The 57,671-nt window shown below is 73.3% G+C and carries 37 protein-coding genes, 2 tRNA genes and 2 pseudogenes (1 of these 41 running past the window's edge); 17 read left to right on the forward strand and 24 right to left on the reverse strand.

The features are described 5' to 3' along the window. From ACWD3O_RS26280 to ACWD3O_RS26295, 4 genes and pseudogenes are all read left to right on the forward strand, one after another. Window positions 1-4,272, forward strand: a pseudogene (locus tag ACWD3O_RS26280) (hypothetical protein); the annotation flags it as partial. Between the two features lie 408 nt (window positions 4,273-4,680). Continuing rightward, window positions 4,681-7,800, forward strand: a complete 3,120-nt coding sequence (locus ACWD3O_RS26285; RefSeq protein ID WP_451417579.1) for a hypothetical protein — start codon at window positions 4,681-4,683, stop codon at window positions 7,798-7,800. A gap of 134 nt (window positions 7,801-7,934) precedes the next feature. Beyond that, window positions 7,935-9,083 carry a ricin-type beta-trefoil lectin domain protein gene (locus ACWD3O_RS26290; RefSeq protein WP_451417580.1) on the forward strand — a complete coding sequence of 383 codons (1,149 nt, stop codon included), beginning with the start codon at window positions 7,935-7,937 and terminating at the stop codon, window positions 9,081-9,083. Window positions 9,084-9,209: 126 nt separating this feature from the next. Then, the gene (locus tag ACWD3O_RS26295) at window positions 9,210-10,382 is read left to right on the forward strand and encodes a mannose-binding protein (protein ID WP_451412196.1); all 1,173 of its coding nucleotides are present in this window, start codon (window positions 9,210-9,212) and stop codon (window positions 10,380-10,382) included. 185 nt (window positions 10,383-10,567) lie between these two features. Here ACWD3O_RS26295 and ACWD3O_RS26300 read toward each other — a convergent pair. The 4 genes from ACWD3O_RS26300 to ACWD3O_RS26315 form a co-directional block, all read right to left on the reverse strand. Beyond that, window positions 10,568-10,641: transfer RNA gene (locus tag ACWD3O_RS26300), tRNA-Pro, on the reverse strand. Window positions 10,642-10,757: 116 nt separating this feature from the next. Then, window positions 10,758-13,154 carry a glycoside hydrolase family 65 protein gene (locus ACWD3O_RS26305; RefSeq protein ID WP_451417581.1) on the reverse strand — a complete coding sequence of 799 codons (2,397 nt, stop codon included), beginning with the start codon at window positions 13,152-13,154 and terminating at the stop codon, window positions 10,758-10,760. Between the two features lie 34 nt (window positions 13,155-13,188). Beyond that, window positions 13,189-15,564 carry a phosphoketolase family protein gene (locus ACWD3O_RS26310; protein WP_451417582.1) on the reverse strand — a complete coding sequence of 792 codons (2,376 nt, stop codon included), beginning with the start codon at window positions 15,562-15,564 and terminating at the stop codon, window positions 13,189-13,191. Between the two features lie 59 nt (window positions 15,565-15,623). After that, entirely contained in the window at window positions 15,624-16,532 is a 909-nt protein-coding gene (locus ACWD3O_RS26315; protein WP_451412193.1) for a universal stress protein, read from the reverse strand. Between the two features lie 279 nt (window positions 16,533-16,811). On the opposite strand from ACWD3O_RS26315, the gene ACWD3O_RS26320 reads away from it, so the two are divergent. Further along, window positions 16,812-17,219: a YciI family protein gene (locus ACWD3O_RS26320; protein ID WP_451412192.1), complete on the forward strand. Its 408-nt coding sequence runs from the start codon at window positions 16,812-16,814 to the stop codon at window positions 17,217-17,219. Between the two features lie 8 nt (window positions 17,220-17,227). Further along, window positions 17,228-18,379, forward strand: coding sequence for an RNA polymerase sigma factor (locus tag ACWD3O_RS26325; RefSeq protein ID WP_451417660.1), 1,152 nt, complete (start codon window positions 17,228-17,230; stop codon window positions 18,377-18,379). A gap of 57 nt (window positions 18,380-18,436) precedes the next feature. Here ACWD3O_RS26325 and ACWD3O_RS26330 read toward each other — a convergent pair whose 3' ends face one another. After that, complete coding sequence (locus tag ACWD3O_RS26330) at window positions 18,437-21,355, reverse strand: glycoside hydrolase family 48 protein (RefSeq protein ID WP_451417583.1); 2,919 nt, start codon at window positions 21,353-21,355, stop codon at window positions 18,437-18,439. A 1,319-nt stretch (window positions 21,356-22,674) separates the two neighbouring features. Here ACWD3O_RS26330 and ACWD3O_RS26335 point away from each other — a divergent pair. The 4 genes from ACWD3O_RS26335 to arfA all read left to right on the forward strand — a co-directional run bounded on the left by ACWD3O_RS26335 (window position 22,675) and on the right by arfA (window position 27,539). Next, complete coding sequence (locus tag ACWD3O_RS26335; RefSeq protein ID WP_451417584.1) at window positions 22,675-23,964, forward strand: ABC transporter substrate-binding protein; 1,290 nt, start codon at window positions 22,675-22,677, stop codon at window positions 23,962-23,964. Between the two features lie 10 nt (window positions 23,965-23,974). Continuing rightward, window positions 23,975-25,003: a carbohydrate ABC transporter permease gene (locus ACWD3O_RS26340; protein WP_451417585.1), complete on the forward strand. Its 1,029-nt coding sequence runs from the start codon at window positions 23,975-23,977 to the stop codon at window positions 25,001-25,003. Beyond that, window positions 25,000-25,902: a carbohydrate ABC transporter permease gene (locus ACWD3O_RS26345; RefSeq protein ID WP_451412188.1), complete on the forward strand. Its 903-nt coding sequence runs from the start codon at window positions 25,000-25,002 to the stop codon at window positions 25,900-25,902. Before ACWD3O_RS26340 ends, ACWD3O_RS26345 begins: the two co-directional genes overlap by 4 nt. Before the next feature lie 137 nt (window positions 25,903-26,039). Next, the gene (arfA, locus tag ACWD3O_RS26350; RefSeq protein ID WP_451417586.1) at window positions 26,040-27,539 is read left to right on the forward strand and encodes an arabinosylfuranosidase ArfA; all 1,500 of its coding nucleotides are present in this window, start codon (window positions 26,040-26,042) and stop codon (window positions 27,537-27,539) included. A gap of 58 nt (window positions 27,540-27,597) precedes the next feature. Here the strand turns inward: arfA and ACWD3O_RS26355 are convergent, their stop codons facing one another. The 7 genes from ACWD3O_RS26355 to ACWD3O_RS26385 all read right to left on the reverse strand — a co-directional run bounded on the left by ACWD3O_RS26355 (window position 27,598) and on the right by ACWD3O_RS26385 (window position 38,901). Continuing rightward, on the reverse strand, window positions 27,598-29,934 hold the full coding sequence (locus ACWD3O_RS26355) for a hypothetical protein (protein WP_451417587.1): 2,337 nt from the start codon (window positions 29,932-29,934) through the stop codon (window positions 27,598-27,600). Further along, a complete protein-coding gene (locus tag ACWD3O_RS26360) occupies window positions 29,931-31,112 on the reverse strand; it encodes a VWA domain-containing protein (RefSeq protein WP_451417588.1) in 1,182 nt (393 codons plus the stop codon). Before ACWD3O_RS26360 ends, ACWD3O_RS26355 begins: the two co-directional genes overlap by 4 nt. Beyond that, window positions 31,109-33,553 carry a DUF5682 family protein gene (locus ACWD3O_RS26365; RefSeq protein ID WP_451417589.1) on the reverse strand — a complete coding sequence of 815 codons (2,445 nt, stop codon included), beginning with the start codon at window positions 33,551-33,553 and terminating at the stop codon, window positions 31,109-31,111. The genes ACWD3O_RS26360 and ACWD3O_RS26365 overlap by 4 nt, the downstream gene beginning before the upstream one ends. 7 nt (window positions 33,554-33,560) lie before the next feature. Next, window positions 33,561-34,676: an ATP-binding protein gene (locus tag ACWD3O_RS26370; protein WP_451417590.1), complete on the reverse strand. Its 1,116-nt coding sequence runs from the start codon at window positions 34,674-34,676 to the stop codon at window positions 33,561-33,563. Window positions 34,677-34,686: 10 nt separating this feature from the next. Beyond that, window positions 34,687-38,028 carry a DUF4132 domain-containing protein gene (locus ACWD3O_RS26375; protein ID WP_451417591.1) on the reverse strand — a complete coding sequence of 1,114 codons (3,342 nt, stop codon included), beginning with the start codon at window positions 38,026-38,028 and terminating at the stop codon, window positions 34,687-34,689. A 142-nt stretch (window positions 38,029-38,170) separates the two neighbouring features. Next, the gene (locus ACWD3O_RS26380) at window positions 38,171-38,440 is read right to left on the reverse strand and encodes a hypothetical protein (RefSeq protein ID WP_451417592.1); all 270 of its coding nucleotides are present in this window, start codon (window positions 38,438-38,440) and stop codon (window positions 38,171-38,173) included. Continuing rightward, the gene (locus ACWD3O_RS26385) at window positions 38,437-38,901 is read right to left on the reverse strand and encodes a hypothetical protein (protein ID WP_451417593.1); all 465 of its coding nucleotides are present in this window, start codon (window positions 38,899-38,901) and stop codon (window positions 38,437-38,439) included. Before ACWD3O_RS26385 ends, ACWD3O_RS26380 begins: the two co-directional genes overlap by 4 nt. 14 nt (window positions 38,902-38,915) lie before the next feature. Here ACWD3O_RS26385 and ACWD3O_RS26390 point away from each other — a divergent pair, with 14 nt between their 5' ends. Next, window positions 38,916-39,560, forward strand: coding sequence for an SMI1/KNR4 family protein (locus ACWD3O_RS26390; RefSeq protein ID WP_451417594.1), 645 nt, complete (start codon window positions 38,916-38,918; stop codon window positions 39,558-39,560). 284 nt (window positions 39,561-39,844) lie between these two features. Here ACWD3O_RS26390 and ACWD3O_RS26395 read toward each other — a convergent pair whose 3' ends face one another. The 3 genes from ACWD3O_RS26395 to ACWD3O_RS26405 form a co-directional block, all read right to left on the reverse strand. Further along, on the reverse strand, window positions 39,845-40,345 hold the full coding sequence (locus ACWD3O_RS26395; RefSeq protein ID WP_451417595.1) for a GNAT family N-acetyltransferase: 501 nt from the start codon (window positions 40,343-40,345) through the stop codon (window positions 39,845-39,847). A gap of 161 nt (window positions 40,346-40,506) precedes the next feature. Further along, window positions 40,507-40,668, reverse strand: coding sequence for a hypothetical protein (locus tag ACWD3O_RS26400; RefSeq protein ID WP_451417596.1), 162 nt, complete (start codon window positions 40,666-40,668; stop codon window positions 40,507-40,509). Beyond that, on the reverse strand, window positions 40,665-40,793 hold the full coding sequence (locus tag ACWD3O_RS26405) for a hypothetical protein (protein WP_451417597.1): 129 nt from the start codon (window positions 40,791-40,793) through the stop codon (window positions 40,665-40,667). The genes ACWD3O_RS26400 and ACWD3O_RS26405 overlap by 4 nt, the downstream gene beginning before the upstream one ends. 271 nt (window positions 40,794-41,064) lie before the next feature. On the opposite strand from ACWD3O_RS26405, the gene ACWD3O_RS26410 reads away from it, so the two are divergent. Further along, window positions 41,065-42,741 (forward strand): RICIN domain-containing protein, encoded by a 1,677-nt coding sequence (locus ACWD3O_RS26410; RefSeq protein ID WP_451417598.1) that lies wholly within the window; start codon window positions 41,065-41,067, stop codon window positions 42,739-42,741. Window positions 42,742-43,060: 319 nt separating this feature from the next. Here the strand turns inward: ACWD3O_RS26410 and ACWD3O_RS26415 are convergent. From ACWD3O_RS26415 to ACWD3O_RS26425, 3 genes and pseudogenes are all read right to left on the reverse strand, one after another. Then, a pseudogene (locus ACWD3O_RS26415) lies at window positions 43,061-43,410 on the reverse strand (transposase); the annotation flags it as partial. A 20-nt stretch (window positions 43,411-43,430) separates the two neighbouring features. Next, window positions 43,431-44,147, reverse strand: coding sequence for a hypothetical protein (locus ACWD3O_RS26420; RefSeq protein WP_451417599.1), 717 nt, complete (start codon window positions 44,145-44,147; stop codon window positions 43,431-43,433). Window positions 44,148-44,649: 502 nt separating this feature from the next. Further along, a tRNA-Pro gene (locus ACWD3O_RS26425) sits at window positions 44,650-44,723 on the reverse strand. 104 nt (window positions 44,724-44,827) lie between these two features. Between ACWD3O_RS26425 and ACWD3O_RS26430 the strand changes: the two genes are divergently transcribed. Continuing rightward, window positions 44,828-45,361 carry a DUF309 domain-containing protein gene (locus ACWD3O_RS26430; protein ID WP_451417600.1) on the forward strand — a complete coding sequence of 178 codons (534 nt, stop codon included), beginning with the start codon at window positions 44,828-44,830 and terminating at the stop codon, window positions 45,359-45,361. Window positions 45,362-45,441: 80 nt separating this feature from the next. Here ACWD3O_RS26430 and ACWD3O_RS26435 read toward each other — a convergent pair whose 3' ends face one another. Continuing rightward, on the reverse strand, window positions 45,442-46,215 hold the full coding sequence (locus tag ACWD3O_RS26435) for a sulfite exporter TauE/SafE family protein (protein WP_451417601.1): 774 nt from the start codon (window positions 46,213-46,215) through the stop codon (window positions 45,442-45,444). 157 nt (window positions 46,216-46,372) lie between these two features. Here ACWD3O_RS26435 and ACWD3O_RS26440 point away from each other — a divergent pair, with 157 nt between their 5' ends. Continuing rightward, a complete protein-coding gene (locus tag ACWD3O_RS26440) occupies window positions 46,373-47,350 on the forward strand; it encodes a hypothetical protein (RefSeq protein WP_451417602.1) in 978 nt (325 codons plus the stop codon). Between the two features lie 361 nt (window positions 47,351-47,711). Here the strand turns inward: ACWD3O_RS26440 and lhgO are convergent, their stop codons facing one another. The 4 genes from lhgO to ACWD3O_RS26460 all read right to left on the reverse strand — a co-directional run bounded on the left by lhgO (window position 47,712) and on the right by ACWD3O_RS26460 (window position 51,951). Continuing rightward, window positions 47,712-48,929 carry an L-2-hydroxyglutarate oxidase gene (gene lhgO, locus ACWD3O_RS26445; protein ID WP_451417603.1) on the reverse strand — a complete coding sequence of 406 codons (1,218 nt, stop codon included), beginning with the start codon at window positions 48,927-48,929 and terminating at the stop codon, window positions 47,712-47,714. Window positions 48,930-49,172: 243 nt separating this feature from the next. After that, on the reverse strand, window positions 49,173-50,123 hold the full coding sequence (locus ACWD3O_RS26450) for a VOC family protein (protein WP_451417604.1): 951 nt from the start codon (window positions 50,121-50,123) through the stop codon (window positions 49,173-49,175). 11 nt (window positions 50,124-50,134) lie between these two features. After that, window positions 50,135-51,253: a 4-oxalomesaconate tautomerase gene (locus ACWD3O_RS26455; RefSeq protein ID WP_451417605.1), complete on the reverse strand. Its 1,119-nt coding sequence runs from the start codon at window positions 51,251-51,253 to the stop codon at window positions 50,135-50,137. 47 nt (window positions 51,254-51,300) lie between these two features. Next, window positions 51,301-51,951: a GntR family transcriptional regulator gene (locus ACWD3O_RS26460; protein WP_451417606.1), complete on the reverse strand. Its 651-nt coding sequence runs from the start codon at window positions 51,949-51,951 to the stop codon at window positions 51,301-51,303. A gap of 154 nt (window positions 51,952-52,105) precedes the next feature. On the opposite strand from ACWD3O_RS26460, the gene ACWD3O_RS26465 reads away from it, so the two are divergent. The 3 genes from ACWD3O_RS26465 to ACWD3O_RS26475 all read left to right on the forward strand — a co-directional run bounded on the left by ACWD3O_RS26465 (window position 52,106) and on the right by ACWD3O_RS26475 (window position 56,576). Next, window positions 52,106-52,633, forward strand: a complete 528-nt coding sequence (locus tag ACWD3O_RS26465; protein ID WP_451412239.1) for an NUDIX hydrolase family protein — start codon at window positions 52,106-52,108, stop codon at window positions 52,631-52,633. Window positions 52,634-52,787: 154 nt separating this feature from the next. Then, window positions 52,788-53,027: a hypothetical protein gene (locus ACWD3O_RS26470; RefSeq protein WP_451417607.1), complete on the forward strand. Its 240-nt coding sequence runs from the start codon at window positions 52,788-52,790 to the stop codon at window positions 53,025-53,027. Window positions 53,028-53,525: 498 nt separating this feature from the next. Continuing rightward, entirely contained in the window at window positions 53,526-56,576 is a 3,051-nt protein-coding gene (locus ACWD3O_RS26475; protein ID WP_451417608.1) for an AfsR/SARP family transcriptional regulator, read from the forward strand. 99 nt (window positions 56,577-56,675) lie between these two features. Here the strand turns inward: ACWD3O_RS26475 and ACWD3O_RS26480 are convergent, their stop codons facing one another. After that, window positions 56,676-57,671, reverse strand: the 3' portion of a protein-coding gene (locus ACWD3O_RS26480) for a saccharopine dehydrogenase family protein (RefSeq protein ID WP_451417609.1). Its footprint extends 255 nt past the window's final position; the window shows 996 of its 1,251 coding nt (coding positions 256-1,251); its start codon lies off the right edge, out of view; its stop codon occupies window positions 56,676-56,678.

Consider the following 57,671-nt stretch of genomic DNA (forward strand, 5'->3'; position numbering starts at 1 on the left):
AACTTCCACGACCCGCAGGACGTCACGGACGTCGTGACGGGGCGCACCCATCACAACATCGGCATCGGCCACGGCAACGCGAGAGCCTTCGCCCAACTGGTGACCGGCCGACGGATCGTGCCGGCCGGTGAAGTCGACACGGCCGCGGCGGCCGCGGAGGACGACATCCGCACCGAGCTACGGCAGCTGGCCTCCGACCTCGTGGACCGAAAGCTGGCGGCGGCACGGGAACGTGGCCTGCAGGGCGAGCCGTCCGGCTCGGATCCGTCCGGGCTCGCGTTCGCCGGTCCCGGCTCCGAACCCGCCGTGGACCTGCCGGAGTCGGTACGCCCCGAGGGCGCCGAGGCGCTCGTGGCGGCCCTGTCGGCGCTGCCGGTGCCCGCGCTCCTCGACGAGCTGTCCTCGCTGCCCGTGGGCCACCGGCGGTGGCTGGCCGCTCAGGACGAGTTCGTCGCGTCGCTACGGGACCGGCTCTCGGTGGACGAGTTCGCGCAGTTCGGTGCGCGGCTGCTGGTCGTGGTGCCGGGTGAGTCCGCCCGGCCGGTCTCCGCCCGCTGGGAGGCCTACGCCCAGGTCGCCCGCATGCTGCGCGACCCCGACACCCTCACCCGCCTGCTCGCCTCCGGCGCCACGGTCGTCGTCCTCCCCCAGGACGTACCACTCGGCTCGGTCAGCTCCTTCACCGGCCTGCACGGACCCGACGGCCGCGGCCTGGACGACCTGCGCGGCGCCCAGAGCGGACCCGTCGCCGCCGTCGCCGAGGAGAACCTCCTCGGCGAGAACACCACCGTCGGCCCCGTCCCCCACCAGCCCGAGGGCTACTCCTCCGCCACCCACGAAATCGCCCACCTCCTCCACACCACCGCCCTCACCGACACCGACCGCCACCTCATCAACCGCGTCTTCCAGGCACGGCTGGCCGCCGGACCGGACGCCCCCTGGCCCGACGGCATCCGGCGCGACCTCCAGGGCGCGGACGCCGACAACTACTCCTCCACCGACGAATACGAGTACTTCGCCCAGCTCAGCAACGCCTACCTCGGCACCAACCACGGCCACGACACCACCACCGGCCGCCCCCGCAACAACGGCGCCGCCTGGGTCCGCGCCAACGAACCCGACCTCCTCCCCCTCCTCGAACGCCTCTACGGCACCGACCCACAACCCCCGCACCCCGCCACCGCCAACCCCGTCACCGCCACCACCACCGACAACGCCCGCTACGAAGCCTTCCGCGACTTCATGACCGGCATCGGCGAGAGCGACGCGGTGGCGGAACCGGCCGTCGCCCTCCCCGGTCCGCAGGCCGACCCGCACGGGGAGTCGGAGGCTCCGGCGGACCTGCACGCCGCGCCGTCGGGCCCCGCGAAGCGGGTCACCGCCGATGTGATGGAGGCGTACTTCCAGGCGTACGCGGAGTTCTTCGAGACCGATGGCTCCGCGGCCGACTTCGACAGCGGCTACTACGTCTTCGCGTACAGCCAGGACCTGGTGGTCGACACCCTCGCCGCCCACGACTCGATGCGCGAGCAGATGCGGCCGTTCCACGACCGGCTGGTCCGGATCCGGGAGGAGCAGTCCGCGTCCCCGACGCCGATCGACCGGCAGGCCGGGGCGCCCATGCGGCTGTACCGGAAGATGTCGGCGGCGGAGGCGGCACAGTTCCTGGGTGCCCGGGACCCTCGGGCGGCGATCACGGCGGCGATGGCGTACAACCGGAGCGTGGAGTACCGGAAGTTCTTCACGACCTCGCTGTCGCACACGAGCGTGTTCAGCAACGCGAACGCCGCTTCCGACGACGAGCGGGTACTGGAGTTCACCCTGCCGTGGGACGGCTACTGGAACTTCATCGGCGATCACGGCACACCCAATCAGCAGGCGGGCGCCTATCAGATACGGGACTCCGCACTCGTCCACCAGGAACGGCTGCGCACCGGCGCCGCCGCCAACTTCCGCACCGAGCGGGACGTGGCCGACGTCCTGGCGGCGCACACCCACCACAACGTCGGCATCGGGCACGGCAACGAGAAGGAGTTCGGGCGACTGGTGACCGGCGTGCGCGAGGTCACGCCGCAGGAGGTGGAACGGGCGGCCAGGGACGCCGCGGACGCCGCACGGCAGGCGCGGCGCGCGCTCATCGACGCGGTCGTCGCCGAACGTCTGGCCCCGCTGCGCCGCCGCGAGGCGGCCGCCGTGCACGCGGCGCCCGCGGGCACCGTCGCACCGCCTCCCCGGCCGCCGGCCGCGCCGACCTCGGCCGTGGTCACCGGCGCCGAAGCCGCCGGTGAGCTCGCCATGCCGCAGGCACTGGACCGGCGGGAGCTGGCCAAGCAGGCGATCAGCCGCCCGCTTCCCGGCACCCGGCACCGCCAGCAGCTGACCGTGCACGCCTCGGAGTACGCGGTGGACGCGGGGGACGCGGTCCGGGTCGACCGTCACATGGTCCCCGACGCCCAGGACCTGGAGCTGCTGCACGCCCTGCGGACCCCGGGCGACCCGCTTCACCGGGACGGCTGGGAGAGACTGACCCCCAGTCAGTCGTGGGCGCTGCTCGCCGCCGAACAGCGCGGGGAGATGTTCCACGAGCGTGACCGCGCGGCCTTCCTGGAGCGGATCGGCCGGTTCAACGACTCGTTCCGCACCCGGTACCCCGTGGACGACCCGGAGCTCATCGCCACCGTCGCCCAGGCCGCGCACGACCACGTACGATGGCTGCCGATCGCCTCCAACGTCGACCTCGCGGGGCGCCCCGAGGGTGCTGCTCCGCGTCCCGACGGCACCGTCCCCACCAGGGCCGAGGCCGTCACCTCCGACACCGGTTTCCGCGGCTTCTGGGCCACCGGCTCCACCGGGGGCACCCCCAGCCGCGCCGGACGCGGCTGGGTCGAGGAGCTTCAGGGGTACGCGGCCGCGCTGCGCCGCGTGGCCGGTGCGCCCGGAACCGGTCCCGCCGGCGGCGATTTCGACCCGCCGGACCCCGACGAACTGCCCAAGTACGCGGCGCTCGTCTCGCCGTCGCAGAAGGGCGGCACGTACTCCTACGGCAGTGCCGTCGTCCACTGGAAGGACTCGGTGCGCGGCAGGGTCACCCACACCCCCGGGGACAGCGCCGACCCGGCCGAGCGGGGCGTCCTGTCGTACACCGACAACGCCCACGTCTACCCGCTCCTCGCGTACGGCGAGGAGCGGCGGGTGCGGCTGGCCCTGGCCGAGGCCACCCGGTTCCGCTACGACCCGGAGATGCGCCGGGACGTGGCGGAGCTCGGTTACGCGGCCGTGGGCCGGTACTTCGAGACCCAGATCCACGGCGAGCTGACCTGGACGGACGTCGACCGGATCGTGCTCAACTGGGGTGACCTGTTCGGCTCCGCCCAGCGGTTCACCACCCGGGCGCAGGCGGAGAGCATGGCGGCCTACCTGCGTGACGTCGCGGCCCGGCGGAACCTCGGCCTCACCGTCGAGCTGGGCCGCGAGATCGGGTCCCCCGACGGCGCGGAGCGGCTGTCCGACCAGCGGCTCACGGCCCTGTACGACCTGGACGGCGTCGGGGACGACGAACGCGAGCTGGGCGCGGAGCTGGACCGGCTCGCGGCACCCGCCCCGTTCCTCGCCCGGGCCGACGACCGGGCGCTCCTGGCCCTGGCCCGGTCGGCCGGGATCGGCGAGGCGGATCCGGCCCGGGCGCTCGCGCGCCTGTGGCAGGCGGCGGAGCGCGCCCGTGTCCTGCTGCCCACGGGTGCGGAGTTGACCGTCGCCCACCTCGCCGAGCAGACGGGCCAGGCGGCCCCGACCACCGGACCGACGGGCGAGGACACCGGGCCGGCCGGCGAGGACACCGGCGGTCCGGCGCAGGCGTCCGGCGAGGGAATGACGCTCGTGGACGCCCTGGTGGACGTGTTCGCTGCGCACGGCGGGTTGCCCGTCGACGGGGAGCAGTCCGTGCCCGTCGACGAGCTGGACGGCCTGGACGTCACCCTGACCTCCGGGCAGCGGGCCCAGGCGATCCTGCTGGGCGGCTCGTTGCCGGTGCGGGACCTCGGTCTCACCCCGGCGCAGCACCTGCGCTGGCTGCTGGCCCGGGACACCGGAGCCGGCGAACCCGCCGGGGAAACCTGGGAGCGGGCGGTCGCCACGGCCGCGACCGCTCTCGGTGTCGAGATCGTCGTCATCACCCCGGACGGACGCCCGCGCACCTTCGGTGTCGGCCGGCACGGCACCGTACGACTGCTTTTCGACGGCATACGGTATTTCGTCCCGGAGAAGCCGTCATGACGCGTGGAGAGAGTGTCCCAGTATGATCAGGAGAAGTCGGCTCCTCATGCGACAGGCCCATGCGGTGAAATCCCGCCGCATGGGGCCGCGCCAGGGCGTGGTCCTGCAAATGACCTGCTGCAGAGGGGACTTGCCGGGTGCGGAGCACCGCGCGGAGGGGAATTGGCGCGGTGTTACGGTGGGCCGGCACACGGGTCCGATATCGCTGGAACGTACCCGTTCACACATATCACCCAGGAATTCACCTGCTATGTTCGTGGCGTATGAATTGATGTCGGCCGCTTGTTCCCCGGCCCCGGCCGCCGAGGGGGGCCACCGCTGATGCGCTGGGGTCGCCGCCGGGCCGCTTCACGCCCGTCCGACACCGCCCGGCCGACGCCGCGGGCCGAATCGCCCAGGCCCGGTCTCGTGGTCGAGGAGTACGGCCGCCTTCTGCTGCTGAGGCGGCCCTCCGACGAACTGCTGGGGCCCGCCGACATCGCGGACCTCACCCGGGCCCTCGAGGCCGACGACGACGACACGGTGACCGTCGTCGCCGGCGCGGGCGGGAACACGGCCGCCGCCCTCTGGGCACGGCTCGGTGCCCTCATCGACACCCTGTGCGGCGACGGCGTCGGCACCATCCGGCTGGCGATGACCCGCGCGGGCGACGACCGCCCCGGCGGGCCCTCCGTCGCCCGCCGGATAGCCGACGCCTGGGAGATCGACGTGATCGCCCCGGACGGAACGGTCCTCGGCGTGCCGGGCGGCGGGCTCTTCGTCCACGACGGGCCGGCCGACGGCGAGCCGGGCGGTGGCCGGGAACCCGGCTGGTGGCGCTTCTCCCCCGGTGTGCCGCCCGTCCCGCTGGGCCCCCGTCAGCCCGCACCCGGCTGGCAGCCCGCCCCGGGCTCCCTGCCGTCCCGCACCCGCAACGGCTGTGTCGTCGAGCAGATACCGGCCGGCGTGCTCGTCCGCCCCGAGGGCGCCCGCGCCCCGCGCCCGGGCGACCTGTGCTACGCCGTGCCGGTCGACCGGAACGGCATCCTCGTCGTCGTCGGGGTGCCGGACGGGGAGGACGTCACCTCCGGTGACGTGGCGGACCTGGTGACGGCGCTGCCCGCCGCCGCCCGCACGGTCCTCCGGTTCGCGCCGGGCGGCCGCCGGGACGTGCTGCGCGTCGGGCAGGACACCGCCGAACTGGTCGACGCCGACGTCGTCGTCTACAGCGGGCTGCCGCTGCTCGCCGAGTCGTTCGGCCGCGACGGGAACACCGTGCGCTCGATGACCGTGGGCGCCGACGGAGCCCCGCGCTGGCAGCCGTTCGTCGACTCCGTGATCTGCGCGCCCGGCGCGTCCTCACCCCGACTGCTGCGCTGGAGCCCGCCGTTGCCCGGCCGGGGCGACGCCCGGCGCGGCGTGGTGCGGCTGTCCGACCGGTGGCAGGTCACCGCGACCCGGGCGGGCCTGTGGATCAACGGCACGGACAAGGAGCCGCCCTCCTTCGCGGCCCGGCCCGTGGATCCCCAGGGCCCGGAGATCGAGGTGGGCGGACCCGGCGACGCGCTCGACCGGTCGCTGTGGCCGGTGCTGGAGAGACTGCTCGACGCGCTGCCGCCCGGCCTGTCGGCGCGGAGCCGCGTCCATGTGCACGGCACCGCCGTGGACGGCGGCCTCGAACTGCGCCGCCTGGCCGCCCAGTACCAGGTCCGCAGCCTGCGTTTCGCGTCGTTCGGCCGGACCGCACCGGCCGCACCCCTCCCTGCGGGGGCACCGCACGACCCCGCGGTCCGCCCCGCGCCCGCGCACGGGGCAGCGCGGCCGAGACCGGCGGCGAACGCCGGTACGGGCACGGCGGGCAACGGCGCTGCGGGGGCGGCGGTTTCGGGCGCGGGTCGAGGTCCGGGCGCGGGTCGAGGTCCGGCCGTGGGTTCCGGTTCGGGCACGGGTCCGGGTTCGGCTCCAGGTCCGCGGACGACGGTGGGCTCTGCCCCGGGTACGGCAGCCGGTGCGGCGGCGGCACTCGCCGGGCCGCGGCCTGCCGTCGGCGGGAACGCGTCCGGTGCGACGCCCGCTGCGGCGGGCCCCGGCACTCCCGCTCCGGCGAGCAGAAACGTCTCCTCGCCTCCCGGTACCCACGCCGCGCAGGCCCCGGCCGCACCCGGACCGGCGCCCGCTCCGGGCCCACGGCCGGACACGGAAACCTGCACGAACGGCACGGATACCGGCACGGACGGCGCCCCCACGCCGGAGGAACCGCCCGCCCCTCCGCGTTCCCTGCCCACCACGACGAGGACGCCCTCCACGGCCGACGGGGCCCAGGCGGGCGTACCCTCCCCGGTGCCGGGAACAGCCGCCGAAGCAGCGGCGCCCGATGCCTCGGCCGGTCACCGTGCTCCGTCCGGCCGGTCCGTGGGAGCGACCGGCGCCGAGCCCTCCCGGTCCCCGGCCCGGCCCTCCCGCTCCGCCACCCCGGCGCGCGCGCCACACCCGGAGCCGTCGTCGGCCCATCAGGACCCCGACGCGCCCGCGAGCGGTGGCGGTCGGAACACCGGACACGACGAGGAAGCCCCTCTGCCGGCTCCCCCGAGCCGGCCGGTGCTCACCAGCACCCCTTCCCCGGCCGCCACCCGCACCCCTTCCTCGGATAACCCCTCACCGGCCCCCGCCGAGCGCGCTCCCCGTTCCGCCGAGCCGTCGACGCCGCCCACGCCGACGGCCGCGGGAGCCGCGCCCGTACCGCCGCCGACGCCCTCACGGCCGTTGCCTCCCGTGCCCTTCCTGCCCGGGCACCGGAGCACGGACGCGGAGCGGGCCGCGTTCCGGTCGCTCGCCGACGCGGTGTGGGACCGTCAGGCGGCCGTCGTGACGCGCATGTTCACCCGCATGCCCGCGTTGCGCGGACACGAGCAGGAGGCCGCGCGCGCCGACCTGATCGCGCTGCTGCTCTACCTGCGGACCGGTGCGCCGGACGGCGGGCTCGGCCACGAGGAACTCGACCGGTGCCTGCGCGCCGGCGACCCGCTGCTGAGGCCTTACGGCGCCTGCGTCACCTCGGCCCTGCGGCGGCTGCCGTCCTTCCGCGGCCCGGTGCTGCGCGGTGCCGGGCCGGACGGCGGAACCCAGGACCGGACACCGGTCCCCGGCACCGTCCTGCGCGACGCGGCACCGGTGAGCGCGCTGCCGGGCGACGGCCGTGGCCCCGCCCCCGCGAACGCCCGGTACGCCGTCTGGTCGGTGACCGGTCGCCGGGTACGGCAGTTGTCCGCCGCCACCGGCTCCGCCGCCCCGCACGACGAGGTGGTCTTCGCGCCCGGCACGGCGTTCCGCGTGCTCGACGTACGGACCGGCGGTTCCTCGCCCCTCGTTCTGCTGCGGGAACTGCCGGCCGCCCAGCTCTCCTCCCCCGTCGGCACGGCGCAACTGGACGACCAGGACCGGGCCGTGCTCGGTCGCCTCGGCGAGGCACTGGACCGGCACGGTCCCGCAGCCGTGTCGTTCGACTGGCCCTCCCGCTGTGCCGGACCCGTGGGTTCCCCCGACCACTGAGACGCCTGAACGGAGTACTTGTGCCGAAGCGAGAAGACGGACCGACACCACCTCCCGGTTCTGATGTGCGGCGGACGTCCGCCCCGCGCACGGTGCCGACCGGCAGTGCGTCGTCGGCCGCGGCGGAGCCCGGCGTGCCGAAGGTGCGCCAGGCCTTCGCGCTGCCCGGACCGGCCGCCGGTCCCACGACGGAACTGAAACCGGCCTCCGCGCGCGCTGCCGTGCCCTCCGAGGACACCGACAGCACCGGCACCGGAGTCGGCATGGTCCCCGCACCCGCACCCGCGTCCGCACCCACCCCCGCCGCCTCCGCCGCGGACACGGACACGGACACGGACTCCCGCACGCGGCCCGACGCCGACGTCACGGCCGACCCACCGGTCCGGGAGTCGGCCCCGGCTCCGGGCGCGGCCGCGCCGGCCGACGAGCAGGGCACTCACGCGGCGTCGAGCTCGGTCCCGCCGGACGGCGACACGGTGGTCAGGACGGAGGCGGCGCCCGGGCGCCCGAAGAAGCCGGTGCTGGCCGCCGCGGCGATCGCCGGAGCCGTACTCGTCTCCGTGCCGTTCCTGCTGTCGGGGTCCGGCGACCGGGACCGGTCCGCCGCGGCCGTCGTGGTCGACTCCACCGACGGCACGGTCCTGGAGGAGGGGTCGCGGCGGTCCGGCCAGTACGCCGCCCAGTCCCCTTCGCCCTCGCCGTCGTCCGAGCCCACCCCCTCCCCCTCGGACACGAGCGAGGCCGCGGACACGGACACGGACAAGAAGGAGAAGAAGCCGGGCAGCACGGACGACGCGGCCGAGAAGTCCGGCAAGGACACGCGGGCTGCGGCCGCCGACTCCGCCGAGGAGGCGGAGAAGGAGGACGAGCCCGCCGCGGACACCAAGCCGGATGCCGCTCCCGTGGCCGGTGACACCCTGGTGAGCAAGGCCTCGGGTAAGTGCCTGAGCGCCGGATCCGGCGCCGATGGCACCCAGTTGACGCTGCAGACCTGCAACGGTTCCGCGGGGCAGCGCTGGACCTTCCGGTCGGACGGCACCATCCGCGCTCAGGGCCGGTGCATGGACGTGGCCTGGGGCGCCCAGGAGAACGGCACGGTGATCCAGGTCGCCGACTGCAGCGGCAACCCGGCCCAGCAGTTCCGCCTGAACGCTGTCGGGGACCTGGTGGCCGGGATCGCCGGCAAGTGCGTGGACATCCTCGAGAACCGAACCGCCGACGGAAGCCCGGCGCACCTGTGGTCGTGCTTCGGCGCGCCCAATCAGAAGTGGTCCCGGAGGTGACCGTCCCGGTCGCCACCAGTACCACCGCGCCCCCGCATCCCTTGCTCCATATCCCGTCGTGACCGCCGCGCCCGGCCCATGGGACCGACGGCGTCCGACCGCCCATCAATGAGGAGAAGTGACAGCATGGTTCGTCAACACCCCGCATCGGACGGGCGCGACCCCTCGGAGGCCGGCGCCACTCCGCGCGTGCGGGTGGCCGTACCGCTGCCCGCCGCCTCCGAACCGCCCTCCGGCACGCTGACCCCGGCGGGGCGTGGGGAGCCGGCCGGCGATCCCGAGGGGGCCGCGAATCCGGCGCGGAGAACGGGCGAGGCGTCGTCCCAGGCGTCCCCCGCCGAGGCGGAGGACGGCACCGCCACAGCGGCCAAAAGGACGCGGGGCCGGAAGCCGGCGTCCGCGACGGCGGTGACCGCGAGCGCGCCGACCGGGCCGGAGACGTCCGGCGAGCCGGCTTCGCCGCCCTCCCGGGCAGCCGTCGGTCCGGCCGTCACCGGGGCCGAGGAGCCGGCACCGGCGGAGCCCGCCACCGCGACGGCGGCCGACAGCGGTGCGACGCCGCCGGACGGGACGGCTGACGGAGGCGCGAACGGCGGGCGTCCGAAGAAGCCGGTCCTGGCGGCGGCCGCGATCGCGGGCGCCGTCCTGGTGGCCGTGCCGCTGCTGCTCGTCGGAGGCGCGAACGACAGGGACGACAAGCACGACACCGCCCGCGAGCTGACCGCCAACGACTCCGGCACCCTGCTGGACGAGAAGCCCGCCGGCGGCACCCCGGAGGAGTACGTCACCGAGAAGCCCAGTCCCTCTCCGAGCCGGGAGAAGAAGGAGAAGAACGAGAAGAAGGCCGAGGCCCCGGTCCGGCCCGCGGCGGAAGCGCCGGCGCCCTCGCCGAAGCAGGAGCAGAAGCCGAAGCGGGAGCCGGAGGCCGGCGGCGACGAGCCGAAGGCGAAGGAGAAGGAGGAGGCCCCGGAGCCGGAGTGGACGACCGAGACCGTCACGGCGCCCAGCACACTGCAGGTCGGCCAGGCATGGACCACCAACCGGATACGGATGGTCCTGCAGAAGGACGGCAACCTGGTCGTCTACGACAACCGCAGCGGCAAGGCCGTGTGGGCGTCCATGATGTTCGGCCAGAACCACAGGGCCGTCTTCCAGGCGGACGGCAACCTCGTGGTCTACAACCCCAACCAGCCGGTATGGGCGAGCAAGACGCACGGCAACAACGGCGCGAAGCTGGTTCTGCGGTCGGACGGCAAGGTCGTCATCATGAACGGGAACAGGGTCGTGTGGTCCACCTGAACCGGCCGGGCCGGGCGGCTCTCGGCGCTCGGCCGCGCCGGTCTCGTCGGTCTCGTCGTGCCGGAGCGCAGCCGCCGCGTCACTCTGCGGCTGCGCCCGGCGGACGAGAACGATCGCGGACGAGAACGATCAAGGGCCGGTTTCGGATGATTCCGAAACCGGCCCTGACCTGCGACTGTCTCCAGTCGGGACGACAGGATTTGAACCTGCGACCCCTTGACCCCCAGTCAAGTGCGCTACCAAGCTGCGCCACGTCCCGATGCGGTTCCCACGCGGGCGGTCGCCCTGCGTGATCGCGCGGATCAAGCTTACCGTATGCGCGGGAGTGGTCGTGCACGGGCGCCGTACCGCACGGCGCGGCCCGCAGCGGTGCGCTCACCCCGGTGCGGTCCCCAGCCGCTCCGGCAGGGGGACGGTCCGGGTCTCGCCGGGGGCCAGCGACTCCGTCCAGTCCCCCAGGTGCACGGTGACCGGTTCCAGGGCCGCCGCGGCGACGGAGATCTCGAGCTCGCCCGGGCGCAGCCGGACCTTGACCCCCCAGTGGCCCCGGTAGCGCAGGCAGAACCGGTACTCGGACATCTGGGGCAGCGGCACCGGGTCGAACCGCAGCGCGCCCGCGCCCGTCTCCAGTCCGGGCAGGCAGCGCTGCACAAGGTCGAGGGTGCCGGCCATGGCGCCGAGGTGGATCCCCTCCCCCGTCGTGCCGCCCTGCACGTCGGCGATGTCCCCGGCCAGCGCCTCCTGCACGAACTCCCACGCCTGGGCCCGGCGGGCGCGGGCCAGCACCCAGCCGTGCACCAGGCTGCTGAGGGTCGAACCGTGGCTGGTGCGGGCCAGGTAGTGGTCGACGGTGCGCAGCCAGGTCTCGTCGTCGAGGTCGTGGCCGAGGCGCCGGAACTGGGCGCGCAGCTCGCCCGGCGGGAAGAGGTGGCCGAGCATCAGGACGTCGGCCTGCTTGGACGCCTGGTAGCGGTTGACGGTGTCGCCCTCCGCCTCCAGGATCCGGTCCAGCCGGCGGATGTCGCCGTAGCGGGCGCGGTAGCCGTGCCAGTCGAGTTCCTTGAGCTCGCCGTAGCCGGAGAACTGGCTGATGACCCCGGAGTGGAAGGGCACGTGGAGCCGGCGTGAGACGTCGTCCCAGTGGGCGAGCTCGGCGTCGTCGAGGCCGGTGCGTTCCAGGATGTCGCGGCGCAGGGGTTCGGGCAGCTCGCCGAGGACGTCCAGGGCGCGGGCGATCACCCAGGAGGCGGTGACGTTGGTGTACGCGTTGTCGTCGAGGCCGGGGCGCTCGGCGTCGGGGTAGGCCTCGTGGTACTCGTCGGGGCCGACCACGCCGCGGATGCGGTAGCGCCCGAGGTCCTTGTCGAAGCCGGCGTAGTCCGCCCAGAAGCGGGCGATCTGCAGGAGCATCTCGGCGCCCTGGCCGTGCAGGAAGCCGGTGTCGCCGGTGGCCTCGGCGTAGCGCCAGACGTTGTAGGCGACGGCCGAGCCGACGTGGTACTGGAGGTGGCTGTGGTCGGGCAGCCAGCGGCCGGACCGGGGGTTGAGGTGGAGCCGCTGGGTCTCCTCCCGGCCGTCGCTGCCGCTCTGCCAGGGGTAGAGGGCGCCGCGGTACCCGGCGTCGGTGGCGTTGAAGCGGGCGCGTTCCAGGCGGCGGTGGCGGTAGGTGAGCAGGGCGCGGGAGACCTCGGGGAAGTGCAGGTTGAGGAAGGGCAGCACGAACAGCTCGTCCCAGAAGACGTGGCCGCGGTAGGCCTCGCCGTGCAGGCCGCGCGCGGGCACGCCGACGTCGAGTCCGGCGGTGTGCGGGGAGAGCACCTGCAGCAGGTGGAAGAGGTGGACCCGCAGGATCGGTCCGGCCTCGCCGGGGACGTCGAGTTCGGCGCCGCGCCAGAGCTGGGACCAGGCCACGTGGTGGGTGTCGAGCAGCGTCTCGAAGCCGCCGGCCCGGCCGACGCGGTCGAGGGCGGCGTGCAGCGGGTCGCTGATGGCGGGGTCGCGGGAGGTGTGCAGGGCGACCGTCTTGTCGACGGTGACGGTGTGCCCGTCGGCCACGGCGAAGCGCATCAGCCGGGCCACGGAGGTGTCCCCCTGCTCGGTGACGGTCTCGGCGGGGGCGTCGACCTCGGTGCGCGCGGCGAGGGCGACGCGGATGTCGGAGGTGGTGGTGCGGCACCGCACCCAGGCGACGCCCTCCTCGGTGACGCCCGGCTGGATGTGGGTGAGGTGGCGGGAGGCGAGGTCCTTGTAGCGGTCGACGTTGCCGTTGGTGACGCCGGCGTCGAGCGCGGACTCCACCTCGAGCGCCCCCGACCAGCCCTCGGGGGTGAGCTCGGTGCGCAGCAGCGCCAGGTGCGGGTCGGCCATGTGGACGACGCGCAGCTGGCGGACCCGGACCGCGCGGCCGTCGGCGTCCAGGTAGCGGAGGGTGCGTTCCAGCAGCCCGCGGCGCAGGTCGAGGCGCTGGCGGTACTCCTCGACGGTGTGGGTGTCGGGGGTGAACCAGTGGCCGGTCTCGGTGCGGAAGCGCAGCGGGAGCCAGTTGGGCAGGTTGACGACGTCCTCGTTGTCGACGTGCCGTCCGGCGATGTCGGAGACGAGGCGGTTGTAGCAGCCCGCCGCGTAGGTGCCGGGGTAGTGGACCCGGTCGCGGGCGCACTCGGGGAGGGCGCCCCGGGTGGCGAAGTACCCGTTGCCGAGGGTGCACAGGGATTCGCGCAGCTTCTCCTGCGCCGGGTCGTACCCCTCGTACTCCCAGGTCCACTCGCCCATGGCGTCTCCTCGCGGCAGCGGTGCGGTCGGCCGGTCAGTCGTTCCAGGACCAGTCCGCGACCTCCGGCAGGTCCACGCCGGTGGCGCGGATGTGGAGGTGGTGGCGGGCCCGGGCGTCCGCCATGGCCTGGCGGACGGTGGCCGCCTTCACGGCGAGGCCGGGCACCCGGTCGATCACGTCCATGACCAGCCGGTACCGGTCGAGGTCGTTCTGGACGACCATGTCGAACGGTGTGGTGGTGGTGCCGGCCTCCTTGTAGCCGCGGACGTGGATGTTGGCGTGGCCGCGGCGGCGGTAGGCGAGCCGGTGGATCAGCCACGGGTAGCCGTGGTAGGCGAAGATCACCGGCTTGTCGGCGGTGAACAGTCCGTCGAACTCGGCCTCGGCGAGGCCGTGCGGGTGCTCCTCCTTGGGCAGCAGCCGGGTCATGTCGACCACGTTGACGACCCGGACGGCGAGGTCCGGCAGGTGCTGCCGCAGCAGTTTGGCGGCGGCCAGGACCTCCTGGGTGGGGACGTCGCCGGCGCAGGCCAGCACCACGTCGGGCTCCCGGCCCTGCTCGTTGCCCGCCCAGTCCCAGATGCCGGCGCCGCGGGCGCAGTGCACCCGGGCCTCGTCCATGGAGAGCCAGTCGAAGCAGGGCTGCTTGCCGGCCACGATGACGTTGACGTAGTCCTTGCTGCGCAGGGCGTGGTCGGCGACCGACAGCAGGGTGTTGGCGTCCGGGGGCAGGTAGACGCGGACCACGTCGGGGCTCTTGTTGAGGACGTGGTCGACGAAGCCTGGGTCCTGGTGGGAGAAGCCGTTGTGGTCCTGCCGCCAGACGTGCGAGGTCAGCAGGTAGTTCAGGGAGGGCACCGGGGCCCGCCAGGACAGGGCGCGGGAGGTCTTCAGCCACTTGATGTGCTGGTTGACCATGGAGTCGACGATGTGGACGAAGGCCTCGTAGCAGGAGAACAGGCCGTGCCGGCCGGTGAGGTTGTAGCCCTCGAGCCAGCCCTGGCACAGGTGCTCGGAGAGGATCTCCAGGACCCGGCCGTGCCGGTCGAGGTTGACGTCGCCGGGGAGGGTGTCGGCCTGCCACGCCTTGCCGGTGGCGCCGAAGACGGCGGAGAGCCGGTTGGAGTCGGTCTCGTCGGGGCCGACGACGCGGAAGTCGCGCCGTGCCGCGGTGTTCTTCATGATCGCTTCGAGCAGGGAGCCCAGCACCCGGGTGGGTTCGTGGGGGCCGGCGCCGGGGCGCTCGACGGGGACCGCGAAGTCCTCCAGCGGCGGGACGGGCAGTTGCCGGGTGAGCACGCCGCCGTTGGCGAAGGGGCTGGAGCCGAGCCGTTTCGCGCCCTCCGGCACGCAGGCCATCACCTCGGGGACGGGCGCGCCGGTGTCGTCGAAGAGTTCCTCCGGCCGGTAGGAGCGCAGCCACTGCTCCAGCTGCGCCAGGTGGGCGGGGTTGTCGCGCACCCCGGCCAGCGGCACCTGGTGGGCGCGCCAGGTGCCCTCGACGGCGACGCCGTCGACCTCGGCGGGGCCGGTCCAGCCCTTGGGGGTGCGCAGCACGATCATCGGCCAGCGGGGGCGGTCGGTGACGCCCTCGTCGCGGGCGGTGCGCTGGATCACCGCGATGCGGTCGAGGACCTGGTCGAAGGCGGCGGCCATGGTGCGGTGGACCTGCTCGGGGTCGGAGCCGGTGACGTGGACCGGGTCGTGGCCGTAGCCGCGCAGCAGTTCGTCGAGTTCGTGCTCGGGCAGGCGGGAGAGGACGGTGGGGTTGGCGATCTTGTAACCGTTGAGGTGGAGGATCGGCAGCACCGCGCCGTCGTTGACGGGGTCGAGGAACTTGTTGGAGTGCCAGGAGGCGGCGAGCGGGCCGGTCTCCGCCTCCCCGTCGCCGATCACGCAGGCGACCAGCAGGTCCGGGTTGTCGAAGGCGGCGCCGTAGGCGTGGGCGAGGGAGTAGCCGAGTTCGCCGCCCTCGTGGATGGAGCCGGGCGTCTCGGGGGCGACGTGGCTGGGGACCCCGCCGGGGAAGGAGAACTGCCGGAACAGCTTCTCCATGCCTTCCGCGTCGGGGGAGATGTCGGGGTAGGTGTCGCTGTAGCTGCCTTCCAGCCACGAGTTGGCGACGACCGAGGGTCCGCCGTGCCCCGGTCCCCAGATCACCAGCGCGTCCAGGTCGCGCTTGCGGATCACCCGGTTGACGTGCGTGTACACCAGGTTGAGGCCCGGGGAGGTGCCCCAGTGGCCGAGCAGCCGCGGCTTGACGTGCTCGGGGCGCAGCGGCTCCCGGAGCAGGGGGTTGGACATCAGGTAGATCTGCCCCGCCGAGAGGTAGTTGGCGGCGCGCCAGTGGGCGAGCAGGGCGCGCAGTTCCTCGTCGGGCAGTGCGTCCTGGTGCGGGGCCGTGGTCATCGGGCGACTCCATCGGTCGTCGGGTCCGTCGGGCGTCGGGCGGTACCGGGAGCGGGGGCTCACTGGTGGGGCACCACGGCCACCGGGGCGGCCGCGTGGTGGATCACGGCGTGGGCGACGGGGCCGACGCGGAGTCCGAGGGTGTGCTTGCGGATGCGGTGGCCGATGACCAGCAGCGAGGCGTTCCGGGACGCCTCGGCGAGCAGGGCGGAGGCGTTTCCGCGCCGCGACTCCGGGTGGACCTCGACGTCGGGGTGCCGGGCGCGCCAGGGGACGAGCTTCTGCTCCAGCAGCTCGGCCTGCTGCCGGTCCATCTCGCCGAGGGCCTCGCCCTCCACGGAGCCGGCCCATTCGAAGAACGCGGGCAGGCTGTAGCCCTGCAGGACGCGCAGCGGGGCGGAGCGGCGCGCGGCGGCCTCGTAGGCGAACGCGAGGACGCTGTCGTCGGTGCCCTCGGGGTCGACGCCGACCACGACGGGCCGGTAGGGGGTGCCGTCGGCGCGCGGGCCGTCGGCCGGGGCGGCGAGGTGTTCGTCGACGGCGCTCTCGCCGGCCCGCACCAGGACCACCGGGTGCTCGGTGTGGGCGACGACGTTGAGGCCGACGGATCCGGCCAGGAAGCCGCTGATGCCGCCGAGGGCCCGGGAGCCGAGGACGAGCAGCCCCTCCGGCCCGGTCCGTCCGAGCAGCATCACGGGCGCGTGGCCCTCGGCGCCCTCCACGGTGACCTCCAGGCCGGGCTGCTCGCGGCGCACCTCGTCGGCGACCCGCGGCGGGACCTCGCGGCCCCAGTCCTGCCGGGTCTCCTCGGCGAGGAAGGGCGCCTGGGCCAGCCGTGGCGGGGTCGGCTCGTGCACGTGCAGGATCCGCAGCGGCACCTCCCGCATCCGGGCCTCGCGGGCGGCCCAGTCCACCGCGGCACGGCTCTCGGGCGACCCGTCGAGTCCTGCGACGACGGTGCGGACCATGGGGCGACCTCCGGGGCGGGGCGGCAGTCTCTGTCCCGAGTCTCCCGCCCCCGCCGGTTCATGACTCCCCGGGCTGACCCGAACGGAGCGCGTCCAGGTCCCGTGACCGCGGTCCGGTACGCGCCGTCGTCGGCTGTGACCTGTGATTTCCCGCCTCCTGCGGCGGAGGCGGCAGGATCACCGGAAAAAGTTTCCCGGCGCGTGTCGAGATCGCGTGATCGGCTCCGTCCCCGGGGTGGACGCGCCCACAATGGACGCGTCGGCACCGAGGAGGACACCATGGCCAAGTACCTGCTGCTCAAGCACTACCGGGGCGCTCCGCAGGCGGTGAACGACGTTCCGATGGACCGGTGGACGCCGGAGGAGATCTCGGCGCACCTGCGGTACATGAACGACTTCGCGGCGCGGCTGGAGGAGACCGGGGAGTACGTCGACGGGCAGGCGCTCGCCCCCGAGGGGACGTTCGTCCGCTACGACGGCGAGGGGCGTCCCCCGGTCACCGATGGTCCGTTCGCCGAGACGAAGGACCTGATCGCCGGCTGGATGGTGATCGACGTGGACGGCTACGACCGGGCCGTGGAGCTGGCCGGTGAACTGTCGGCCGCTCCCGGGGCCGGCGGCAAGCCGATCCACGAGTGGCTGGAGCTGCGCCCCTTCCTGACCATGCCGGACACCGTCTCGGAGTGACCGCGCCCATGGACGAGGCCCTGCTCCGGGCCCTCACACCGGGCGTGCTGGCCGTCCTCGTCCGCCGCGGGGCCGACTTCGCGGCGGCCGAGGACGCCGTCCAGGACGCCCTGCTCGAGGCGGTCCGGGTCTGGCCCGGGGAACCCCCGCGGGATCCCAAGGGCTGGCTGGTCACCGTGGCGTGGCGGCGGTACCTGGACGCCTGGCGGGCGGACGCGGCCCGGCGGCGGCGCGAGGACCTGGTGGAGGAGGAGCCGCCGCCGGGGCCCGTGCCCGCGGCGGACGACACGCTGTGGCTCTACTTCCTGTGCGCGCACCCGTCGCTGACGCCGTCGTCGGCGGTCGCGCTCACGCTGCGGGCCGTCGGCGGGCTCACCACCCGGCAGATCGCCCGGGCCTACCTGGTGCCGGAGGCGACGATGGCCCAGCGGATCAGCCGGGCCAAGCGCACGGTCTCGCGGGTGCGCCTGGACCGGCCCGGCGACGTCGCCACCGTGCTGCGCACGCTCTACCTGGTCTTCAACGAGGGGTACTCCGGCGACGTGGACCTGGCCGCCGAGGCGATCCGGCTCACCCGGCGGCTCGCCGCCGTGGTCGACCATCCGGAGGTGTCGGGGCTGCTCGCGCTGATGCTGCTGCACCACGCCCGCCGGGCCTCCCGGACGGCGCCGGACGGCAGCCTGGTGCCGCTCGCCGAGCAGGACCGCGGCCGGTGGGACCGTGCGGCGATCGCCGAGGGCATCGGCATCCTGCGGAAGGCCCTGGCGCGGGACCGGCTGGGCGAGTTCCAGGCGCAGGCGGCGGTGGCGGCGCTGCACGCCGACGCGCGCCGCGCCGAGGAGACCGACTGGACGCAGATCGTCGAGTGGTACGACGAGCTGGTGCGACTGACGGACAGCCCGGTGGCCCGGCTGAACCGCGCGGTGGCGGTGGGCGAGGCCGACGGACCGCGCGCCGGCCTGGCGGCGCTGGCCGCGCTGGACCCCTCGCTCCCCCGCCACACCGCGGTCGCGGCCCACCTCCACGAGCGCGACGGGGATGCGGTCACCGCCGCCCGGCTGTACGTCGAGGCAGCGGCCCGCGCGCCGTCCGCGGCCGAACGGGACCACCTGACGCGCCGGGCGGCGCGGCTCAACGCGGCCCGGCGGCCCGGGTCGTGACACGCAGCCGCCCCGGAACGGATCGTCCCGGGGCGGCCACGCGTACGTCCCGCCGTGCTACTCGAGCAGTTCGGCGTAGGCGCCGAGCGCGGTGGCGATGTCCGCCTGCGCCCAGAACCGGTGGTAGGTGAAGACCGGCGCGGAGCCGCCCTTCAGGTAGGCCTCGATCTTCGACCAGGCCGGGTCGTCCTGGTAGAAGCCGCGGATCGAGGCGAAGGTCGACGAGGAGTCGACGGTGTCGCCGTTGGGCATCTTGCCGGTCCAGCCGGAAGGCACGTAGACCGGGTCGTCGAAGCGGTTGTAGTCGCTGCGGGTCTCCGGGACGGAGATGCCGAGCCCGTCCTGGTGGTGCTCCCACATGCCGTCGAGGAGCGCCTTGGCGGTGGCCTTGGCCTTGGCGTCGCCGGACTTGGCCGCGTAGTAGGTCAGGACCTTGGCGTACGCGCCCGCCACCCCGACGTCGTTGGTGTAGTCGGCGACGGTGACGTGCAGGTTGGCGTTGGCGCCGGGCGAGGCGGCGTTCCAGGTGTCCGGCGCCCCGGACCACTGGAGGGTGGACGGGAACCGGAAGGTGCCGTCGGGGTTGACGGTCGTCTTGGAGATCGCCCAGTCGACCCACTTCTTCACGACCTCGCCGGCCTTGGCGTCGCCGCTCTCGTGGTAGTACTCGGCGACGCGCTCCATGGACCAGGCCTGGAAGCCGAACCACTGGTTGGACGGCGGGTCGTGGTAGACCGGCTTCTCGTCGTAGTACATGCCGTAGAAGGTGGGCGTCCCGGACGGCGGCTGGGCGTAGCGGCCCTGCCAGCTGTTGGTGGCGCCGCCCGCGATGGCTCCCTCGCTCGACTGGAGCCAGCGGTAGAACTCGACCTGCCGGGTCAGGCTGGTGGCCCAGTCGGACTTGCCGGTGGAGGACTTGGGCGCCAGCGGGGCGTGGTTGCTGAGCGCCCAGGCGGCCATCGGGTTCTGGTAACCGCCGTGCGCGTGGCTGGAGCCGATGCGCCAGGACCAGCCGGCCGAGGTGTCGGTGGCGCCGCCCCAGGCGTAGTACCAGCTCAGCAGGTAGTGGGCGCTGTTCTTGCCGCTTCCGGCGGGGCAGGCGGCCGGTCCGACGCAGTTGCCGACCTTCTTGAAGTACTTGTCGAAGAGCGCGTACCGCAGGTAGTCGCCCATCTTGGCGGCCTTGGTGACGGTCGCGGAGACCTCGGAGCCCTTGCCCTGCTCCTTGGCCCACACGTCGGCCCAGTAGGCGGCCTGGACGGCGCGGGCGTCGGCGTCGGGGGCGTTGGTGAACTTCCACTGCTTGGCGTAGGAGGAGTCCCCGGTGAACAGGTCCAGGTAGCCGTTCCGGCCGCCGTAGGTGAAGTTGTCGCAGGTCGGGTGGGTGACGGTCTCCCAGACCGACTCCTGCGGACCGCGCTGGAAGGTGTTGATGTAGGACGGCCCGGTGGCGGTCGGTCCGGCGTTGCACTTGCCGGGCTCGTTGCCGAATCCGTAGACGTTGTCGACGTCCTGGATCCAGTGCATGCCGTAGATGTCGTCCGTGCCGTAGGCGCTCTTCAGCTCGGCGGCGATGGGGTCGGCGCCGGACTTGGCGGCCGGGTCCAGCTTCGCCGGGTACTGCGAGGGCAGGTCGTGCTCGGGAGCGTAGGTGGCCGGCTCGCCGGGCTTGTAGAACGAGTTGGTGGGCTGGTCGGCCTTGGTGGGGATCATGAACTTCTCCATGGTCTCCCACGCCTTGTTGAAGCGCGTCCAGTCACCGGTGACCCTGCCGTACTGCGCCTGGAGCCAGATCAGGTAGCTGTACGCCTCGGAGGTCGTCTCGTGGCCGTGGTCGGGCGCCTCGACGATCAGCGTCTCCACCGAGTGGTAGGGGATGCCCTCGGGCGAGAAGTAGCCGTTGGCGGGGTCGGTGATCTTCCCGTAGAGCTCGAGGAAGCGCGCGTCGTAGTCCCCGCCCGCGTCGAGCTGGGTCACCGTCACCTTGGCGGCGGAGTGGCCGTTCGCCGAGGAGGCGAAGACGGCGGAGCCGGACCCGGAGGCCGCGGCGGAGACCGTCACCTTCTGCGGGACGTTCCAGTTCTGCGGGGTGAAGGTGAGGCTGGCGCCGCCGGTGACCGTCAGGCCGGTGTTGCCGGACTCGCGTGCCGTGGTGACCGTGACGTTGGCCGAGGGCTGCCGGGAGAGGCTGACCTCGTAGCTGCCCGTCTGGCCCTGCTGGACGCCGATCTGGCTCGGGTTGGCGGTGACGGCGGGGCCGGAGACGATCCGGATGCCGACCGGGGAGGACTCGCCGGTGGCGCCCCGCGAGTCGTAGGCGCGGGCGTAGAGCGAGTGGTCGCCGGCGGCGAGGCTGCTCGTCCTCAGTTCGAACGGCGCGGTGGTGTCGGTGCCCAGCAGCGCGGTGTCGCTGTAGAACTCGACCTTGCTGACGGTCGCGCTGTCGGCCGCGGCCGCGGTGGCCGCCAGCGGCACCTCGGCGCCCACGCTGTAGGTGGCGCCGGGTTCGGGGCTGGTCAGCACGGCGACCGGGGGCTGGTGGGCGCCGGTGCAGGTGGTGCCGTTGACGGCGAAGGAGGTCGGGGCGGCGTTGGTCCCGCTGTAGGAGAACTGGGCTCCGGCGGTGACGGCGGCGCCGGCCGCGAGGGTCCGGCTCCAGGTCGGATTGGTGACGGTCACGGTCTTGCCGGACTGCGACCAGACGCCGTTCCAGCCGTTGCTCAGGCGCTGGTTGCCGGCGTAGTCGTAGGTGAGCCGCCAGCCGTCCAGGGCCTCGGTGCCCCGGTTGGTGAGGGTGAGCTCCGCGGTGAAGCCGGAGCCCCAGTCGTTGGTCTTGTAGTCCACGCTGCACTGCACCGCGGCGGCCTGGGCGGGCGCGGCGGACAGGTCGGTCAGGGTCAGGGGTAACGCCAATAAGGCGGCCAGCGCGGTCGCGGGGCCGCGCAGGCGGGGTCGGTGTCTCCTGAGGAGGCGCATGCGGCGCGATCCTTTCCGGGGGGCCTCTCGGCTCGTGGGGACGGGAAGGTGACGAGGTGGTGCCGATACCAGTGGGAGCGCTCCCATGGTTCGCACGGCGTTTGAACACTGTCAACCCCCTGCGTTCGCCCTTCGAATACAGGTGTCCCGGCGGGGTGAGAAGGCGATCAATAAGTGAATCCGGCGACGGGTCGGACATTCTCACTCATTCGGCACTCCGGGCCGGAAAAGCGGAATCGGCACGGAACGCGGCGTGCGCTTCTTGCGATCGGAACGAACGTCCGTCGACCCTGTTCGACGCACCGTGGAGCGTCCCCGCGACCCGCCGCCACCCCCGCCGGGCACAACGGCCCCGGTGGCACCAGGTGGGGACCGCATGGCGGCCGGACGGGGCGGCGTCGCGCCACCGATCGGAATTCTTTCGTATACGGCCCGCCCCGGGCCGTGGCACCGTACCGATCGCACGGACCAAACGGAAGCCCGGTCGCCGTCACGGGACCGCGACGGCGCGCCGCGGCGCGGCCGGCGGGGTCGGGCCGCCGTCACTTCCGGCGACTGGCACCCGTCCGCCCCCGGCCCGCACCCCGTCCGTGCCCGGCCCGCACCCGGTCCGCACCCCGTTCGGCGCGTGCGATCGACTTCGGCGCGTGCGATCGGCTTCGGCGCGTGCGATCGGCCCGAACGCCCTTCGCGGGCCCGGACCGCCGCCGGCGCCGCCGATATGTCCCGCCACGGGCCGCGCGGCGGCCACGGGCCGCGGCGACGAGCCCTCGCGGATCCGGCACCGGCGCCTCGGGAGCCGGCCGGGCGGGAGGCGCGGTGCCCCAAGGCGGCCGGGCGCCCCGGGGTCTCGGCGGGCGCGGCCCGGGACGGGGCAGGACGCGGGGCCGCAGGTGGCCGGATCGCACGGGGCGGTGGCGTCCGGGCGGGCGTGAGCGACGGACGGCGTCGAAATATTTCGACGGTCCTCGCAGGCTGCTGCAGATAAGTTTCGACAAACTTTCGAAAACGAGTCATTGACTGCCGCTCTGCGGCGAGCGCATACTCTCGTGCGTTCGCAACCCCCAGTAACCGAGACGACTTCGTACGGTCATACAGTCCACCTGGCACGTTCACAACCGCATGCCCGCAGCCGGAAGCACGAGTTGGCAGTGATCACGCGTATTGGCCACGTGCCCGAGGACCCTCATTGTTGTCGCGGCCGCTGTCTGACTGAGCACCGGATCAAGCCATCGCGCGATTACGGCGCCCGGCAGGCCATTACTTTGCGCACACCTATCGCAGCCATTGTGTCAAGAATCAGATCAGGGAGTTCCACGATGACGAGGAAAATACGCGGTGCGGCGGCTGTGGCGTTCGGCTTGGGCATCGCTCTCGTCGCCACGGGCTGCGCCGGCAACGGCGAGGACACCAGCGACTCGGCCAACGGTGAGGTCACGCTGACCGTGTGGGAGAACGCCTCCCCCGGCCCGGGCCAGGAGTTCTGGGAGTCCGCCGTCAAGGAGTACATGGCGGAGAACCCGAAGATCACGATCGAGCTGCAGACGGTCCAGAACGAGGACTTCGACGGCAAGCTGCAGACCGCGCTCAACTCCAACTCCGCTCCGGACATCTTCCTGCAGCGCGGCGGCGGCAAGATGCGGGCCATGGTCGAGGCCGGCCAGCTCAAGGAACTGCCCTTCACCGAGCAGGACAAGGCGAACGCGGGCGCGGCGGTCGCCGGCGCCACGATCGACGGCAAGGTGTACGCGGTCCCGCTGTCCACGAACCCCGAGGGCATCTACTACAGCAAGGACCTCTTCAAGAAGGCCGGCATCGCCGCGCCCCCGAAGACGATGAGCGAGCTCGAGGACGCCGTCGCCAAGCTGAAGAAGATCGACGTCGCCCCGATCGCGGTCGGCGCCAAGGACGCGTGGCCGGCGGCGCACTGGTACTACAACTTCGCCCTGCGCAACTGCAGCCAGGACGCCATGAGCAAGGCCGCCGCCGACCTCAAGTTCGACGACCCGTGCTGGACCAAGGCCGGCAAGGACCTGGAGAAGTTCCTCAAGGTGGAGCCCTTCCAGAAGGGTTACCTGACCACTCCCGCCCAGCAGGGTGCCGGTTCGTCGGCGGGCATGCTCGCGAACCACAAGGCGGGCATGGAGCTCATGGGCAACTGGAACCCGGGTGTGATCGCGGGCCTCACCCCGGACAAGAAGCCCCTCCCCGACCTGGGCTGGTTCCCCTTCCCGGCGGTGGACGGCGGCCAGGGTGACCCCAGCGCCATGATGGGCGGCAGCGACGGCTACTCGGTCGCGAAGGACGCTCCGAAGGAGGCCTTCGAGTTCCTGCGCTGGCTCGCCACGAAGGAGCAGCAGGAGAAGTACGCCAAGGGCTTCAGCACCATCCCGGTGAACAAGGAGGCCCAGGGCGTCGTCACCGACGACTACAACGTCTCGGCGCTGGAGGCCTTCAACAAGGCGGCCTACTCCATGATGTTCCTCGACACCGAGTACGGCCAGAACGTCGGCAACGCCATGAACACCGCCGTCGTGAACCTGATGGCCGGCAAGGGCACCGCCGAGGACATCGTCAAGAACACCAACGCGGCCGCCGCGAAGGGCTGAGTAAGGAACCATGAGCGACACCCTGGGCACTGACGCGGCCACCGGCCGTCGGTCGCAGGGCACGCCCGAAGCCGGGGACGCGGCCAAGTCCGCCTCCCCGGCTTCACCGCGAGCGGCTCGACGCCGCCGCGGTGGCCGTGCCCGGATGCGACTCGAGATCGCGATTCTCTCCGGACCGGCGATCCTCATCTTCTTGGCGTTCGTGATCTTCCCGGTGGCCCTGGCCGCCTACTACGGCTTCTACCGGTGGAAGGGCTACGGAGACCCGACCGACTGGGTGGGTCTTGACAACTACAAGCTGATCCTCACCGACCCCGCCTTCCACGAGGTCCTCACGCACAACCTGCTGATCGTGGTGCTCTCCCTGGTGGTCCAGGGGCCCCTGGCGATCGGCCTCGCCCTGCTGCTCAACCAGAAGATCCGCGGGCGTTCGGTGATCCGCATCCTGATCTTCGTGCCGTACGTCATCTCCGAGATCATCGTCGGTACCGGCTGGGGCCTGATGCTCCAGTCCAACGGCGCGGTCAACGACCTCCTGGGCAAGCTGGGGCTGGAGTCCTGGCAGCAGGACTGGCTGTCCGACCCGGATCTGGCGCTGTGGACGCTGATGACGATCATCACCTGGAAGTACATCGGGTTCGCGGTGATCCTGATGCTCGCCGGCCTGCAGTCCATACCCGACGAGCTCTTCGAGGCCGCGGAGATCGACGGCGCCTCCTACTGGCAGATCCAGCGCCGCATCACGCTGCCGCTGCTGGGCCCGACGATCCGCATCTGGGGCTTCCTGTCGATCATCGGCTCGCTGCAGCTGTTCGACCTCGTCTTCATCATCTGGGGCCCGTACATCGCGGGCACCGCGGGCACCTCGACGATGGCGATCTACATGGTCGCCGAGGGCCGCAACGCGGCGAACTTCGGCTACGGCAGTGCCATCGCGGTCGTCATGTTCGTGATCTCGATGTTCGTGGCGCTGCTCTACCAGCGCTTCGTCCTGCGCCGTGACCTGCAGGGCGCCCTGACCGACGGAGGCTCCCGATGAGCGCGACGACCGCCAAGTCCGCGAACCTCACGGGGATCGCACGGCGCAGGCGCCCCGGCCGCGGCGGCGACGGAGCCCGGCAGAAGTGGGGCAACCCCTTCACCTACATCGTCGCGCTGCTCCTGATCGGGGCGTGCATCGCCCCGGTGCTGTTCATCGTGCTCGGCGGGTTCCGCACCAACTCGCAGTTCACCACCGACCCGTCGGGGCTGCCGAGCCCGTGGTCCTTCGGCAACTACACCGACGTCCTGGCGACGCAGACGTTCTGGGGCCAGTTCGCCAACTCGATCGCCGTCGGTCTGGCGAGCACGGTGGGCATCGTGGTGCTCGGCCTGATGGTCAGCTTCGTGATCGCGCGCTACGACTTCAGGTTCAAGGGCGCGATGTACTCGCTGTTCGCCGCGGGTCTGATGTTCCCGCTGGTCATCGCGATCACGCCGCTGTACATCATGATCAAGAACCTGGGTCTGATCGACAACCTGCTCGGCATCATCATCCCGCAGATCGCGTTCGGCCTGCCGACGACCGTCATCATCCTGGTGCCGTTCCTGAAGGCCATCCCCAAGGAGCTCGAGGAGGCCGCCGCGATCGACGGGACGAGCCGGCTCGGGTTCTTCTTCCGGATGGTGATCCCCCTGTCGACGCCCGGCGTGGTGACGGTCAGCATCCTCGGCTTCCTGGGCAGCTGGAACAACTACCTGCTGCCGCTGTACGTGCTGAACTCGCAGGCGAACTACACCCTGCCGCTCGGCGTGCAGGCGCTGTCCGCCTCGCAGTACTCCCAGGACACCGCGAAGATCCTCGCGTTCACCTCGCTCGCGATGCTGCCGGCGCTCATCTTCTTCTCCATCTTCGAGAAGAAGATCGTCGGCGGTCTCACCGGCGCCGTGAAGGGCTGAGCCCCGGGGGCCTCTCCCCCGCGCACCGCCCTCCTGCCTGCCCCCGTCGTGTCCACGGCGGGGGCAGGCCCGCTCCCCCGCCGTGTCGCCCCGCCGGGGCCTCCGGCCCGCCCCGCCCCACCGAAAGGACCAGCGCCTTGCCCCGCGCCCACATCGAGCTCGACCGGAGGGCCGTGGTCGGCCCCGTCCGCCGCCGCACCTTCGGTTCGTTCGTCGAGCACCTCGGCCGGTGCGTGTACACCGGGATCTACGAGCCGGAGCATCCCACCGCCGACGAGAACGGTTTCCGGCGGGACGTCGTCGAACTCGTCCGCGAGCTCGGCACCACGACGATCCGCTACCCGGGCGGCAACTTCGTCTCCGGCTTCCGCTGGGAGGACTCGGTCGGCCCGCGGGACAAGCGCCCGGTCCGCCGCGACCTGGCCTGGCACTCGCTGGAGCCCAACCAGGTGGGGCTGGACGAGTTCGCCCGCTGGCTGGCGCTCACCGGCTCCGAGCTGATGCTGGCCGTCAACATCGCCACCCGCGGCATCCTGCCCGCCCTGGACCTCCTCGAGTACGCCAACCACCCCTCCGGGACGGCCCTCTCGGACCTGCGCATCGCCAACGGCACGCCCGAGCCGCACAACGTGCGCATGTGGTGCCTCGGCAACGAGATGGACGGGCCCTGGCAGACCGGCTTCATGACCGCGGACGACTACGGCAAGCTCGCCGCCCGGACCGCCGCCGCCATGCGGATGGCCGACAAGGACCTGGAGCTGGTCGTCTGCGGCTCCTCCGGCTCCGGGATGCCGACCTTCGGCGACTGGGAGCGCACGGTCCTGGAGCACAGCTACGAGCACGTCGACCACGTCTCGTGCCACGCCTACTACCAGGTCCACGACGGCGATCTCGGCTCGTTCCTGGCCTCCGCGCTGGACATGGAGCACTTCATCGACACCGTCGTGGCGACCGCCGACCACGTGGGGCACAAGAAGCGCTCCAGGAAGAGGATCGGCATCTCCTTCGACGAGTGGAACGTCTGGTACCTCAAGGAGCACCAGGAGTCCGACGAGGTCAACGACGAGTGGCGCTTCGCCCCGCGCCAGCTGGAGGACGTCTACACGGTCGCCGACGCCGTGGTGGTCGGGAACCTGCTGATGACCCTGCTGAAGCGCACCGACCGGGTCACCTCGGCGTCGCTCGCGCAGCTCGTGAACGTGATCGCCCCCATCATGACCGAGCCGGGGGGACCGGCCTGGCGGCAGACGACGTTCTTCCCGTTCGCGATCACGAGCAGGCTCGCCTCCGGTGAGGTGATCCGGCCCGTGATCGACGCGCCGTCGTACCTCACGGCCCGCCACGGGGAGGCGTCCCTGGTGGACGCGGTCGCGACCGTCGACGAGGACCGGGCGGCGGTGTTCCTGGTCAACCGGGACCTGCGGGAGCCCGCGCGGGTGACGGTCGACGTGCGCGGCCTGGGGTCCTCGCGGGTCGTCGAGGCGCTCACCCTCGCCGACGCGGACGTCTACGCGAAGAACACCCTGGCCGATCCGGAGCGGGTGGCGCCTTCCGTGAACGCGAGCGCGGCGGTCTCCGACGGGGTGCTGTCGGTGGAGCTGCCGCCGGTGTCCTGGACGGCGATCGCCCTCCGGTGAGGCCGCGGTCCGCCGGGTGCACCCTCCGGTGAGGTCGCGGCCTCACCGGGCGGTGCGCTCAGCCGGCGTCTCCGGAGCGCCGGTGGAGTTCCCGGGTGACGGCGAGGCGGATGGTGGCGTCGGTCCAGGCGGGGACGGCCGCGGCCGGGCCGTGGGCGCGCAGGGTCTCCTGCAGACCGGCAAGGGCGTCGGCGGCGGCCCGCAGACCGGCGCGCCGCAGGCCGCCGCATGCCCGGTCCAGGTCCGCCCGGGCGGTCCCCGCCAGGTGACGCAGACCCCGGTGGGCGGCCTGGGCGAGTGCGGCCAGCGCCTCGTCGGTGGCGGCGGTCAGCGGGTCCGGCGAAGGGGCGGGAGCCACGGGCAGGGCCCCGTCCCCCTCCCCCGGGGCCAGGTCGGGCACCAGGACACCCTCCGGGGTCCGCACGGCGAGCGGGTCGATCACGATGCCGCCCGCCTCGTGCCGCAGGAAGCCGCTGACCTGGAGGACCTGGCCGCTCCGCAGGGCGACGGCCAGCGCGTCTAGGGCGCCAGGGCAGTACGGGTTGTGGTGGGCGCTCAGCAGGGCCTCGTGGCCGGCGGGGTCCCGGAGGACGGCCTCCAGCCGCTGGCGGGCGGGGTCGTAACGGACCGGCCCGACCTCGCCGACGGTGAGCACCCGCACCGACTCCGCCTCCACTCTCGGCCGGATCAGGCCCGGCAGCCGCACTTCCGGGGCGGGCAGTTGGGCGGCGAGGTCGTCGATCCGCAGACCCGGGGGGAGGTCCTGCCAGGCGGACCCGACCGGGGTGACGGTGGCGGCGGCGACGCGGCCCCGGGAGATCTCGACGGCCCGCCCGGCGGTGCGCGTGGTGTTCTCGCTGACGACGTTGGACGCGGCCAGGGTGCGGAGGGTGGTGCCCAGCAGGCGCCGGGCGCCCAGCCGCTCCCCGGTGAGCGGGGGCCCGTCGTCGTCCGCCTCCCAGCGGCGGCGCAGCGTGAGGACGACGCCCGCGGAGGGGTGGGCCAGGTGGATCGCCGCGGTCCGTTCGCCGTGCGAGCCGCCGACGCGGCAGCCGAGGGCGGTCAGCCGGACCAGGCGCAGCGGGGTGCGGGCGGCCTCGCCGGTGCCGAGCACGCCGGCCGGGTCGGTGGCCGCCGCTCGGTGGCGGGCGTGCAGTTCGGCGAGCAGCAGGGCGTACGCGTCGGCGTCGTGGCGGGCGGCGCGGTCGGCGTAGGCGGTGAGCTGGTCGCGGATCGCGGCGACCACGGCGGCGGGCCAGTGCTGCCCATCGCGCGTCAGGTCCTCCTGCGCCCGGCGCAGCGTGCCGTCCAGCACCGGTCCGGCGGCGGGGACGCCGTCCAGCAGCAGTTCCTCGGCGAGGTCCAGCGCGGCGACCCGTATCCGGTGCGAGCGGTCCTCGGCGGGGCGACCGGCGGGGGCCGGGCTCCCGGCCCGCCGGTGCGGGGTCCTCGGGGGCGCGGGGGGATGCTGTGGGGCGGACGTCTCCGGGGCGGTGGAGCGTTCCGGGGCAGCGGGGTTGTCGGGGGAAGTGGGGCGTGCCTGGGCCGTGGGGCGCTCCGGGGCGGCGGGGCGTGCCGGCGAGGCGGGCCTGTCGGGGGCGGTGATGCCTTGCGGGGCAGTGCGGCCTCGCGGAGCCGTGCGGCCTCGCGGAGCCGTGCGGCTGTCCGGGGCGGTGGGGTTGTCCGGCGAGGCCGGGTTGTCCGGGGCGGTGGGGCGTGGCGGCGAGGTGGGGTTGTCGGTCGCGGTGGGGTTTTCCGCCGTGGCCGTGCGGCCGGGCCGGCCCGGGCCGCCGACGGTGAGGCGGTCGGTGCCGCGGGCGTCGGCCTCGCGGAAGGCCCACACGGCGAGGGCGATCGCCTCGTCGCGCAGTTCGGGGACGGCGTCGGTGAGGGCGAGGCTCACCTCGTGGGGCACCGGGAAGCGGACGGTGCAGGCGGCGAGTTCGACGGCCGGCGTGGGCGCGTCGGGGCGGGCCCGGTGGACCACGGCCGCGTACCCGCGCTGCCGGGCCTGCCGGGCCGCCACCGGGACGGGCCGCCCGAGGGCCGTCTCCAGCGCGGCGTCGTCGACGGCGCCAGGCGACCAGTCGGTGAACTCCCGCTCCCGCGAGCTGCCGCCCTCGGCCTCCCGCGCGTAGGCGAGCACCAGCCCCACCCGGTGGCGGCACACCCCGGTCGCCGCGCAGGAGCAGACGGCGCTCTCCAGCCCCTGCCGCGGCGGTAGTTCGCTCTCGGTGCCGTCGGGGTAGCGCCCCCGGACGGTGCCGTCGGCGCCGGACTCGACCGTGGGACCGGAGCCCGCGTCGAGGTCCTTGAGGGCCCGCTTGACCAGGCCGCGGCTGGAGAGCGCGGCGAGCAGGTCGGGGGTGAGGGCCAGCAGGTCCGTCCTGGTCATCCGCGGCCCACCTTCTCGGCGACGAATTCGGCCAGCCGTCCCGGGGTCATCGCCCCGACGTGGGCGCCCGCCTCGGCCAGCCGGGCGGCCAGCTCCCGGTCGTAGGCCGGCTCGGCCTCCTCGTCCAGCGCGGCGAGGCCGAGCACGGTGACGCCCTGGGCGGCCATGTCCCGCACGGTGCGCACCAGGCGGTAGGGGTCACCGCCCTCGTAGAAGTCGGTGACCAGGGCGACGACGGTGCGGCGCGGGTTGTCCACCAGTCCGGCCGCGTAGTGCACGGCGCGGGCGATGTCGGTGCCGCCGCCGAGCTGCACCCCCATCAGGAGTTCCACCGGGTCGGGCACGTCGGCGGTGAGGTCGACGACCTGGGTGTCGAAGGCGACCAGGTGGGTCCGCAGTCCGGGCAGCCCCCAGAGGCAGGCCGCGGTCACCGCGGAGTGGATGACCGAGCCGACCATGGAGCCCGACTGGTCGACCAGCAGGATCAGTTGCCACTGCTCCAGGTGGCGGCGGCTGCGGGAGTGGAAGCGGGGCCGCTCGATCAGGACGCGCCGGTGCTCCGGCTGGTAGTGGGCGAGATTGGCCCGCAGGGTGCCCTTGAGGTCGAAGTCGCGGGCCAGCGGGATCCGGCTGGGCCGGCGGTTGCGGGAGCCGGTGAGGGAGCGGCGGATCTCCGGCCGCAGCCGCCGGGTCAGTTCCTCGACCACGGCCTCCACGATGCGCCGGGCGGCAGCAAGCACCTGGGGGTTCATCAGGTGCTTGGTGCGCAGGACCGCGCGGAGCAGGCTCTGGCTGGGCTCCACCCGGGAGAGGACCTCGGGGTCGGTGACGATCTCGTCGACGCCGTACTGCTCGACCGCGTCGCGCTCGAGGCGTTCCACCGTCTCCTTGGGGAAGAGGCGGTGCACGTCGTCGAGCCAGTCCACGGCCGTCACCGCCGAGGGGCCGTGGCCGCCCTCGCGGGTGGTGGTGGGGCCGCGGCGGACACCTCGGCGGCCGAGGTCCTGGTCGCGGCCGTAGAGCCAGTCCAGCGCGGCGTCCTGGGCGGCGGCCTCGCCATCCAGGGGGCCGGTGCACGCCTCGGCGGGGGCACCGAGGATCAGCCGCCACCGCTCGAGCCCGGGGTCGCGCGTGGGCGGGGTGGACGGCGTGGACGGCGTGGGCGGGGTCGCGGTCATCGGGGCGCTCCGAGGGCGTACCGGTCGAGCACGAGCGCGACCCGCTCCTCCAGCGCGGCGGCGCGGGCCCGCAGCAGCGGGTCGGCGGTGACGCGCAGCAGGGAGCGGGCGGAGCCGCGCAGGCGGCGGCGGTCGAGGAGGTGCTGGGCGAGGCGCTCGCGTTCGCGGGGCGGGAAGTGGGCGAAGGCCTGGCGCAGGGCGGGCAGGCCGGTCAGGAAGTCCTGGTCGGTGAGGGCGGTGACCACGTCGTCGAGGACGTCGAGCAGGGGATCGCGCTGGTCCCGTTCCGGGCCGAGGACCTCCTCGCGGGCCAGGGCGAACAGCCCGGCCAGCCAGTCGCCGAGGGTGTCGGTCCCGGCGGTGGCGAAGCTCCGGGCCAGTGCGGCGGTGCCGCTGTCGCCCTTGCTGCCGCTGCCGCCCATGCTGCCGCTGCCGCCGCTGCAGGCGCTGCCGTCACCGCTGCTGTCGCCGTCGCCGCCGTCGAGCGAGCGGCGCAGGCCGAGTGCGGCGCCGCGCAGGTCGGCGGGCGCGCGGGGGTCCTCGGCGATGCGTGCGGCGGCCTCGGCGGCGTACCGCGGCGTGAGGGTGAGCACCTCCGGCGCGTACCGGAGGGTGTCGCGCGCCGCCGCGAGGGCGCGCAGCCGGGGACGGTCCACGCCGGTGCCGCCGGTGGGTCCCTCGACGAGCTGGAACAGCCGGTCCACGGCCCCGTCGAGCACCGCCGCGAGCAGCGGTGTCCGGGCGACGCCGAAGACGCGGTCGTGCCGCCACAGCCCGAGGGCCGTGGTGAGCGTCCCGCCGAGCGCACCGGGCTCGCTCGCGCCGCGGACGCTGCCGGCGAGGGTGCCCAGCAGGTCGTGCGAGAGGCCGGTGACGCCGCAGAGCACGGCGTCGAAGAGCAGGCCGGAGAGGGCGGCGACGTCCGTGCCGGCGACGCGGACCTGTTCGGTGAGGCGCGCGGCGGCGGCCTCGTCGGGCAGGGCGCCGTACGCTCCGGCCTCGATCAGCGCGGCCTCGCGGCCGGTCCGCGGGACGGCGTCCCAGCGTTCCCGGAAGACGGGGTCGGTGCCGTGCCCGGGGCCGACGGCACGGGTGTGTCCGGGGATGCCGAGCACCCTGAGGCGGTGCAGGAAGCGGCTGCGTTCCAGGCCCTCGGTGGTGGCGAGGTCCAGCGTGAGGGGGCCGTCGGCGGTGAGGCCGAGGCGCCGCTCCTCCTCGTCGACGGCGTGCACCAGGGGCGGCAGCGGGGTGTCGGGGTGGAGGCTTCCGGTGCGGTCGCCGGTGCAGGCCACCGTCATCTCGACGACCACGGGGTGGTCGTCGAGGGTCAGGGCTCCCAGGGCGTTCCAGGGCAGCGGCCGCCCGAGGTCCTCGCCGATCAGGGCGCCCGCCAGGCCGTCGAGCACGTCGACGCGGGCCGGGTGGGGGTGGCCGCGCAGGGCGGCGAGGCCCTCGGTGAGGGTGCGGGCGGCGACGAGGTCGGCGGTGGAGACGGGCAGCCCGCGATCCCGCAGTCGTCCGACCACGTCGCGCAGCAGCCCTCGCGCGGCCTCCTCGGGTCCCTCCTCCCAGAGCCGCTGGTAGTAGGCGGGGGACGGCATGCCGGACTGGTAGCCGCCGAAGGCGTCCATCAGCCGGAAGGAGTACGGCACCAGGAAGCTGCCGGCGACCGCGTCGGCGGGCGGCCCGGGGACCTCGGGCCAGTCGGCGGGGGCGTCGTCGTGGCGGACGAGGGCGCGCAGGGCGGGCTGGTGGAAGCCGCCGGTGACGACCAGGACGGGCCGGTCCCCGGCGTGCGCCGCGGCGGCGCGGACCCAGGAGGCCATGTAGGCCTCGCGGGCCCGGTCGCCGTCGTCGGCGCGGGCGTCGCCGCGCACCAGGTCGAAGTAGGCGTCCAGGCGACGGGCCAGCGGGTCGTCGAGCGGGTCCGCGGTCCCCGGCGGGGCGGCCTCCGCCGGGTCGTCCGCCACCTCGAACAGCCGGTCCCACAGGGCGTCCACCGTGTCGACCGCGTAGTGGGCGCGGAGCCGCCCGGTGGCCTCGGCGTGGCGGGCCTCGGCGTCGGCGTAACGGTTGGCCGCGCCGCCCGGGCGTTCGGTGAAGGCGGGGTGCCAGGCGGGCAGGTCGATGAAGCGGACCTCGGCCCCGGCGGCCCTGCCCTCGGTGAGCGCGCACCACTCCGGGGAGTGGTCGCACAGCGGGGCCCAGCTGGTGGCGACCCGTCCGGCGTCCCGGTAGTGGCTGAACACGGCGACCGGGAGCCGGTGTCCGAGCAGCAGCTCGTCCAGCCGGGCGTTCATGTCGGCCGGTCCCTCCACCAGGACGTACGCGGGTCTGAGCGCGCGGACGGTGCGCCGGACCAGCCGGGCGCAGGCGGGCGAGTGGTGCCGCACGCCGAGGTAGGTGACGGTGCTCGTGCCGGGGCAGGTGACGGTGCTCATGCCCGGGTCAGCCGTCCGCGAGCAGGTGGCGTGCCTCGTGCAGAGCCTGCCAGTGGTCCCCTCGTCGCCGGCCGGCCTGGTCGAGGAAGCGGCGCAGCCGGACGAGGTCCTCGGGACTGTCCTTGGCGGCGGTTCCGGCGAGGCAGGCGACCACGTCGGTCTCGTCCCCGGCCTCGCCCCGCAGGAACCAGCCGCGCACGCCGACGGCGTGGGCGACGGAGACGGCTTCCGCGGTGCTCATCACGGCCGAGCCCCGCCCGCGGTCCTCGGCGCCCCGGAGCTCCCGGAAGGCTCCGACGAGCACCTCCAGGACGCCCCGGTCCGGCGGCGCCTCCACCCCTGACGCGTGGAGCAGGGCGGTGGCCTCCGCCTCGACCAGGTCGAGTTCGGTGTCGAAGTCCGCGATGGGGAAGACGGTCTCGAAGGTGAAGCGGCGTTTGAGGGCCGCGCTCATCTCGTTGACACCGCGGTCACGGGTGTTGGCGGTGGCGATCACATTGAAGCCCTGGCGGGCGAAGACCATGCCGTCGGGGCCGTCGAGTTCGGGTATCGCGATCACCCGTTCCGACAGCAGCGAGAGCAGGGAGTCCTGGACCTCGAGCGGGCAGCGGGTGATCTCCTCGAAGCGGACGATCCTGCCCTCCGTCATGCCCTTGAGCATGGGGGCGGGCACCAGGGAGCGCCGGGAGGGGCCCTCGGCGACCAGCAGGGCGTAGTTCCACGAGTACTTGATCTGGTCCTCGGTGGTGGCCGCGCCGCCCTGCACGGTAAGGGTGGAGCTGCCGCTGACGGCGGCGGCGATCAGCTCGGAGAGCAGGGACTTGGCAGTGCCGGGCTCGCCCACCAGCATCAGGCCGCGGTTGGTGGCCAGGGTGACCAGGGCGCGCTCCACCAGGGAGGGGCTGCCGGCGAACTTGGGGCTGATGCCGGTCTCCGGGTCGCCGCAGACGAAGCGGCGGGCGGCCCGCAGGCCGAGCTTCCAGCCGGGCGGGCGCGGTCCGGTGTCCTGTTCCCGCAGCGCGGCCAGTTCGTCGGCGTACCGCACCTCGGCGGGCGGGCGCTGGAGCCGTGCTCCGGCGGGGTCGGAGGCGGCCTCGGCGGCCGCCGTGATGTCCTCGGTCATGGTGGGGGCGTCACTTCTCGGTGAGCTGGGTGAGGTCGGCGAGGAACTCGGAGGCGGTGACGGCGTCGACGTCTCCGAGGCGCAGCGTGTGGGGGTCGAGCGGGCGGTAGTCCCCGGGGACGTCGTCCAGCCAGATCTCGCCGAGCGGCTGGTCGGGGAACTCGTCCACCATGCCGACGGCGATGCCCTCCTCGAGCTGGATCACCAGGAAGCGGTCGCCGGGGAGGCGCTTGGAGATCCAGCGCTCCACGCCGTTGTCCTCGGGGTTGCCGCGCTCCCAGCCGCGCTTGGTGAGGCCGAGCAGCTTGCCGACCGGCACGGTGACGCCCTCGAAGCGGGTCAGCCGGTGGCCGCCGGCCTCCTCCTCGGTCAGGGTGTGCACGGGCCTGCCGAGCTGCGGGAACGGCTGGAGGATCTCGTAGTCGGCGAACAGCTCGGCCCACTCCGCCAGGTCGGCGCCCAGGTGGAGGGGGTGGGCGAGGCGGACGTCGGCGCCGTCGGGGAGGGTCCACTCGTCGTCGTGGACGTCGGCGAAGGTGCGGTCCTCGGCGACGCGGAAGGCGGTGGTGGCGCCGTCGTGGTCGGCGAGCCAGACGAGGCGGCGCACCAGGTGCCACACCAGGGGATGGGCGACGAGCAGTTCACGGAACTCGGCGGCGGTCCAGGACCGGCCCGAGACCATGGCGGCCTCCAGGCGGCGCACCTGGTCGGAGGCGAGGGTGCGGACCTCCTTCTTCAGGGTGGCGAACCGCTTGCGTTCGGCGGGCGCGAGTTCCGGGTCGTCCTTGACGCCGGGCGCGGGCAGTGCCTTGCGGCGCTTGCCGTCGCCGTCGAGGACGTAGGGGCGCAGCTGTTCGTCGAAGCCGACGGTGAAGCGGCGCGGGCCGTAGTCGATGACGGTGCTGCCGTCGGCGGAGAGTCCGAGGTCGGGGACGAGGCGGTCGGCGAGCTGCTCGCCGGTGAGCCCGAGGCCCTCGGCGACCTCCTCGATCTTCTCCTGGGCGCGCTTCTTGAGCGCCTTGAAGGGCACGCGCTGGGAGATGCCGTGCAGGTGCGCGAGGGCGACGTCGGTGCCGATGGCGGCGAGGACTCCGAGGCCCTCGACGGCGCGGTGGTGGGCGCTCTCGCCGGGCCAGGCGCGGATGACGGGGGTGAGGCGGCGCACGGTGTCGTCGTCGCCGAGCACGCCGAGGGTGTGGAGGGCCCAGGTGTCCTGCGACGGCATGCCGTTGAACCTCCAGGCCTCGAAGAGCGCCCATCCGAACTCGGCGAGGGAGCGGGCCTCGCAGTGCTCCTGGAGGACGGCGACGCCCGGGTAGGGGTCGCCGGGCCTGGAGAGCTGCAGCATGGTGACGGCGTGCCGGACGGCGTCCGCGGGCAGGGCGCCGCCGCCGTCGGCGAGCAGGACCTGCGGGAGCAGCGCGGGGTCGGCCCACGCGCAGGGCGCGGGCATCCTGGCCGGGAGGGCGTTCAGCAGCGGGTCGGCGGCGAGGCCTTCCGCGACGACGCCCGCCGCCTCCTCGCCGTGCACGGCGGCGACCCGGCCCACGACGGCCTCGGTACCGAGCTGTCCGGCGAGCAGGCGCAGAGCGTGCTCGGCGGCGGTGCGGGCCTTGCCCGCGGGGCCGACGGCGTCGGGCGCGAGCAGCGGGGCGGCGGCCGCGCCGTGCCGCTGGAGCCAGGCCCGGGCGACGGCGGCCGTTGACTTGAGCCGGGTCAGCCAGTCCGCCATCCGGCGGGCCACGTCGACGCTGCGGTAGGGCAGGAGCAGCGCTCCGAGGGTGGCGGGGTGCCGGGCGGAGACTCGCAGCAGCATGGGCAGGGCGTGCAGGCCGTGGCGGGCGGCCACGGGCTTCAGGCAGGTCTCGCCGTCCCAGAGGTCCTCGGGGTCGAAGGCGGACAGCAGCGGCCGGACGACGTCCTCGGGGCAGACCACGAAGAGGTGGGCGTCCCACACCCGGTGCGGGGACTCGCCCCTGCGGAGCGCCTCGATCTCGCTCGTCCACGCGTAGTCGGAGCGCCAGCGGGCGACCCAGGCGGCCTGCTGGGAGTTGGCCGCCGCCCACGCCTCCTGCTCCCCCTTCGCCCACTGGACCTCCGGCTCGGGACCGGCGCCCGGCTCGGCCACCCGGGGCTTGGCGCGCTTGCGCTCCCGCAGCCACGGCGGCGAGACCAGCACGTCGGGCAGCGCCTCGGCCGGCGCGTCGGCGACACGGCCCGGCACCCCCTCCAGCAGCGGGGTCACCAGGGCGGCGGTGTCCTCCGCGAGGTCGGGCAGCGCCTCCCGGACGAGGGCGGCGTGGGAGACGACGTGCGAGGTCAGCAACTGCTGGAGCAGGGCGGCGTCGTCCTTGCCGGCGGCGGCCACCGCGGCGGACAGCAGCCGCAGGGCGCGCAGGGGGTAGCGCCGCATGGCCTCGAGGAGGGTGGGGCGGACGGCGCGGTCGTCGGCGTGCCGGAGCAGCAGCGCGAAGGCCTCGTCGGTGGGCAGTTCGAGGAGCCAGCCCGCCGTCGTGCGGTAGCGCTCCGCGTCGTGCCACCTGCCGAACCGCTCGGCCAGCAGCGGAGCGAAGACCGGGCCGACGCGGTCGGCGAGACCGGCGACCAGCTGCGCCGTCCAGCCGTTCCAGTGCAGTCCGACCTGCCCCTCGAAGCAGTCGAGCTGGTCGGGGCGGTACACCAGGGAGAGCAGCATCAGCCGCAGTTCGGCGTCGGCGGGCAGCGGGGCGACGCAGCACGCGTCGATCCACTCGCGCTCGTCGGGCATCAGGTGGGCGGCCAGGATGCGGCGGGCGGCGGTGTCGCCGCAGGAGGCGAGCTCCTCCCTCGTCTGCCGGTACGTCTCCTCGTCGGCGGCGGCGATCAGCAGGCGGAGCCGGTCGGCCATCTCACCGCGCAGCCAGGAGAGGTTGGGGGCGTCGGGTGCCGTGCGCCGCAGTTCGGGCTGACTGCGCACCTGGCCGGCCTGCCGGTAGTGGGCCTCGACGGCGGTCATCTCCACCAGCGTCCGGGCGGCGAACGGCAGTCCGTGCTGCAGCACCCAGAAGTCCACGAAGAGAGCCTGCAACTGGTAGTGGAAGGCGACCCGGGTGAAGACGGCGGCACCGAGCGGGTTGTGGTCCCCGGCCACATAGGCCCGGGCGGCCGCGACCAGACCGGGGTCGCTCTCGGGGGCGCTGAGCATCCGCCCGATCCACGGCGCCTCGTCGCTGAGCTGCCGCGAGATCCGCGCCGGCGCGTCTTCCGACGGACGCGCCGTCCCTCCCCGCCGCAGCGGTGCCGGGACGGCCCGGCGCCAGGCGGCGGGCATCTCGAACAGGTCCTCGGCGGCCAGTTGCTCGCGCACAGTCATCGCACGCCCTCCCCCACCGGCCACGACGGGCCGGCTCCATCGCTCGTTCGTTCATGCATTCGCTCGTTGGTTCGTGGATCACGCTAGCCCCCACCACCGACAAGTGACCGGCCAGGTGGAACGAGCCCTCGCTCGACCGTGCCTATCGCAGAACGGGGCGGTTGGCGGCCGTGTACTCGTCCGCGATGCCTAAGACGCCGGCACACCGCGGGCACTCGGCCCGGCCGAAGAGGTGGGCGACACCGTCGGCGAGGGCCTCGTGCCCGTCGCGGACGGCGGTCTCGTGCATCCACCGGCCGGTGCCGGAGAGTGCGTCGGGAGACGCCGGCCGGAGGTCACGGCGGTCCACGTCGCCCAGGTGCCAGTCCCGGATCGCGGAACAGCGCCCGTGGTCCCCGATGGCGATCGTCACCTCCACGGCGCAGTGGGGGCAGGGCAGGTGGTAGAGTCGTCCGTGAAGTCACCCAGGACGGCGCTCCAGTGGTACTCCTCCCGCGCCGCGAGCGCATCGCGGAAGGTCGCGAGGTAGTCCTCCGGCCGGGACCGCAGGTGCCGGTCCAACACGGTGCGGAACTCGGCGATCACCTCGGCGTGTTCCTCGAGCAGATCGCCGCAGCGGTGGTGTCGAGGCGCGCATCGCAGGACCGCCCCGGCCAGTCCACGCGCCCGCGCGCTTCGCGGCGCGAGACACACCAGGCGGGGCAGGGCGGCGAAGCCGGCGGGGAACACGAGGTCGTGTTCGAGGACCAGTCGGTATTCCAGCTCATCCCACGCTTCGGCGTCGTCCTCGGCCTCGACTTCCACCCGTTCCAGAAGCACAGGAACGCGATCGACATCCCCGAAGCAGTCGCGCATCTCCGTCCAGTTCACCATCTGAGCATCATCTGATGGTTCTGGTTGCTGCGGATGCCTGGCGAGCAGGCCTGTCGGGAACGTCGGATGCGTGTGGCACGCTGCGGTTCGTGGACGCAGAACTGGTCAGCACGCAGACGCCGCACCGCCGCATAACCGATCCTGAGGAGGCCCTCACGCTGTTGGAGCGTGCTGTCCCCGGCTTGACCGCCCTGCGTCGACCGACGCGCGCCGTCATCGACTGGGCCGGCCTCGAGCAAGGCCTGGGTACCAGGCTTCCCTCTGATTTCAAGCACCTCGCCGAGTGGTACCCGGCCTTCGACATCGGCGGCTTCCTTCTGGTCCGGATCCCTGAGCGAGGCCAGGAAGGCCGCTTTCTGCAGGGCATCCTTGCCACCCTCGAAGTGCTGTCTGATGCCTGGTTGGAACCCCGACTCGGCTTGTCGGCCCACCCCGCTCCCGGTGGCCTGCTGCCTTGGGGCGAGTCGTGCGACTGCGACAAGTTCATGTGGAGAACGACAGGGTCGACGCCGGAGGACTGGGTCGTCACGGTTGCTTCACGCGGCGGGGCCTGGTGGCACTACGGTGGCGGTGCGGTCCAGTTCATCGCGGAGTACTGCACCGGCATCCTGGAACCATGGGGATTGCCGCCGATCGACCTGGGGATCCCCCCGAGCTGATCGGCTCGCGGGGACTATCCGCTGGTATCCGACGAGGGCTTTGGCGACACGGATGTCGACCCAACCGCTGTGCGGACTCGATGCCCTTGCGTGGGCTTCCCCGCGCGGAGCCATCGCCGCAGGTGGTCGCAGTCGTATCCGTCTGGACGACGGCCGCCCCGTGAGATGTCTCGGCTGACCGCCATGCCACCCCTCGCGTGCTCATCGCGCCGCCCTGGCCGGTGCACCTGTCCTCCTCCCCCATTGCGGAGCGGGCACGGTTCGTCGGCGGCCTGCTCGGCCGGTCACAAGGTGCGCTGCATGCATACCAACTGCTCTCGCTCGTCCCAGGACTGCGTGACGGTGAAGCCGAGCCGTTCGTAGAGGGTGATGGCACCGGTCCGCCATTCCCAGACCGAGAGCCGGACGGTGTGGACACCGCTGTCCGCGGCGTGACGGAGCGCGGCGTCGAGCAGGGCCGACGCGATGCCTTGGCCGCGGGCTTCCGGGTCGGTCCAGAGCCTCTTGATCTCCGACCGTCCGTCGTTCGGGGAGGTCAGCACCAGGCACCCCACGGCGGCGTCCTCACGCAGAGCCACCAGAACGACGTCGTCGGCCAACGCCGTCCGCGGGGCCTCGACCTCTGCCCGATAGCGGTCCGGCAGGTCGTCCACGCCGACCACCGACTCGCCCTTCTCGGCCTCCGTCTGGAGGTGGTAGGCGGCCAGCAGCGCGGAAAGGCCGTCTCCGACCGAAGCGGTCCGGCCATGCCGGCGGACGATGGCGACCTCGCGGTGATCAGTCATGACAGCAGCATCACATCATGAGTGGCGGGCTTCCCACCGGCGCTTTCGCGGCTTTCACGAGACCCTCGGCCGCGGCCTCTTCCAGCCCAGCGGGCCGTGAGACGACGAAGCCCCGGCTCGGTGGAGTTCACCGGCCGAGGCGTTGCCGTCGCCTGGGGCGGTCAGTTCTGCTCGTCGTCCTCGGACTCTCCACCGGCGGCGGGCGCGCCAGGTTCAGCGGTGGCCGTACTGATCCGCAGGCATCCGTCGGTGCCGAAGAGTTCGAGCAACTGCAACAGGTGGGCGCGGGCCGCACTGCGTCCGGGCGTCTCTCCCGTGGTCACCCGCGCCCCTCCAGGTCCGCCCACACGATCTTGCCCCAGCGGCGCTCGTCCGTGCCCCCAGTCGGCGGCCAGCACTGCCACGAGCAGCAGACCGTGCCCGCCATCTCCGTCGTCGTGCGCTTCACGCTCCTCCGGCCGCGCCCGAGACATCGCTGGACCATCGAACCGAACGGACCATGGTCTGGCTCGTCGGCTGCGGCTGGCTCCACCGCCGCTACCGACGCTAGGCCAATCACTTCCTCGCCTTCACCAGCCTCGCCTGCACCCCCATCTGCTACCGCCGACTCGCCCAATGAGATGAATTGTTAGCCGGTGCCGCAATCTTTCGGAACAGGGTGCTCCGCTCAGGAGCGCCCCGCCGTCGACCGATGTTGGGCGCATGACATTCTCGGCGCCATGCAACGCGACATTCTATCCAGCCTGCGCCGAGGTGCCGGACGCGTGGCGCGCGTCGCCGGCGTGGGCGTATTGATGCTGACCGGCACCACCCTCGCTACGGAGACCGCGCAGGCCCAGTCTTGGTTCGAGCCCGTTTCCGATGTAAGCAGCTTCAAGCTCAGCCTGCGGGACGACAACACCAGCGACATCCCGGCCGGTGATGCCGTGAACGGAAACCTGACCAAGATCAACCTGTCGTCCCTCGCCGCGACCGGTGGGTATGCCAAGAGCGGCCTGTGCTTCCCCGAGCCGTTCCATCCCGGTGCCGGCGCCAACGGCTTCTGCTGGAACAACTCCGTCGACGACAGCGGCTCGGACCGCAAGGCTCCCCAGGGGATCTCCTTGCCCCACACCGAGACAACGGACGGGGTGTGGGGCGGCCGGAAGTGGCAGGTCGTCTCCTGGCACGGTGCCGAGCGGGACGCGTCGAACAACCCCAGCGTCGACACTGCCTACCCCTACGGGAACTACGCGAAGCTGCGATTCATCGACCGTGGTTCCGCGCCTCCGCGATACTTCGACGTCTTTCTGGGCAGGCTGGCCGCGGACGGTACGGTCACCCCGTCAAACGGCACACACGGCGACAGTGTGGTCTGGTACAAGAACAACCTGCTTGTGGGTAGCGGGCAGCATCTCGAAGTCTTCCGCCTGGAGGACCTCATGGTCACGAGCGGGCTCAACAAACCCAAGGGGCTCGACTACTTCCTGCCGCGGGCCTACCGCTATTCGACCACACCGATCGGCGACACCGACAACTGCGGAACCCAGACGGACAACGAGCCGTGCCTGACCTCGCTCAGCCTTGACCGCACCAACGACGCCCTCCTGTCCTCCGAGTGGGTCACCAAGTCCAGCGCCCATCCCGGCCGAATAGTCCGGTGGCCGTTCGACCTCTCCACCGGCCTGCCGAAGAACGGTGTCTCCGCCCTGGGCGCGTGGCTCTCGCCGATCAGGAGCATGCAGGGCGTCATCAACATCCAGGGCACCTTCTACGTCAGCGGGCTCTGCCCCGGCAGTTTCCAGACCGGATACCGGGAGTCCGCATGTGTCCACAAGGGCGCACCCGGCGGTTATCCGAGCGTCGTGACGGCCGTCCCAGACATGACGCAGAACCTCGACTACGACTCGTCCACCGGGCGTATCCACGGAGTGAACGAGGTCGAGCAGGCCGGCGAGGTCCTGCCCCAGCGTCTCGTCTTCGACTTCGACCCGACTCCGTCCTCCGTCACGCCCGTCCGGTTCCGGAACGTCAACAGCGGTAAATGCCTGCTCCCTTACGGCGGCAGCCTCAACGACGGCGCTGACGTCGTCCAGTGGACCTGCCAGGACAACACGGCCGAGAGTTGGTACTGGGTCGGGAACACCATCCGCCACTTCCACAGCAAGAAGTGTCTGACCGTGTACGGCGGCAGTACCTCCAACGGCGCCGTGCTGAACGAGTGGACGTGCAACGGCAGCGCCGCGCAGAGCTGGACCAGGGAAACGGGGACCGCCGGCGGAGCCGTCCTCCGCAACGGCGGCAGCAATCTTTGCATGACCATCTACGGCGGCAGCGTGGATGACAACGCCGTCGCCACCCAGTGGTCCTGCCAGGCAGGCAACGTCGCCCACAACTGGATTGGCTACACCCCCTGAGGGCCGACCTTCCCCACCTCCGTCGGGGTGGGGGAGGAAGCCCCGCTGCGGTCTGTTCGTGTCGGCATGAGTCCCTGGCGCAGCTCACCCCATGACAGTGAGGAGCGATGTCTGCCACGGCGCGAGCGCCGCCACGTGTCCGCGTACAGCACGGGGAGTTCTGGGCATTCCGGGGCCCCGCCGAGGCGGACCGTCAGGCCAGCCGCCGAACGCACATAGCCCGCACTCCGATGGCCTGTCGACGGGCCAACGATCGGGCTTCGTCGGCGACCCTTGCCTCGTGTCCCACCCTGGCCGCTTGGGTTCGAACACCATCCTCTCATTTGGCGAGTCGGCGGTAGCAGATGAGGGTGCAGGCGAGGCTGGGGAAGGCTAGGAAGTGCTCGGTCTTGCGTTGGGAGCGGTGGTGGAGTCGGCGGCAGCCGGTGAGCCAGGACATGGCCCGTTCGATGGTCGAGCGACGTCTACCGAGTTGCTGTGATGTCTTGACGCCCTTGCGGGCGATGCAGTGCCGGATTCCTCGCTGTGTCAGCCATTGGCCATAGGTGACGGTAGTCGTAGCCTTTGTCGGTGTGGAGCTTTGCGGGCCTTCGCCGACGAGGGCCGCGGCGGGCTGTCGTGGATGTTGGCACCTGGGATACCGACGGACAGGGGCAGATCGGTCCGCTCTGCGGCTTGGTCATGACCTGTCACACGACCGGACGGTTGGCGGCCGTGTACTCGTCCGCAACGGTGAAGACGCCGGCACAGCACGGGCATTCTGCTTCACCGAAGAGGTGGGCGATCCCGTTGGCGAGCACCTCCTGTCCATCACGGATCGTGGTGTCATGCATCCACCGGCCTGTTCCGGTGAGCTCCTCGGCGTCCGCCGGCCACAGGTCCCGTCGCATCCGCTCACCCCCGTCCCACACCTCCGTATAGCACCCGAAGTCGCCGATGGCGATCGTCACTTCCACGCCGCAATGGGGACAGTCCACATGATGGATGTCGTCCTCGAAGCCCTCCAGGGCGTTCGCCCAGTGGTACTCCTCCTTGACGGCCAGCAGGGCACGGAAGGACGCAAGGTAGTCATCCGGCCTCGACCGCAGGTGCCGGTCCAGCACCGCACCGAACTCCGCGATCGCGCCGGCGCAGTCCGCCAGCAGATCGTCACAGTCGTGCCGCCCGGCCGCCCGCTCCAAGATCCTCCCGGCCAGGCGGCGTGCCTCCGCGTTGCGTGGCGCAAGGCACACCAGGCGCGGCAGGGCAGCGAAGCCGGCGGGCGACACCAGGTCGTGCTCAAGCACGAGCCGCCATCCCAGCTCCTGCCACGCTTCCGCGTCGTCCTGGCGCTCCACCCGCTCCAACAGCTCTGGAACGCGATCAACGTCGAACCAGCAGTCGCGCATCTGTGCCCAGTTCACCACCTGGGCATTGAACCCTCTTGCGGCGGCCAGGGGCGATTCCGTACTACCACCTCTGTTATGGTGGCGTCTCCGAGCGACCCGTCGGACAGGGGCTTGCCGAGTACGGTGTCGAAGACGCTCGACCCCCGTTGACAAGCACCTCGACCCGCACCCGCCGGCTCTGCCCGACTGGGAGAAGCGCGTCGCTCCGGCCGACGCACGCGTGGCCGCGCCCCGCGACCAGCTCAAGCTCCGCGGCTCGGGCGATGCGGTCGCCTTCACCGCGTGCACCGCCGCGCGCATCGGCGACGTCTCGGGCTGCCGCGTCGGAGACATCGACACCACCGAGTGGGTCTGGAGTACGAGGCCAGACCACGCGCAAGCGGGCCCGGAGGGTTCCCGTCAGCGAGGAGATCCGCCCTCGACGCGGCCAAGGACGCCCGTCCCCAACCGGTCCCCGAGAACGGTCGAGGGCCGGTCTCGGATAGCTCCGAAACCGGCCCTGACCTGCGACTGTCTCCAGTCGGGACGACAGGATTTGAACCTGCGACCCCTTGACCCCCAGTCAAGTGCGCTACCAAGCTGCGCCACGTCCCGATCCGCTCTCCCGCAGCGGTGCCGCGTGATCACGTGAGGAGTACTTTACCGCACGTCGGAGGCCTGATCGACGCGCCCGGGGGCCCGGGCGGGACAATGGGCGGATGAGCAGTGCATCCGGAAACGGTACGGCCGGCGGCGCCCGTGGGGGCCGCCGGGACCGCGACGAGGAGGGGCGGGCGCGCAACGCCCGGCCGCGGGACGGGCTGGGGCGTCCGCTGCCGTACGGGGCCGAGGGCGTGGACCGTCAGCCGGAGGGGGTGGTCCGCACGCCCGCCGGCACGGTGGCCGAGGCGCAGGCGCTGCTGGACGCCGGCCGGCCGTTCCACGCGCACGAGGTGTTCGAGGACGCCTGGAAGTCGGGCCCCGAGGAGGAACGCCGGCTCTGGCGGGGGCTGGCCCAGACGGCGGTGGGCCTGACCCACGCGGCCCGCGGCAACCTCACCGGCGGCGCCCGGCTGCTGCGGCGCGGGGCCGGTCATGTGGAGGAGTGGTGCCGTGGGGCGGAGCGGGACGGTGTCCACGGCATGGACCTGACGGCGGTGGTCGCGTGGGCCCGCGCCCTGGCGGACGACGTGGAGGAGGCGCGGGAGCCCCTGGACCCCCGCGCCCACGCCCCGCACCTGCGTAGCCACTGAGCAGGTAGGGCCCCGCGGCGCGTTCCCGGTGCCGCGCGTTCCGCCCGTCCCGCTCCTCCCGCTCCGCCAGGCGGGAGCCGTCACCGCAGGAGCAGTTGGAGGGCTCCCAGGACGGTGGCGGCGATGACGAGTTGCTCGAACAGCCGCTGGTTGATGCGGTCGACCGCCCAGCGGCCGAGCAGCGCGCCGGGGATCACGAAGAGGACGAGGGCGGCGTCCAGCAGCAGCGCCTTGGTGTCGATGAGTCCCAGGCCCACGCTGAAGGGGACCTTGGCGACGTTGACGATCAGGAAGAAGAACGCCGAGGTGCCCAGGAAGCCGAACTTCCGGAAGCCGGCGGAGAGCAGGTACATCGACATGACCGGGCCGCCCGCGTTGGCGACCATGGTGGTGAAGCCTCCCAGCACTCCGTAGGAGCGGGCCTTGATCCGTCCGGCCCGGGTGACGACGGCGTCGGGGTCGTCCGCCCGGCCGGCGCGACGGGTCCGCCACACGGTGAGGCCGGTCATCAGCAGCAGCGTCAGGCCGATGGAGACGCGGACCGCGCCGTCGTCAGCCCACATCAGGAAGAGGGTGCCGAGGACGACGCCCACCGCCACGGCGGGGAACAGCCGCCAGAGGGTGGGCCAGTGGGCGTGCCGACGGTAGGTCACCACCGCCAGCACGTCGCCCGCGATCAGCACGGGGAGCAGCACGCCGACGGACTCGCGCGCCGGGAGCACGGCGGCGAACACCGCCAGGCTGACCGTGTTGGCGCCGCTGACCGAGGTCTTGGAGAAGCCGACGAGCAGGGTCGCGGCGGCGAGCGCGGCGAAGCCCCAGGGGCTGATGTTCCAGAGCGTCATCGTGTCCATGCGGAGACCGATGGTACGGGGAACGATCTTCGGCCGGAGCGGTGCCGTCGGGCCAGGTGCGGCACGGGGGCGCGGGCGGCGCCGACACGCGTCGTCTCGAACCGGGCGCCCGACTCCCGGTAGCGTTCCGATCACCGTCGTCGCGAGGAGCGCCCGTATGCCGATGCCGTCCGTCCGCCACCGGCCCACGCGCCGGGCCGTGCGCCTGCCCCTGGCCGTCGCCGCCTGTGCGGCGCTGCTGCTCTCGGGCTGCACCGGTGAGGATCTGGGCCCCGCGGAGGGGGCGGAGGACTCGGAGATCACGGGGCCGGTGGGCACCCGCCGGATCGTGGACGCGCACGGGCGGACGGTTGAGGTGCCGCTGGGCGCGCAGCGGGTGGTGACGCTCAGCCGGTCGACCTTGGACGCCGCGCTCGCGCTCGGCGTGGAGCCGTACGGGACGGCGGTGTTCGCCGAGGACGGGGGCCGGCCGCCGTCCTACCTGGCGGACCGGGCCGTGCCGGCGCGGGTGGTGGCCGAGGAGGGGGTGGTCCGGACGGGGCGGTTGAAGGAGCTGCAGCCGGACCTGATCCTGGTCGACGAGTCCACCCGCGCGGTGGACAGCCTGGCGGCGCTGCAGGCCGTGGCCCCGACGGTGGTGACCTCGACGGGCCGGTACGGCTGGAAGCAGGCGTTCACCGCGACGGCGGACGCCCTCAACATGGCCTCGGTCGCCCAGCAGGTGCTGGGCCAGTACGGCGCCGAACTCGCGGAGACGGCACGGGTGGTGGGGCCGCGGCTGGAGGGCACCCGCCGGGCGGTGGGCGTGGTGCGGTGGTCGGGCGACGAGCTGGTGCGGCCGGCGGCGGCCGACCATGTGCGCTCCACGCTGGAATCGCTGGGCCTGGGCCGCGCCCCCGGCAGGGGCACGGACGGCGACTGGGTGTTCTTCGGGGTACGCGGCGGCGGGCGGGAGGAGGCGGTGCAGGCGTTCTCCTCGGCGCGGGACCGTCCGGCGCTGGCCTCCCTCTCCGAGGCGGAGCGGCGGGACCGGGTGACGGTGGTGGACGGGTCGGCCTGGGAGGGGCCCGGCGGGCCCATCGCCGCGCGCACGGTGCTCCAGGACGTGCGGCGTGCGGTGGCCCCGTCCGGCTGAACGGGGCCACCGCCCGTTGACGCCGCCGCCCCGGCCCAGGACCTGCGCCGCGCCCCGGAGCCCCGCCGACTGCCGGCCGGGACCGCCGCCCCACGGCGTACGCGGCGCCGGAGTGGGTGAGGCGCGCGGCACCGGAGCGGACGCGTCGGGCGGCGGCCCGAGTTGGACAGGCGGCAGCACTAGCCGACGAAGCGGGCCGCAACCCCAGCCGGACAGGCGACAGCCCGAGCCGACGAAGCGGGCCGCAACCCCCAACCGAACAGGCGGCAACCCGAGTCGGCAAGGCGGGCGGCACCGGAGCCGGCCCGGGCGGCGGCACCGGCCCGGGCGGCGGCCCCGGGCCGGACGGCGGTGCCCCGGGTCAGGCGGAGGGGGCGCGGTCCAGGACGGCGTCGGCGATGTGCTCGGCGATGGCCATGGACGACGTCGCCGCGGGCGAGGGCGCATTGCGCACCGCGGTGACCGGGCCGAGGTGGTGGACGACGAAGTCGTCGACCAGCGACCCGTCACGACCCAGCGCCTGGGCCCGTACCCCCGCTCCCGCCCGCACCACGTCGCCCGCTCCGACGCCGGGGACGTACGCCTCGGCGGCCTTCATGTAGGCCCGGACCGACAGGGACCCCCGCATCTCGCGGGCGCCGGTGCGCCAGTGCTTCCGGGCCAGCCGCCAGGTGCCGGGGAAGGCGGCGACCCGGGCGAGCTCCCGCGGATCGACGTCGGTGAGTCGGTAGCCCTCGCGGGCGAAGGCGAGGACGGCGTTGGGGCCGACCTCCACGGAGCCGTCGACCCGCCGGGTGAAGTGGACTCCGAGGAACGGGTAGCGCGGGTCCGGCACCGGATAGACCAGGCCGCGCACCAGGCCGGCCTTCTCCGGCCGGATGGTCATGTACTCGCCGCGGAAGGGGACGATGCGCGGGTCGGCCCCGTCGCCGGCGAGCCGCGCCACCCGGTCGCTCTGCAGGCCCGCGCAGATCACCAGGCGGTCGACGTGGACCAGCGACTTGCCGTCCTGGGAGATCACCTCCACGGTGCCGTCGGCGCCCTCGCGGATCCGGCCTACGGGGAAACCGAGGCGGATCTCGCCCCCGGCGTTCTCGACGTCCTGGGCGAAGGAGCGGGCGACGGCCGTGTAGTCGGTGATCGCGGTGCGCGGGGAGTGGATCGCGGCGAGCCCGGCGGCGTGCGGCTCGACCTCGCGGATCGCCGCCCCGGGGATCTGCCGGACGCCGGGCACCCGGTTCTCCAGGGCGTTGGCGTACAGCGCCTCCAGCCGCGGGACCTCCTCGGGGGTGACGGCCACGACCAGCTTGCCGCACTCGTCGTAGGGCAGACCGCGGTCCTGGCAGTACTCCCGGAGCAGGGCCACGCCGCGGGTGCACAGGGTGGCCTTGAGGCTTCCGGGGCGGTAGTAGATCCCGGCGTGCACCACGCCGGAGTTGTGGCCGGTCTGGTGGACGGCGATCCGCCGCTCCTTGTCCAGCACCACGACCCGGGTGCCGGGGCGGCGCGCGGCGATCTCCCGCGCGGTGGCGAGGCCGACGATTCCGGCGCCCACGACGCCGATCGTTTCCTCGGGCATCGGCTCTCCTTCCTGACGGCCCGGTGCGACGGTCCGGTACGACGGTCCGGTGCGGTCCGGGGACCTCGGACGATCCTCTCCCGACAGGGGGCGGAGGGGGAAGATCGCCGAAGCGCCGCGGCGCACGCCCCTCCACGTACCCCGTGCCGCGCGCCCCTCCCCCTTCCTTTGCGCGTGCCCGTGCCGGTGCCCGTGCCCGCGTCCTGGCGGGTGGGCGCGGTGAGGCGTCCGCCTGCCGTTGTCTCAGTCCACCGGCGGGGTGCCGTGGGTGTGGAAGGACTCGATGGTCCTGAGGCCCCATGCCTGGCCCTTGGCGCGCTCCGCCTCGGTCCAGGTGATCAGCGGCCAGTCGGGGGCGAGCACCAGCCGGGTGAGCGGGTTGCACAGCTCGATCCGGTTGCCGCCGGGCTCGTAGACGTAGAGGAAGAACGTCTGCTGGATGGCGTGCTTGTGCGGGCCGGTCTCGATGAACACGTCGTTGTCGAGGCACAGGTCGGCCGCCCGGAGGATGTCCTCACGGGTGTCGGTGGCGAAGGCGATGTGGTGCAGCCGCCCGGTGGACCCGGTCCGGTCGGAGGTGTGGACGAGGTCGTACGACTTGTCGGTGAAGGTCAGCCACTTCGCGCCGATGGTGCCGTCGTCGAGCTGGATCTGCTCGGTCGGCCGGGCCCCGAGCACGTGCTGGACGTGGTCGGCGTTGGCGGCGACGTCCCGGGCCAGGAAGTTGACGTGGTCCAGCCGCCGCACGCCCACGCCCTGGCGGGGCTTGGCCTGCGGCTGGTTCTTCAGCCCGGGCCTCAGTTCCGGCGGCGCCTGGTACCACTCGGTCTCGTAGTACAGGGCCAGCTCGTGGTCGTCCCGGTCGGTGGTGACGTACATCGGGCCGATGCCCGGCTCGTCCTCGACCCACCGGCCGTCCAGGCCGGCCTCCTGGGTCGCCGCGACCCGGCGCCGGAGGGCCTCCTCGCTGGAGCCGCGCAGCGAGGTGCGCCGCACGCCGGGCTTGTCGGCCGCGGTCAGCACGAGGCTGTGGTGCTCGTAGTCGTCGAAGGTGCGCAGGTAGACGGAGTCGCCGGAGCGGCCGTTCTCGGTGAGTCCGAGGATCTCGGTGAAGAACCGGGCGCTGCGTTCGACGTCGGGGGTGAGCAGTTCGACGTGCCCGAGGTGGGCGATGTCTCCCAGCGGCGGAGTCATGGTCCGTCTCCTTACGCGTGACGTGCGGGGGTGGCCGCGGTTCCGGCGGGGCGGGGGAAGACCGTGCCGTCGAAGATCTTGCGGGCGGTGCGGACCACCGCGGTGCGGCGGGCGGCCGGCGGGGAGCCGTGGGTGCCCTGGTCGACGGCGGACTCGAGGTCGAAGAAGCCGGTGGGGTGTTCGATGCGCACCCGGTCGCCCTGGTCCGGGAGGCGGGCGATGCCCTCGCCGACGGATCCCGCGAGCCGGATCCCGGCGGCCACGCCGGCGGCGCCCAGGACGCCGATGGAGGTGTGGCAGCGCACGGGGATGAAGGTGCGGGTGGTGACGGCCCCCTGGTCGGAGCGGGGCGGGGCCAGCAGCGTCAGCTTGGGCACGGTGGTGTGCTCGACGTCGCCGAGGCCCATCAGGTGGCCGGCGGCCAGCCGGATCTCGCGCAGCCGCGCGGCGAGTTCCCGGTCGGCCTCGAGTTCGGCGGGGCTCTCGTAGCCGGTGAGGCCCAGGTCGGCCGCGGCCATCAGGACCGTCGGCATGCCGTTGTCGACGCAGGTGGCGCGAACGCCGGCGATCTCGTCGCGGACCTGCCCGGTCGGCAGCAGCGGACCGGCGCCGGGCGGGAAGTCGACGACGACGGGGGCGGCGGCGCCGGGCACGCCGGATATCTCCGCGTCGCCGGCGTAGGAGACCCGGCCGCCGGGGGTGGGCACCCGGGCGACGGCGTGGTCGCCGCTGTTCACCATGCGGATGCGGACGGCGGTGGTGCCCTCCCCTCCGCCCTCCCCCGCCGGGACCAGGCCGCGCTCGACGGCGAAGGGGCCCACCCCGGCCAGCAGGTTCCCGCAGTTCTGGCGGTCGGAGACCTCGGCGGCGTCCACCGCGACCTGGAGGAAGAGGTAGTCGACGTCCGCGGCGGGGTCGGTGGAGGGCGCGACCACGGCAACCTTGCTGGCGAGCGGATGACCGCCGCCGAGCCCGTCGATCTGCCGGGGGTCCGGGCTGCCCATCACCCGCAGCAACAGGTCGTCCCGCTCGGCGGGATCCGCCGGCAGGTCCGCCGCGAGGAAGTAGGCGCCCTTCGAGGTGCCGCCGCGCATCAGCATGCAGCGGACCTCGTCGTACCGGCGGGTCATGGTCCAGCCTCCTTGGACAGGTTGCGGACGCCCTCCCGCCGGGGCGATCACTCGCGCAGCGCGGCGATCACACTCGTGAGATGGGCGCGGACGGCCTGGTCGGCCGCCTCGGGGTCCCTGGCCGTCACCGCGTCGATGATGGCCAGGTGCTCGGGCAGGGACTGCTGCGGCCGCCCCGGCCGCAGCGCCAACTGGAAGCGGTGGCGCACCAGTTGGCCGTTCAGGCGCTCCAGGAGCTCGTGGGCGACGCTCTGCCCGGAGTACTCCCTGAGCAGGGAGTGCAGCTCGCGGTTGAGCTGCGAGTAGGTCATCGCCTCGCCCTGGGCCACCGCCTCGGACATGTCGGCGCCCAGCCGGCGGAGCCGGTCGAGCTGTTCCTCGGTGGCCGCGAGGGCCGCCTTGGCCGCGCACAGTCCTTCCAGGACCATGCGGCACTCGGTGATGGCGACCGCCTCCTCGACGCTCACCACCCGCACCCGAGACCCGCGGTTGCGGATCCGTTCGACCAGTCCCTCGGCCGCCAGATCGATGAGGGCGGCCCGAATGCTCGCGCGGGTGACACCGAACTGCTCGGCGAGCTCGTTCTCCACCAGCCGCTGGGCCGGGACCATGTCACCGCGCAGGATCGCGTCCCGCAGCAGCTTCGCGGCACGCTGCTTGGCCTGTTCGCCGGTGCCCGGCCGAGCGCTCGGCTCCATGTGCCCTCCCTGAGTGCGAGTCGACCGTAGAGCCCGCCCGACCGCATTGTCAACAATTTTGTTTGCACTGAGTTCCGGCCCCTCGTGCGGGGTTCCTCGGCTGTGCCATCCCCCTGGACGGACCAAGGAAAGTATGATCGCCAGCGTGTCTGACATGACCGAAACCACGCCCGGTTGGCTGACCACCGACGAACTCGAACTCGCACGCGCCCGGATGCCGATCCTGTACGTCGAGGCGGTGCCCGTGCGCGTCGACGACAGCGGGGAGGTCACCAGCGTCGGGCTGCTGCTGCGCATCGGCCCGGACGGAGCGGTGACCCGCTCCCTGGTCTCCGGCCGCGTCCTCCATCACGAACGGGTCCGGGACGCGCTCCTGCGGCACCTCGAGAAGGACCTCGGCCCGGTGGCCCTCCCCCGGGTGCCGGCCTCGCTGCAGCCGTTCACCGTCGCGGAGTACTTCCCCACCCAGGGCGTCACGCCGTTCCACGACCCGCGGCAGCACGCGGTGTCGCTCGCGTACGTCGTCCCCGTCGCCGGCGACTGCAGACCCCGGCAGGACGCCCTGGACCTGGTCTGGTTCAGCCCTCAGGAGGCCGCGTCGCCACTGGTGCAGAACGAGATGCCGGGCGGCCACGGCGTCCTCCTCAAGCAGGCGCTGGCCCACATCGGCTGCGTCGGCTGAGCGGGTCCGGGCTCGCGGGGCCGGCGTCCCCTCGACCCTTCTGAGCTCGGCGTTCCCCGTTTTCGGGCAGGCGCGGCGGGTACCCGCCTGCTGCGCCGAGCCCGCCCGGCCGGGAGTCGGGCGGGCGCCCGGAATCTCGAGGATGGGAGCGAACATGGCGGGATCCGAGAGCCCCGACGAAGAGCGGAACGACGCCGAGGAGCGGGAGGCCGGGACGCCGGACCGGGGTCCCGGCGCGCACTCCGGGCTGGAGCAGGAGGCGCAGGAGCGCGTCGTCCCCGGCACGGCGAGCGCCACCGAGGGTTACAGCGGCGGCGGCACCGGCGCCGGCGAGCCCCTGAAGGGCGTCGAGGACGAGGACGCCGCGGAGGACGGGAAGGACTCCGACTCATGAGACCTGGGCAGGGCCCTCACGCCCACGGCCGGGACACCTCGAGCGAAGGTGTCCCGGCCGTGGCGTGCGTACCGGGCTCGCCACGGCCGGGACGGCGCCCCGCCCGGAGCCGGCGGACGCGGCTGGGTAGGCGGACGCGGCCGGAAACCGCTTGCTCCGCCGTGTGCCGGGGCCCCGGGACGACGGGCGGGCCGGGGACTCCGGGAGCCGCGTTTCCGGCGGTCAGGCTTCCGGTTGGCGGGGTCCGGACGGCCTGCGTGGTCGCGGACGTCCGGTGCGGCGACCGATGGCAATGTGGCCGAAAGGCGGCGTGGGACCCACCGGCCGGGGCGGGTGGCGGCGCGTGTCGCTGCGCGTTCCCCGCGGGAGGGGCCGCGGCGGCGTTCGCGCCGAGGCGGGAAATCGCCGTCGATGACAAGGAGTGACAGTCCGCCCCCTCATCGTGGCCGGTTCGTTGTTGTAGCGTGGCCGCCCTGACTCAGGTCGTGGGGGGGACCGTTGAATCAGTTCGTCTTCCGCATGCTGGGGCCCTTGGTCGTCCAGGCCGACGGGAACTCCCTGCGCATCAAGGGCAGGCGGCAGTCCACGGTGCTGGCGATGCTGCTGCTGTCCGCGGACCGGACCGTGTCCGTCGACACCCTCGTGGACGCCGTCTGGCCGGACGACCCTCCGGCGACCGCGCGCAACCAGATCGCCATCTGCGTCGCGACCCTGCGCAAGACCTTCAAGGAGGCCGGCGAGACCGACCTGGTCCGCACCTCTCCGCCGGGGTACGTGCTGGTGAGCGGCGACCACCGCATCGACGTCGTGGAGTTCCTGCGGCAGGCCGAACGCGGGCGGGACGCCGCACGGCACGGGCGGGCGGACGAGGCCTGCCGGCTGCTGGAGGAGGCCCTGAGCAAGTGGCGCGGCCCGGCCCTGGACGAACTGCCGGGCGAACGCATCGAGGCGGAGGCCGCGCGGCTGGAGCAGTTACGGCTCGACCTCATGGAGGAGCGCGCCGGGCTGATGCTGGAGCTGGGGCGCCACCGGGTCCTGACCGGGGAACTGGGCGAGCTGGTCGCCCGGCATCCGCTCCGCGAGCAGTCGCGCGAGCATCTGATGCTGGCGCTGTACCGCTCCGGGCAGCGCGCCGAGGCGCTGGAGGCCTTCCGCCGGGGCCGGCGGCTGCTCAACGACGAACTGGGCATCGATCCCGGCCCCGGACTCCAGCAGTTGCACGACCTGATCCTGCGGGACTCGCCGGAACTGACCCGGCCGCCCACCGTGGCGCCGGACGGCCCGGCGGCCTCGGTGGGCCCGGTGGGCGGGGTCGAGGCGGCACCGGCCCAGCTTCCCGCGGACGTCCGGCGGTTCACCGGGCGGCAGGAGGAACTCGGCGCCCTGGACCGGCTGTTGAAGGAGCCGTACCGGCCGCACGCGCCCGCGGTGGCGACGATCGCCGGCGTCGGCGGGGTCGGCAAGACGGCGCTGGCGGTCCACTGGGCGAGCCAGGCCGCCGACCGCTTCCCCGACGGCCAGCTCTTCGCCGACCTGCGCGGCTACGACGAGGGCTCCCCACCGGTCTCCCCCGCCGCCGTCCTGGACCGCTTCCTGCGCGCCCTGGGCGTGCCCGCCCCGCACATCCCGGAGGACGCCGACGAGCGGGGCGCCCTGTTCCGCAGCATGCTCAGCACCCGCCGGACACTCATCGTCCTCGACAACGTGCGGTCGTTCACCCAGCTGAGACCCCTGCTCCCGGGCGGCGGCCGCAGCGTCGTGCTCGCCACCGGGCGTGAGGCGCTGGACGACCTGACTGGGGACTACACGGCGCTGCGGATCAGACTGGGCGTCCTGGCGCCGACCGAGGCGACGACCCTGCTGACGAAGATCGCCGGGGCGGAGCGCTTCGGCAGCGACCCGGTGGCCCTGGAGCAGCTGAGCGCGCTGTGCGACTGCCTGCCGCTGGCGCTGCGGATCGCCGGGGCGCGGCTGGCCGCCAAACCCGGCCTGACGGTGCGGGGGCTGGTGGAACGGCTGCGGGACCAGCGGCGGCGGCTGGACGAGCTGAGTCCGGAGGAGGGCGGGGTGCGGGCCGGTTTCCGGCTGACGTACCGCGACCTCACGCCGGACGCGGCGCGGATGTACCGCCGGCTCGGACTGATGCGCACCGCGGACTTCGCGGCCTGGGTGGCCGCGGCCACGGTGGGCACCGACCTGTGGCACGCCGAGGAGCTGCTGGACCAGCTCGTGGACGCGCAGTTGCTGGAGGTGATCGAGCCGGTGCCGGGCCGGGCGGCCCGCTACCGGTTCCAGGACCTGCTCCAGCTCTTCGCCCGTGAGCGCGCGGAGGCCGACGAGACGCCGCGGGAGTGCGACGAGGCGCTCGAGCGGGTCTTCGGCGTCTGGCTGTGGCTGGCCGAGGAGGCGCACCGGCGGCTGAACGGGAACGCGTTCCCCGTCGGCCGTCCCGCGGAGCCGGCTCCGGAGTACCTGAGGGAGGGGGCGCAGGAGCTGCTGGCAGCGCCGCTGGACTGGTTCGACTCCGAACGCGGTCCCCTCACCGACACGGTGGTGCACGCGGCCGGCACCGGTCGGGCGCGGTACGCCTGGGCGCTGACCGAGGCAGCGGTGCCGCACTTCGAGACCCGCAACTACCTGGAGGACTGGCAGCGTTGCGCGGACGCGGCGCTGTCCGCCGCGCGCCGCGCCGGTGACCGGACCGGTGAGGCCACCATGCTGCGGCTGCTGGGCTCGCTCGCCATCTACCAGCGGCGCTACGAGCAGGCCGAGGGCTGGAACATGGCCGCGCTGCGCCTGCTGAAGGGGACCGGCGACCTCCACGGGGCGGCCCTGGCCGAGCGGAACCTGGCCATGTGCGCGCGGTTCCAGGGCGACTGGGAGCGGGCCCTGGAGTCCTGCCGGGCCGCGCTGCACGGGTTCTCCCGAACCGGCGACATCCGCAACCAGGCCCATCTGCTCGGCTACCTGGCCCAGATCGAGCTGGACCGCGGCGAGACCGAGCAGGCGCTGCCGCTCGCCGTGGAGGCGGTGGAGCTGAGCCGGCGGGCCGGTTCGGTCCGGGCGGAGACCCAGGGCGTCTACCGGCTCGCCGAGGTGCGGCTGCGGGCGGGGGAACCGGAGGAGGCCGCCGAGTCCTTCCGTGAGGTGCTGCGTCTGGCCCGCAAGGAGGGCGACCGGGTCGGTGAGGCCCACGCGCTGCGCGGGCTGGGCGAGGCCCAGTGGAGCCTGGGCCGGGCGGCGGCCGCCGGACACACGCTGCGGCAGGCGCTGGAGATCACCAAGGAGCTGGCCGACCGCTTCCTGTACGCCCGGGTGGAGACCGACCTGGGATGCGTGGACGCGGTGGCGGGCGACCACGCGGCGGCCGCCGAGAGGTTCGAGCGGGCCCTGGACGTGCTCGGGGAGGTGGGCGCGCAGCCCTGGCGGACCCGGGTGCTGGCGCTCCTGGCCGCGGTGCGGGACGCGGACACGCGGACGGAACGTTCCTTCACGCCGGGCGAGTTGCGGCACCTGCTCACGGGCGGGGCCGGCCCGGCGGAGGAGTGAGGCAGGCCGCCGCCGGCGGGCGTGCCCCGGCCGGGCGTGCCCCGGTCGGGGCGGCCGGCGTCCTCAGCTGCGCCCGGCGCCACCGCTGCCCCGGTGGGATCAGTCGCCGATCCGTTCCGTCGTGAGGGTGAATCCGGCGGCGCGCAGGCGTCCGGTGAGGGCGTCGGGCATGGCGGTGGCCGGGGTCAGGACGCCGGCGGTCGCGGGGAGGCGCGGTCCGTCGAGGGCGAGGGCGAGTCCGCTCTCGCCGAGCATCACCGCCGTGGCCTGGTAGCCGGGGTCACCCTGCGCGGCGCACAGGGCCCGGTAGCGGGCCCCGGTGGTGGTGCGGGTGACGGTGGTCATGGTGAAGTGCCCGTCGGCGCGGGCCTGTTCGTCCGGCCCGGTGCCGGGCGCGGGCGCGATGCGGCGCAGCGCCTTCAGCCCCGCTCCCCGGGCGACGAGGGGTCCCAGCGTCTGGTAGGCCACCATCGCCGCGGCGACCCCGGCCGCCAGGACCGGCGCCGTCCGGGACCTGCCGGTGGACATGACCTCGCGGTAGCGGAAGTCCGGCCCGTAGGCCCCGTCGAGCAGGGCGGCGCTGCGGCGCACGATCTTCGTGTTGTGCGAGGCCATGATGAAGGTCGTCACCCATCCGGACAGGCTCGGGTCCACCGTCCGGGCCCGGCGCAGTGCGTGGTCCCGCTGGGGTCCGAGGCCGGGTTCGCGCGCACGGTCGGGGCTGAGGGCGTAGGGGTCGGCGAGGACCCGCCCCAGGGTCCGGTCGCGGGCGACGGTCTCCAGCTGGGTGATGCCGGAGTCGACGGTGCCGCCGCTCATCCCGCCCTTGAGCGCCGCGACGAGGGTGGTGCCGGTCATCAGGCCGGCGTCGTCGTCCCGCAGCCGGCGGTGGAGGAGGTAGGCGTTCAGGTCGGAGGGGACCGAGTCGAACCCGCAGGAGTGGACGATCTTCGCACCGGACCGGGCGGCGACGTCGTGGAACCGGTCGACGCAGTCCCGGACGAAGAGCGGCTCCCCCGTGAGGTCCGCGTAGTGGGTCCCCGCCTCGGCACAGGCCTCCACCAGGGGCAGGCCGTGGCGCGCGTAGGGGCCCAC

It is taken from the genome of Streptomyces sp. NPDC002640, from assembly GCF_053592575.1.

Coding starts and splice junctions, on each gene's coding strand:
- ACWD3O_RS26375 (WP_451417591.1), bottom strand. CDS start 38,028: ATGACTGTGCGCGAGCAACTGGCCGCCGAGGACCTGTTCGAGATGCCC.
- ACWD3O_RS26450 (WP_451417604.1), bottom strand. CDS start 50,123: ATGACTCCGCCGCTGGGAGACATCGCCCACCTCGGGCACGTCGAACTG.
- ACWD3O_RS26455 (WP_451417605.1), bottom strand. CDS start 51,253: ATGACCCGCCGGTACGACGAGGTCCGCTGCATGCTGATGCGCGGCGGC.
- ACWD3O_RS26410 (WP_451417598.1), top strand. CDS start 41,065: ATGCAACGCGACATTCTATCCAGCCTGCGCCGAGGTGCCGGACGCGTG.
- ACWD3O_RS26360 (WP_451417588.1), bottom strand. CDS start 31,112: ATGACCGCGACCCCGCCCACGCCGTCCACGCCGTCCACCCCGCCCACG.
- ACWD3O_RS26310 (WP_451417582.1), bottom strand. CDS start 15,564: ATGACCACGGCCCCGCACCAGGACGCACTGCCCGACGAGGAACTGCGC.
- ACWD3O_RS26385 (WP_451417593.1), bottom strand. CDS start 38,901: ATGGTGAACTGGACGGAGATGCGCGACTGCTTCGGGGATGTCGATCGC.
- ACWD3O_RS26365 (WP_451417589.1), bottom strand. CDS start 33,553: ATGAGCACCGTCACCTGCCCCGGCACGAGCACCGTCACCTACCTCGGC.
- ACWD3O_RS26345 (WP_451412188.1), top strand. CDS start 25,000: ATGAGCGCGACGACCGCCAAGTCCGCGAACCTCACGGGGATCGCACGG.
- ACWD3O_RS26355 (WP_451417587.1), bottom strand. CDS start 29,934: ATGACCAGGACGGACCTGCTGGCCCTCACCCCCGACCTGCTCGCCGCG.
- ACWD3O_RS26460 (WP_451417606.1), bottom strand. CDS start 51,951: ATGGAGCCGAGCGCTCGGCCGGGCACCGGCGAACAGGCCAAGCAGCGT.
- ACWD3O_RS26335 (WP_451417584.1), top strand. CDS start 22,675: ATGACGAGGAAAATACGCGGTGCGGCGGCTGTGGCGTTCGGCTTGGGC.
- ACWD3O_RS26395 (WP_451417595.1), bottom strand. CDS start 40,345: ATGACTGATCACCGCGAGGTCGCCATCGTCCGCCGGCATGGCCGGACC.
- ACWD3O_RS26370 (WP_451417590.1), bottom strand. CDS start 34,676: ATGACCGAGGACATCACGGCGGCCGCCGAGGCCGCCTCCGACCCCGCC.
- lhgO (WP_451417603.1), bottom strand. CDS start 48,929: ATGCCCGAGGAAACGATCGGCGTCGTGGGCGCCGGAATCGTCGGCCTC.
- ACWD3O_RS26325 (WP_451417660.1), top strand. CDS start 17,228: ATGGACGAGGCCCTGCTCCGGGCCCTCACACCGGGCGTGCTGGCCGTC.
- ACWD3O_RS26330 (WP_451417583.1), bottom strand. CDS start 21,355: ATGCGCCTCCTCAGGAGACACCGACCCCGCCTGCGCGGCCCCGCGACC.
- ACWD3O_RS26435 (WP_451417601.1), bottom strand. CDS start 46,215: ATGGACACGATGACGCTCTGGAACATCAGCCCCTGGGGCTTCGCCGCG.
- ACWD3O_RS26440 (WP_451417602.1), top strand. CDS start 46,373: ATGCCGATGCCGTCCGTCCGCCACCGGCCCACGCGCCGGGCCGTGCGC.
- ACWD3O_RS26295 (WP_451412196.1), top strand. CDS start 9,210: ATGGTTCGTCAACACCCCGCATCGGACGGGCGCGACCCCTCGGAGGCC.
- ACWD3O_RS26340 (WP_451417585.1), top strand. CDS start 23,975: ATGAGCGACACCCTGGGCACTGACGCGGCCACCGGCCGTCGGTCGCAG.
- ACWD3O_RS26465 (WP_451412239.1), top strand. CDS start 52,106: ATGACCGAAACCACGCCCGGTTGGCTGACCACCGACGAACTCGAACTC.
- ACWD3O_RS26315 (WP_451412193.1), bottom strand. CDS start 16,532: ATGGTCCGCACCGTCGTCGCAGGACTCGACGGGTCGCCCGAGAGCCGT.
- ACWD3O_RS26305 (WP_451417581.1), bottom strand. CDS start 13,154: ATGGGCGAGTGGACCTGGGAGTACGAGGGGTACGACCCGGCGCAGGAG.
- ACWD3O_RS26430 (WP_451417600.1), top strand. CDS start 44,828: ATGAGCAGTGCATCCGGAAACGGTACGGCCGGCGGCGCCCGTGGGGGC.
- ACWD3O_RS26390 (WP_451417594.1), top strand. CDS start 38,916: ATGGTTCTGGTTGCTGCGGATGCCTGGCGAGCAGGCCTGTCGGGAACG.
- ACWD3O_RS26320 (WP_451412192.1), top strand. CDS start 16,812: ATGGCCAAGTACCTGCTGCTCAAGCACTACCGGGGCGCTCCGCAGGCG.
- ACWD3O_RS26470 (WP_451417607.1), top strand. CDS start 52,788: ATGGCGGGATCCGAGAGCCCCGACGAAGAGCGGAACGACGCCGAGGAG.